General features: G+C 52.3%; 53 protein-coding genes, 1 other RNA gene and 1 other annotated feature (2 of these 55 running past the window's edge). Of the genes, 28 read left to right on the top strand and 26 right to left on the bottom strand.

Annotated features, from left to right (window positions below; genetic code table 11):
- On the bottom strand, positions 1-21 hold the beginning of the coding sequence (gene yajL, locus ACLD4K_RS04295) for a protein deglycase YajL (protein ID WP_001275803.1). Its footprint begins 570 nt before the window's first position; 21 of the gene's 591 nt are visible here — the first part of the coding sequence; it begins with the start codon at positions 19-21; its stop codon lies beyond the left edge, outside the window.
- Positions 1-895, bottom strand: the 5' portion of a protein-coding gene (gene panE / locus ACLD4K_RS04290; RefSeq protein WP_000705816.1) for a 2-dehydropantoate 2-reductase. It extends 17 nt beyond the left edge of the window; the window shows 895 of its 912 coding nt (coding positions 1-895); it begins with the start codon at positions 893-895; its stop codon lies beyond the left edge, outside the window. The genes yajL and panE overlap by 38 nt, the downstream gene beginning before the upstream one ends.
- A 125-nt stretch (positions 896-1,020) precedes the next feature.
- On the opposite strand from panE, the gene ACLD4K_RS04285 reads away from it, so the two are divergent.
- Positions 1,021-1,512, top strand: coding sequence for a YajQ family cyclic di-GMP-binding protein (locus tag ACLD4K_RS04285; RefSeq protein ID WP_164726669.1), 492 nt, complete (start codon positions 1,021-1,023; stop codon positions 1,510-1,512).
- A gap of 46 nt (positions 1,513-1,558) precedes the next feature.
- Here the strand turns inward: ACLD4K_RS04285 and ACLD4K_RS04280 are convergent, their stop codons facing one another.
- From ACLD4K_RS04280 to ACLD4K_RS04240, 9 genes are all read right to left on the bottom strand, one after another.
- The gene (locus tag ACLD4K_RS04280; RefSeq protein ID WP_079981471.1) at positions 1,559-2,923 is read right to left on the bottom strand and encodes an MFS transporter; all 1,365 of its coding nucleotides are present in this window, start codon (positions 2,921-2,923) and stop codon (positions 1,559-1,561) included.
- Between the two features lie 447 nt (positions 2,924-3,370).
- Positions 3,371-4,429, bottom strand: a complete 1,059-nt coding sequence (locus tag ACLD4K_RS04275; protein ID WP_183059582.1) for a peptidase inhibitor family I36 protein — start codon at positions 4,427-4,429, stop codon at positions 3,371-3,373.
- A gap of 333 nt (positions 4,430-4,762) precedes the next feature.
- The gene (cyoE, locus tag ACLD4K_RS04270; protein ID WP_172496742.1) at positions 4,763-5,653 is read right to left on the bottom strand and encodes a heme o synthase; all 891 of its coding nucleotides are present in this window, start codon (positions 5,651-5,653) and stop codon (positions 4,763-4,765) included.
- Positions 5,654-5,664: 11 nt separating this feature from the next.
- The gene (locus ACLD4K_RS04265) at positions 5,665-5,994 is read right to left on the bottom strand and encodes a cytochrome o ubiquinol oxidase subunit IV (RefSeq protein WP_000019878.1); all 330 of its coding nucleotides are present in this window, start codon (positions 5,992-5,994) and stop codon (positions 5,665-5,667) included.
- Positions 5,994-6,608 carry a cytochrome o ubiquinol oxidase subunit III gene (locus ACLD4K_RS04260; protein ID WP_000179833.1) on the bottom strand — a complete coding sequence of 205 codons (615 nt, stop codon included), beginning with the start codon at positions 6,606-6,608 and terminating at the stop codon, positions 5,994-5,996. The genes ACLD4K_RS04265 and ACLD4K_RS04260 overlap by 1 nt, the downstream gene beginning before the upstream one ends.
- Positions 6,598-8,589, bottom strand: coding sequence for a cytochrome o ubiquinol oxidase subunit I (gene cyoB, locus ACLD4K_RS04255; protein ID WP_000467158.1), 1,992 nt, complete (start codon positions 8,587-8,589; stop codon positions 6,598-6,600). The genes ACLD4K_RS04260 and cyoB overlap by 11 nt, the downstream gene beginning before the upstream one ends.
- 10 nt (positions 8,590-8,599) lie before the next feature.
- Positions 8,600-9,556 carry a cytochrome o ubiquinol oxidase subunit II gene (cyoA, locus tag ACLD4K_RS04250; protein WP_411011433.1) on the bottom strand — a complete coding sequence of 319 codons (957 nt, stop codon included), beginning with the start codon at positions 9,554-9,556 and terminating at the stop codon, positions 8,600-8,602.
- Positions 9,557-10,008: 452 nt separating this feature from the next.
- A complete protein-coding gene (gene ampG, locus ACLD4K_RS04245) occupies positions 10,009-11,484 on the bottom strand; it encodes a muropeptide MFS transporter AmpG (protein WP_411011432.1) in 1,476 nt (491 codons plus the stop codon).
- Positions 11,485-11,527: 43 nt separating this feature from the next.
- Positions 11,528-12,106: a lipoprotein gene (locus tag ACLD4K_RS04240; RefSeq protein WP_001539323.1), complete on the bottom strand. Its 579-nt coding sequence runs from the start codon at positions 12,104-12,106 to the stop codon at positions 11,528-11,530.
- A 303-nt stretch (positions 12,107-12,409) separates the two neighbouring features.
- Between ACLD4K_RS04240 and bolA the strand changes: the two genes are divergently transcribed.
- From bolA to fadM, 9 genes are all read left to right on the top strand, one after another.
- Positions 12,410-12,727, top strand: coding sequence for a transcriptional regulator BolA (gene bolA / locus ACLD4K_RS04235; protein ID WP_000973433.1), 318 nt, complete (start codon positions 12,410-12,412; stop codon positions 12,725-12,727).
- A 346-nt stretch (positions 12,728-13,073) separates the two neighbouring features.
- On the top strand, positions 13,074-14,372 hold the full coding sequence (gene tig / locus ACLD4K_RS04230) for a trigger factor (RefSeq protein WP_001198403.1): 1,299 nt from the start codon (positions 13,074-13,076) through the stop codon (positions 14,370-14,372).
- A 246-nt stretch (positions 14,373-14,618) separates the two neighbouring features.
- On the top strand, positions 14,619-15,242 hold the full coding sequence (clpP, locus tag ACLD4K_RS04225) for an ATP-dependent Clp endopeptidase proteolytic subunit ClpP (protein WP_000122257.1): 624 nt from the start codon (positions 14,619-14,621) through the stop codon (positions 15,240-15,242).
- Between the two features lie 250 nt (positions 15,243-15,492).
- Entirely contained in the window at positions 15,493-16,764 is a 1,272-nt protein-coding gene (gene clpX, locus ACLD4K_RS04220; protein WP_023178539.1) for an ATP-dependent protease ATP-binding subunit ClpX, read from the top strand.
- Between the two features lie 185 nt (positions 16,765-16,949).
- Positions 16,950-19,304, top strand: coding sequence for an endopeptidase La (gene lon, locus ACLD4K_RS04215; protein ID WP_001067723.1), 2,355 nt, complete (start codon positions 16,950-16,952; stop codon positions 19,302-19,304).
- Between the two features lie 190 nt (positions 19,305-19,494).
- Positions 19,495-19,785, top strand: a complete 291-nt coding sequence (gene hupB, locus ACLD4K_RS04210; RefSeq protein ID WP_254888479.1) for a nucleoid-associated protein HU-beta — start codon at positions 19,495-19,497, stop codon at positions 19,783-19,785.
- A 290-nt stretch (positions 19,786-20,075) separates the two neighbouring features.
- On the top strand, positions 20,076-21,947 hold the full coding sequence (gene ppiD / locus ACLD4K_RS04205) for a peptidylprolyl isomerase (protein ID WP_108638321.1): 1,872 nt from the start codon (positions 20,076-20,078) through the stop codon (positions 21,945-21,947).
- 149 nt (positions 21,948-22,096) lie between these two features.
- Positions 22,097-22,471, top strand: coding sequence for a helix-hairpin-helix domain-containing protein (locus ACLD4K_RS04200; protein WP_108638320.1), 375 nt, complete (start codon positions 22,097-22,099; stop codon positions 22,469-22,471).
- Between the two features lie 103 nt (positions 22,472-22,574).
- The gene (gene fadM / locus ACLD4K_RS04195) at positions 22,575-22,973 is read left to right on the top strand and encodes a long-chain acyl-CoA thioesterase FadM (protein WP_001194543.1); all 399 of its coding nucleotides are present in this window, start codon (positions 22,575-22,577) and stop codon (positions 22,971-22,973) included.
- Between the two features lie 79 nt (positions 22,974-23,052).
- Here the strand turns inward: fadM and queC are convergent, their stop codons facing one another.
- On the bottom strand, positions 23,053-23,748 hold the full coding sequence (queC, locus tag ACLD4K_RS04190; protein ID WP_080208067.1) for a 7-cyano-7-deazaguanine synthase QueC: 696 nt from the start codon (positions 23,746-23,748) through the stop codon (positions 23,053-23,055).
- 64 nt (positions 23,749-23,812) lie between these two features.
- Positions 23,813-25,513 carry an SgrR family transcriptional regulator gene (locus ACLD4K_RS04185; RefSeq protein ID WP_411011431.1) on the bottom strand — a complete coding sequence of 567 codons (1,701 nt, stop codon included), beginning with the start codon at positions 25,511-25,513 and terminating at the stop codon, positions 23,813-23,815.
- 100 nt (positions 25,514-25,613) lie between these two features.
- On the opposite strand from ACLD4K_RS04185, the gene cof reads away from it, so the two are divergent.
- Positions 25,614-26,432: an HMP-PP phosphatase gene (gene cof, locus ACLD4K_RS04180; RefSeq protein ID WP_000113040.1), complete on the top strand. Its 819-nt coding sequence runs from the start codon at positions 25,614-25,616 to the stop codon at positions 26,430-26,432.
- Positions 26,433-26,481: 49 nt separating this feature from the next.
- On the opposite strand, the gene cdsH is transcribed toward cof, so the two are convergent.
- Entirely contained in the window at positions 26,482-27,537 is a 1,056-nt protein-coding gene (gene cdsH, locus ACLD4K_RS04175) for a cysteine desulfhydrase (protein WP_000987849.1), read from the bottom strand.
- A 112-nt stretch (positions 27,538-27,649) separates the two neighbouring features.
- Here cdsH and decR point away from each other — a divergent pair, with 112 nt between their 5' ends.
- The 5 genes from decR (at position 27,650) to amtB (ending at position 33,564) form a co-directional block, all read left to right on the top strand.
- Complete coding sequence (gene decR / locus ACLD4K_RS04170; RefSeq protein ID WP_411011430.1) at positions 27,650-28,108, top strand: DNA-binding transcriptional regulator DecR; 459 nt, start codon at positions 27,650-27,652, stop codon at positions 28,106-28,108.
- 40 nt (positions 28,109-28,148) lie between these two features.
- Positions 28,149-29,921: a SmdA family multidrug ABC transporter permease/ATP-binding protein gene (locus ACLD4K_RS04165; RefSeq protein WP_001235560.1), complete on the top strand. Its 1,773-nt coding sequence runs from the start codon at positions 28,149-28,151 to the stop codon at positions 29,919-29,921.
- On the top strand, positions 29,914-31,695 hold the full coding sequence (locus ACLD4K_RS04160; protein ID WP_001256074.1) for a SmdB family multidrug efflux ABC transporter permease/ATP-binding protein: 1,782 nt from the start codon (positions 29,914-29,916) through the stop codon (positions 31,693-31,695). The genes ACLD4K_RS04165 and ACLD4K_RS04160 overlap by 8 nt, the downstream gene beginning before the upstream one ends.
- Before the next feature lie 212 nt (positions 31,696-31,907).
- Entirely contained in the window at positions 31,908-32,246 is a 339-nt protein-coding gene (gene glnK, locus ACLD4K_RS04155; protein WP_000780341.1) for a P-II family nitrogen regulator, read from the top strand.
- A gap of 31 nt (positions 32,247-32,277) precedes the next feature.
- On the top strand, positions 32,278-33,564 hold the full coding sequence (gene amtB / locus ACLD4K_RS04150; RefSeq protein WP_000684912.1) for an ammonium transporter AmtB: 1,287 nt from the start codon (positions 32,278-32,280) through the stop codon (positions 33,562-33,564).
- A gap of 97 nt (positions 33,565-33,661) precedes the next feature.
- On the opposite strand, the gene tesB is transcribed toward amtB, so the two are convergent.
- A complete protein-coding gene (gene tesB / locus ACLD4K_RS04145) occupies positions 33,662-34,522 on the bottom strand; it encodes an acyl-CoA thioesterase II (RefSeq protein ID WP_000084176.1) in 861 nt (286 codons plus the stop codon).
- A 214-nt stretch (positions 34,523-34,736) separates the two neighbouring features.
- Between tesB and ACLD4K_RS04140 the strand changes: the two genes are divergently transcribed.
- The gene (locus tag ACLD4K_RS04140) at positions 34,737-35,306 is read left to right on the top strand and encodes a YbaY family lipoprotein (RefSeq protein ID WP_000779801.1); all 570 of its coding nucleotides are present in this window, start codon (positions 34,737-34,739) and stop codon (positions 35,304-35,306) included.
- 32 nt (positions 35,307-35,338) lie between these two features.
- Here ACLD4K_RS04140 and ACLD4K_RS04135 read toward each other — a convergent pair whose 3' ends face one another.
- The gene (locus tag ACLD4K_RS04135; protein ID WP_000961285.1) at positions 35,339-35,728 is read right to left on the bottom strand and encodes an MGMT family protein; all 390 of its coding nucleotides are present in this window, start codon (positions 35,726-35,728) and stop codon (positions 35,339-35,341) included.
- 84 nt (positions 35,729-35,812) lie between these two features.
- Between ACLD4K_RS04135 and ffs the strand changes: the two genes are divergently transcribed.
- Positions 35,813-35,909: signal recognition particle sRNA small type (gene ffs, locus ACLD4K_RS04130), an RNA gene on the top strand.
- A gap of 49 nt (positions 35,910-35,958) precedes the next feature.
- On the opposite strand, the gene ACLD4K_RS04125 is transcribed toward ffs, so the two are convergent.
- Positions 35,959-37,509 carry an EAL domain-containing protein gene (locus ACLD4K_RS04125; protein WP_411011429.1) on the bottom strand — a complete coding sequence of 517 codons (1,551 nt, stop codon included), beginning with the start codon at positions 37,507-37,509 and terminating at the stop codon, positions 35,959-35,961.
- 224 nt (positions 37,510-37,733) lie between these two features.
- On the opposite strand from ACLD4K_RS04125, the gene ACLD4K_RS04120 reads away from it, so the two are divergent.
- Complete coding sequence (locus tag ACLD4K_RS04120; RefSeq protein ID WP_411011428.1) at positions 37,734-37,997, top strand: type B 50S ribosomal protein L31; 264 nt, start codon at positions 37,734-37,736, stop codon at positions 37,995-37,997.
- A 1-nt stretch (position 37,998) separates the two neighbouring features.
- A complete protein-coding gene (gene ykgO / locus ACLD4K_RS04115) occupies positions 37,999-38,139 on the top strand; it encodes a type B 50S ribosomal protein L36 (protein ID WP_001197749.1) in 141 nt (46 codons plus the stop codon).
- A gap of 55 nt (positions 38,140-38,194) precedes the next feature.
- Here ykgO and ACLD4K_RS04110 read toward each other — a convergent pair whose 3' ends face one another.
- The 6 genes from ACLD4K_RS04110 to acrA form a co-directional block, all read right to left on the bottom strand.
- Positions 38,195-38,665: a YlaC family protein gene (locus tag ACLD4K_RS04110; RefSeq protein ID WP_000136183.1), complete on the bottom strand. Its 471-nt coding sequence runs from the start codon at positions 38,663-38,665 to the stop codon at positions 38,195-38,197.
- 117 nt (positions 38,666-38,782) lie between these two features.
- Positions 38,783-39,334: a maltose O-acetyltransferase gene (gene maa / locus ACLD4K_RS04105; protein WP_411011427.1), complete on the bottom strand. Its 552-nt coding sequence runs from the start codon at positions 39,332-39,334 to the stop codon at positions 38,783-38,785.
- Positions 39,335-39,512: 178 nt separating this feature from the next.
- Positions 39,513-39,731, bottom strand: a complete 219-nt coding sequence (locus ACLD4K_RS04100) for an HHA domain-containing protein (protein WP_183059593.1) — start codon at positions 39,729-39,731, stop codon at positions 39,513-39,515.
- A gap of 27 nt (positions 39,732-39,758) precedes the next feature.
- Positions 39,759-40,133: an Hha toxicity modulator TomB gene (tomB, locus tag ACLD4K_RS04095; RefSeq protein ID WP_000344807.1), complete on the bottom strand. Its 375-nt coding sequence runs from the start codon at positions 40,131-40,133 to the stop codon at positions 39,759-39,761.
- A gap of 495 nt (positions 40,134-40,628) precedes the next feature.
- Positions 40,629-43,778 (bottom strand): efflux RND transporter permease AcrB, encoded by a 3,150-nt coding sequence (gene acrB, locus ACLD4K_RS04090; RefSeq protein WP_411011426.1) that lies wholly within the window; start codon positions 43,776-43,778, stop codon positions 40,629-40,631.
- Positions 43,779-43,800: 22 nt separating this feature from the next.
- Positions 43,801-44,994 carry a multidrug efflux RND transporter periplasmic adaptor subunit AcrA gene (gene acrA / locus ACLD4K_RS04085; RefSeq protein ID WP_183059594.1) on the bottom strand — a complete coding sequence of 398 codons (1,194 nt, stop codon included), beginning with the start codon at positions 44,992-44,994 and terminating at the stop codon, positions 43,801-43,803.
- A gap of 141 nt (positions 44,995-45,135) precedes the next feature.
- On the opposite strand from acrA, the gene acrR reads away from it, so the two are divergent.
- Positions 45,136-45,789, top strand: coding sequence for a multidrug efflux transporter transcriptional repressor AcrR (gene acrR / locus ACLD4K_RS04080; protein WP_023201991.1), 654 nt, complete (start codon positions 45,136-45,138; stop codon positions 45,787-45,789).
- Between the two features lie 118 nt (positions 45,790-45,907).
- Entirely contained in the window at positions 45,908-49,270 is a 3,363-nt protein-coding gene (gene mscK, locus ACLD4K_RS04075) for a mechanosensitive channel MscK (protein ID WP_411011425.1), read from the top strand.
- Between the two features lie 41 nt (positions 49,271-49,311).
- Here mscK and ACLD4K_RS04070 read toward each other — a convergent pair whose 3' ends face one another.
- From ACLD4K_RS04070 to priC, 3 genes are all read right to left on the bottom strand, one after another.
- Positions 49,312-50,247, bottom strand: a complete 936-nt coding sequence (locus ACLD4K_RS04070) for an Rpn family recombination-promoting nuclease/putative transposase (RefSeq protein ID WP_411011424.1) — start codon at positions 50,245-50,247, stop codon at positions 49,312-49,314.
- A gap of 69 nt (positions 50,248-50,316) precedes the next feature.
- The gene (gene rsmS, locus ACLD4K_RS04065) at positions 50,317-50,484 is read right to left on the bottom strand and encodes a pleiotropic regulatory protein RsmS (RefSeq protein ID WP_000051161.1); all 168 of its coding nucleotides are present in this window, start codon (positions 50,482-50,484) and stop codon (positions 50,317-50,319) included.
- 13 nt (positions 50,485-50,497) lie between these two features.
- Positions 50,498-51,025: a primosomal replication protein N'' gene (priC, locus tag ACLD4K_RS04060; protein ID WP_411011423.1), complete on the bottom strand. Its 528-nt coding sequence runs from the start codon at positions 51,023-51,025 to the stop codon at positions 50,498-50,500.
- A gap of 68 nt (positions 51,026-51,093) precedes the next feature.
- Between priC and ACLD4K_RS04055 the strand changes: the two genes are divergently transcribed.
- From ACLD4K_RS04055 to htpG, 6 genes are all read left to right on the top strand, one after another.
- On the top strand, positions 51,094-51,471 hold the full coding sequence (locus ACLD4K_RS04055; RefSeq protein WP_001189860.1) for a DUF454 family protein: 378 nt from the start codon (positions 51,094-51,096) through the stop codon (positions 51,469-51,471).
- Positions 51,472-51,623: 152 nt separating this feature from the next.
- Positions 51,624-52,175, top strand: a complete 552-nt coding sequence (gene apt / locus ACLD4K_RS04050; RefSeq protein WP_000127350.1) for an adenine phosphoribosyltransferase — start codon at positions 51,624-51,626, stop codon at positions 52,173-52,175.
- A gap of 113 nt (positions 52,176-52,288) precedes the next feature.
- Positions 52,289-54,217: a DNA polymerase III subunit gamma/tau gene (gene dnaX / locus ACLD4K_RS04045; RefSeq protein WP_411011422.1), complete on the top strand. Its 1,929-nt coding sequence runs from the start codon at positions 52,289-52,291 to the stop codon at positions 54,215-54,217.
- Positions 53,550-53,614: a sequence feature (DnaX frameshifting element), on the top strand. It overlaps the preceding gene by 65 nt.
- Before the next feature lie 45 nt (positions 54,218-54,262).
- A complete protein-coding gene (locus tag ACLD4K_RS04040) occupies positions 54,263-54,592 on the top strand; it encodes a YbaB/EbfC family nucleoid-associated protein (protein WP_000467098.1) in 330 nt (109 codons plus the stop codon).
- Complete coding sequence (gene recR, locus ACLD4K_RS04035) at positions 54,592-55,197, top strand: recombination mediator RecR (protein WP_001195023.1); 606 nt, start codon at positions 54,592-54,594, stop codon at positions 55,195-55,197. Before ACLD4K_RS04040 ends, recR begins: the two co-directional genes overlap by 1 nt.
- A 110-nt stretch (positions 55,198-55,307) precedes the next feature.
- Positions 55,308-57,182, top strand: coding sequence for a molecular chaperone HtpG (gene htpG, locus ACLD4K_RS04030; protein ID WP_183052673.1), 1,875 nt, complete (start codon positions 55,308-55,310; stop codon positions 57,180-57,182).
- Positions 57,183-57,391: the final 209 nt, after the last annotated feature.

The following is a 57,391-nucleotide window of genomic DNA, read 5'->3' as shown; positions in this document are numbered from 1 at the left end:
TACCAGTGCCTGAGCGCTCATACTCACTCTCCTTTCGCTTTACCATTTCAAACAGGCGGCTATTTTCCGGAACGGCGAGACCGTGCACGCGGGCGCGCTTGAGTAAATAACCGGTGATGTAGTCAATTTCGGTATGGCGCATGGCGCGCACGTCCTGCAACATGGATGAGATGTTTTCTGCCGTACTGTCAATCACTTGCTCAACATAATAGCGTAAATCGTCTGCCGATGTGTGGTAGCCTTCACGTTCAATCACGGCGGCGACCTCTTCGCAAATCGCGTTGATTTCATCAGTATGATGGCGCAGCTCGCCGTTCGGGCAGTTCCAAAGCGCGGTGAGCGGGTTGATAACACAGTTGACCGCCAGTTTGCGCCACATCTCTGCGCGGATATTGTTATGCCAGGCGACATCGGGCAGTACCCCCTGCAGGATATCGGCGAGATAACTGTAATCGCCGTCTTGCTCGCGCGCCGGGCCAATATGCGTAGTACCGTTGGCGACATGAATAATGATATTACCGTCGCGGCGCGCAGCATGGGTGATAGTCCCCATCAACATCGGCTGTTGGATATTTTGCAGTTCTTCTATGGTTCCCATTCCATTATGAATGAGCAGGATAGGCGATGTCACCGGTAGAGTTGACGCCAGGGTTCGTACTGCGTCGGAAACCTGCCACGCTTTCAGCGTGACTAATAACAGTTCGCTCTTCGCCAAAAAATCTGGATCGTTTGCCGTCAGTGATTCGTTGAAAAAGGAACCATCGGTGTCGATCAGATTTACGCTGCAATAAGGTTGTGGCACCCGTAGCCAGCCCTGTACGTCATGTCCGTGTTTGCACAGTGCCGAAAGCCAAAGTTGTCCTAAGGCTCCGCATCCCAGTACAGTAATTTTCATTGTTCCTCCTCACCTGCAACAGCGCCAGGTGTTATGGCGCTAATTATAGCGTCATCAGCTAAGCTTCTCGTTAAGCCTCGTTGCAGGTATTATGCAACGCAACGAAAATGAAGGGAGAAGAAAAGATGCCATCTTTCGATATTGTTTCTGAAGTTGATCTGCAGGAAGCGCGTAACGGCGTGGATAACGCGGTTCGCGAGGTTGAGTCTCGTTTTGACTTTCGTGGCGTAGAGGCGACTATTGAACTGAACGATGCCAATAAAACCATCAAGGTGCTGAGCGAGTCCGATTTCCAGGTCAATCAGTTGCTCGATATTCTGCGCGCCAAGCTGCTTAAACGCGGTATTGAAGGCGCTTCGCTGGATGTACCGGACGAGTTCGTGCATAGCGGTAAAACCTGGTATGTGGAAGCGAAGCTGAAGCAGGGCATTGAAAGCACCGTGCAGAAGAAAATCGTCAAGCTGATTAAAGACAGCAAACTGAAGGTGCAGGCGCAAATTCAGGGGGAAGAGATTCGCGTGACGGGCAAATCACGTGACGATCTGCAATCGGTAATGGCGCTGGTTCGCGGCGGCGATTTGGGCCAGCCGTTCCAGTTCAAAAACTTCCGCGATTAAGTTGTTATGCCGGATAGAGCCTCGCCGCCATCCGGCAATGCAGTATTCATCCTTTGCTGATAAGCTGTTCAACTTCAAAGCGATTGGTCACTTTGCTGTCGATTTTGACGTAAGCGGAATGCTCTTCCGCCACGATCAGCGCTTCGCTTACGCCTTTCATTGCTAACAGCCGCTGTTTTAGCCTGTCGTCAGCAACAATATCCGCTGGAATTTCCACGCGCAGGCTGCTGACATAGGGCGGCTCTTTCATGGTACTTGCCACCGCCAGCCATACCATCGCCAGTACGGCCCCGGCAAGGAAAACGGTTTGCCCATCAAACGTGCCGTCTATCCAGCCGCCCAGCGAACCGCCAAGCGCCACGCCAAGAAACTGACTGGTAGAATAGACGCCCATCGCCGTTCCTTTATACCCCGCGGGCGACTCTTTGCTAATAAGCGAAGGCAGCAGCGCCTCCATCAGATTAAAGGCGAGGAAAAAGAGTTGTACGCCAATCACCAGCTCCCAGAAATGCTGGCCCGCTCCCCACAACACGATTTCCGCGACGACAATGAGCCCCACGCAGAACAGGAATACCTGCTTCATCCGCCGTTTGACTTCAGCATAGATGATAAAAGGCACGACGGCGGCAAAGGCGATCACCATGGTTGCCAGATACACCTTCCAGTGTTCGGCGGCAGGAAAACCGGCATCGGCAAGCTGGCCGGGCAGGGCGACAAAGGTGGACATTAATAAAATATGCAGACACATAATGCCGAAATTGAGCTTGAGCAGCCTCGGCTCCGCCAGCACTTTACTGAAGCTGCCTTTGACCATCCCGGATTCGCGATTCAGCACATGGTTGGTACTGTTGGGAACCACCCAGATCGTCAGAAGAATGCCCAGGGTGGCGAGGGCGGCGATCATCCAGAACAACGCGTTCAATCCCAGACTATGGGTAACAATTGGCCCTAATACCATCGCAATCGCGAAGGTGATACCAAAGCTGACGCCGATAAACGCCATCGCTTTGGTGCGGTTTTGCTCTCGGGTCAGGTCAGACAGGAGCGCCATGACGGCAGCGGCAATGGCGCCGGACCCCTGTAGCGCTCGCCCCAGAATAATGCCCCAGATTGAGTGGGAGAGTGCGGCAGTGACGCTACCCGCGACAAATACCGCCAGTCCGCCGACAATCAGCGGTTTACGGCCAATGCGGTCGGACAGCAGCCCAAAGGGAATTTGAAAGATAGCCTGCGCCAGCCCGTAAATGCCGATCGCAATGCCGATTAATGCTTCGCTGGCGCCCTGTAGCGCCATACCGTATGTGGTCAGTACCGGTAGAACCATAAACATGCCCAGCATACGCAACGAAAAGACGGTCCCTAAACCCCATGTGGCGCGCAACTCCCCTGGCGTCATTTTATAATCGTTCATTGCCACCTCTGTATGAAATTCGCACCTAGTGTAAAGCGCTACGTTGGTTGGGTAAATATGCGCTTTATTAACAAATGTTGTGGTGATGAGGGGAGGCCACGAGAGACGAAAAATGCCGGATGGCGATACTCACGTCGCTTATCCGGCCTACAGGTAACGTGCTTTTGTAGGCCGGATAAGGCATAAGCCGCCATCCGGCATAGAAGGTGTGACGATTTACTAAGGATATATACCCTTCATACTTCAAGTCGCTTATGTGTTGGCTACGCTCACTCACCCCAGTCACATAGTTATCTATGCTCCTGGGGACTCACTCCCTTGCCGCCTTTAAGCAACTCGAATTATTTTGGGTATAAGCAAATATTCACTTCAACAGATACCTTAACTTTGTTTAGGCATATTCACCCGAAAAGATGAAAGTACCTGTATTGACGAGTAAGCAGATGATTAACCTTTCTGCATGAGTCGTAGGTTTTTCAGCGTCTGATAATCAGTAGATTGATTTGGATAGATAATTTGAATATCCAGTTCAATATCTTTCTCTGGAGCGATAACATGGCCTGGTTGACTATCCAGATAGACGTTGCCATTAACTGATTTTTCGGTATTTAACTGAACCCAGCTGCTTTCAGTTTCCAACCATTCAGGGGATACTTCAGCCCCTTCAGGCAATAAGAAAGACAGCTCCCATTTATCAACTTCAGTATCAGCAGAGCTGAGAATAAGTTTATAACTATAAATATAATTTGTGCTGGGCCAGATATCGGCCCAGTCCCCGGCGAAAGTTTGGGTCACTTGTAATGCGCGAGACTCGCTTACGGTAACAGTGGTTTGTGTCATATTGTTGCCATTGTTAATAATACCTACTGGCATAGTGAGTTGACACGTTAGCGTTGCTTGCCCCTGACTTTTTCCCTCAACAGGAATACGTACATTAACCGTTTCATTGCCAGGAATACTTAGGGTTTGTGGATCAAGTTTGACTGAAAAAATGGCGGAGTTACTGGAGGTGGCTGACATTGTTACATTCTCGACCGCCTCACCGGTATTGTTTTGAATTTGCAGCAGTGCAGAGTATTCTTCTTCCTCTTCGAGATAAATCTCACTTTCCACATTCATCGTCAGGTCAACGGATTGAGTGTCAGCCGAAACGACCGAGTTAACCGCATCGTTCCAGTTACCTTTTCCCAGCGGATAATCTAAAAGACTGGATATCTGCGATCCTGGTTTCACGACAAGAGTTTCTCCATCCAGGTAAAGTCCAGAAACTAGAGTTGCATTCTGATTCATATTATTGACTACGGATGACACTCCATCATGTTCACCAACAATAAAACCATAACTTGCTAACTGAGATTTATTTAGCGAAATATTGGGTGAGATAATTAAGATGTCACCCATTTCACTTTTATTAAAGTCGATATTGGTATAAAGCGCCAGTTTGCCTGATGGGCACTTATCGGCACCGGATTCATTATTAAGCAAATAGACATCTTGATCGTTCATAATAAACTCCTGTTTATCAATTTAAAATTGTATCGATTAGTCATTAACGGAGATAGTAACTCTGCCGTGGAATAACTTTACGTTCATTTCGTCGATAAACAGGAGTCATTTGAGATAAAGATAACTTATAATGTATATAAGCTAATCAATTTTATGTTTATCACATATAAAATTAACAGTGATAAGTAAATAAAATTCATAAATAGTTTTAATTTTAAACGAAAAATGCCGGATGGCGATACTTACGTCTCTTATCCGGCCTACAGGTAACGTGCTTTTGTAGGCCGGATAAGGCATAAGCCGCCATCCGGCATAGAAGATGTGACGATGAACTTACCAGACGTAAGTCAGCAGATTCTGCGAATTCGGCACCATAAAATCAACGGACATCATGATACTCAGCGCGGTAATCGCAATGATAGAGAAGCCGAACAGCTTACGCGCCCAGACCTTATCATCTTCCACTTTGTAACCGCGTAGCGCCATGCCGAGCCACCAAACGCTGACCGCCGCGGCGACCACCAGGTATTTGTAACCGGCATAACCGCCCAACGTTAGCATTAGCGTTGCAACGGCAAACGCAATGATGTACAGCGTGATGTGGTTTTTAGCGACTGAGATTCCTTTTACCACCGGCAGAACCGGGATATTGGCCGCCTGATAGTCCTTAAAGCGGAAAATGGCGATGGCGTAAGAGTGCGGCATCTGCCAGAGGCTGAAAATAGCCAACAGGATCGCCGCGCCGCTATCAAAGTTGCCCGTTACGGCGCAGTAGCCAATCACCGGCGGCGCTGCGCCGGAGAGAGAACCAATCAGCGTTCCGTAGACGGAGTGACGCTTCATGTACAAGCTGTACACGCCAACGTAGACCACGAAGCCCATCACCCCCAGCCAGCAGGCCAGAGGATTGGCGCCAAACCACAGCAGCATAAAGCCAGCAATACCCAGCAGGGTGGCGTATACCAGCGAGACGCCAGGAGAAATCAGGCCTTTGACCAGCACCCGATTCTTGGTCCTTTCCATCTTCCTGTCGATATCCCTGTCGATGTAGTTGTTAAATACACAACCCGACGCCACAACCAGTGACACCCCGACCAGCGTATAAATGAACAGGGGATAGTCAATGCTGCCCTTTGAGGCCAGCAGAAATCCCCCGATCACCGAGATCAGGTTGCCAAAGATGATGCCTGGTTTCGTTACTTGCAGGTATTGCTTAAACATCATACTCGCCGCTCTTAGTGCATCATCATGTTGTAGTTGAGGTTCCACATAATCCAGATGGAGCCCACAACCAGGATGGCGATGATCAGCACGGTAAAGATGAAGGCCGTCATGTTCCAGCCTTCATCAGATTTGGTGTTCATGTGCAGGAAACACACCAGATGCACCAGAATCTGCACCACTGCCATTGCCAGGATAGATCCCAGAATAACGGCCGGAGAGGCAGCGCCGGTCATCACCATCCAGAATGGAATAACCGTCAGGATGACCGACAGGATAAAGCCGGTCATGTACGTTTTTACGCTGCCGTGGGATGCGCCGCCGCTCTCGGTAGAATGACTCATTACATCGCCCCCATCAGATAAACAACAGTGAATACGCAAATCCAAATCACATCCAGGAAGTGCCAGAACAGGCTCAGGCACATGATGCGGGTACGGTTAGTGCTGGTCAGACCGCGACGGGCAACTTGCACCATCAGCACCGCCATCCAGATCAAACCGGAAGTGACGTGCAGACCGTGAGTGCCGACCAGCGCGAAGAACGCAGACAGGAAGCCGCTGCGATCCGGACCCATACCGTTAACAATCAGGTGATGGAATTCATAGAGTTCCATCCCGATAAATCCGGCACCGAACAAGAAGGTCAACGCCAGCCAGGAGATAACCTGGCTCTTGTTGTTCTTGTGCATGGCGATCGCCGCCATGCCGTAGGTAATGGAGCTAAATAACAGCAGGAAGGTTTCAACCAGAACGAACGGCAGTTCAAAAATATCCTTACCTGTCGGGCCGCCAGCGGTGCCGTTCACCAGAACGGCATAGGTAGCAAACAGAATAGAGAACAGAATGCAGTCGCTCATCAGGTAGACCCAAAATCCGAAGATTTTGTTCTGGCCTGCGTCATGGTGCCCGTGTTCGTGCGCGTGGGCAGTCGCGTGCGTTAAAGTATCAGTTGCCATTTTTCAGCCCTGCCTTAGTAATCTCATCGAAATGCTGGTTTTCCAGTTTTTCGACTTCCGGGACCGGCACGTAGTAATCCACATCTTCATCAAAGCTTTTTACAATCCAGCTGATGATCATGCCTGCGAAACCCACTATCGCCAGCCACCAGATATGCCAGATCATGGCGAAGCCAAATACCGTCGCGAAGGCGGCGATAACAATACCGGCACCGCTATTTTTCGGCATATGAATCTCTTCATACTGTCCAGGCTGTTGGTACGCTTCGCCTTTTTCTTTCATTTCCCAGAAGGCGTCACGTTCGTGAACGTGCGGCACAACGGCAAAGTTATAGAACGGCGGCGGAGACGAGGTTGACCACTCCAGCGTACGGCCACCCCATGGGTCGCCGGTCAGATCGCGGTTCTGATCGCGGTCGCGAATAGAAACGAAGATCTGAATCAGTTGGCACAGGATACCCAGCGCAATCAGCGCGGCGCCGGCGGCGGCAACCATCAGCATCGTATGGAACTGCGGATCAATTTGCTGGCTGAGGCGACGGGTCATGCCCATGAAGCCCAGTACGTACAGCGGCATAAAGGCTACAAAGAAACCGATAATCCAGAACCAGAAGGCGCGTTTACCCCAGGTTTCGTTCAGCTTGAAGCCAAACGCCTTCGGCCACCAGTAGGTCATACCCGCGAAGCAGCCAAACACCACGCCGCCGATGATCACGTTATGGAAGTGCGCAATCAGGAACAGACTGTTGTGCAGGACGAAGTCCGCGCCCGGTACCGCCAGCAGAACGCCGGTCATACCGCCGACCGAGAAGGTCACGATAAAGCCGATGGTCCACATCATTGCGGAATGGAAGACGATACGGCCCTGATACATGGTGAACAACCAGTTGAAGATCTTCACCCCGGTCGGGATGGCGATAATCATGGTGGTGATACCGAAGAAGGCGTTAACGTTCGCGCCCGCGCCCATCGTGAAGAAGTGGTGCAGCCAAACGATAAACGACAGTACGGTAATACAGACGGTCGCCCAAACCAGCGAGGTATAGCCGAACAGACGTTTACGCGAGAAGGTCGCTGCGATTTCGGAGAATACCCCGAAGACCGGCAGAATCAGAATGTACACTTCCGGATGGCCCCAGGCCCAAATCAGGTTGATGTACATCATCATGTTGCCGCCCATATCGTTGGTAAAGAAATGGGTGCCCAGATAGCGATCCAGGGTCAGCAACGCGACGGTAACCGTCAGAATCGGGAAAGAGGCGATGATCAGTACGTTGGCGCACAAAGAGGCCCAGGTAAAGACCGGCATCTTGAACATCGTCATACCCGGCGCACGCATCTTCAGGATCGTCACGAAGAAGTTGATACCGGTTAACGTCGTACCAATTCCCGAGAGTTGCAACGCCCATATCCAGTAATCGACCCCGACGCTGGGACTGTACTCTATTCCCGATAGCGGCGGATAAGCCAGCCACCCTGTCTGCGCGAATTCACCCACGCCCAGCGAGAGGTTAACCAGGATAACGCCGACAACGGTGAACCAGAAGCTCAGGTTGTTCAGGAAAGGGAACGCAACGTCGCGCGCGCCGATCTGCAGCGGAACCACCAGGTTCATGAGACCGATAACGAAGGGCATCGCCACGAAGAAGATCATGATTACGCCGTGAGCGGTAAAGATCTGATCGTAGTGGTGCGGCGGTAGAAAACCCGCTTCGCCTGCGGAGGCAAGCGCCTGCTGGCTACGCATCATGATGGCATCGGCGAAACCACGTAACAGCATCACAATCGCGACGATGATATACATGATGCCGAGGCGTTTATGGTCAACCGACGTTAACCACTCTTTCCATAGGTAGGTCCACTTACCGAAGTAAGTAATCGCTGCCAGTATCGCCAGTCCCCCGACGATAATTGCAGCGATCGTTACCATGACGATAGGTTCATGGAACGGTACTGCATCCAGTGATAATTTTCCGAACATCTTATCTTCCTCAACCCTTGGAGTTGGCGGATTCCGCGTGGCTCATGTCCATACCTTCCATTCCTTCATGCGAGCTGTGCTCACCTTCAGGTTGGGTCATGTCCATGCTCTTACCGTGGTCCATGAATTTGTTAATAACGTCCTTGAACAAATCTGGTTTCACGCTGGAGAAATATTCCACCTTGTTGTACTCGCTTGGCATAGCCACTTTCTCGAACGCCGCCATATCATTCATGGTGTTCGGAGACTGCTTCGCTTTTGCGACCCATTGGTCGAATTCTGCGCGGTCTTTGGTGGCGATAGCTTTAAACTTCATACCAGAGAAGCCCGGTCCGCTATAGCTGGCGGAGATGCCATCGTAGGTTCCGGGTTCGTTGGCGATCAGATGCAAACGTGTTTGCATACCGGCCATGGCATAAATCTGGCTACCCAGACGCGGAATAAAGAAGGAGTTCATCACGGAGTTGGAGGTCACTTTGAAATAAACCGGCGTGTTCGCCGGGAAGGCGATCTCGTTGACGGTGGCGATACCCTGCTCCGGATAGATGAAGAACCATTTCCAGTCCATGGAAACCACTTCGATGGTGATCGGTTTTTCGTCATGCGCCAGCGGCTTGCTTGGTTCAAGCGCGTGCGTGGTTTTCCAGGTCAGTACGGCAAGGAAAATGATGATCAAGATAGGCACCGTCCAGACCACAGCTTCCACTTTATTGGAGTGTGACCAGTTCGGGCTATACTTCGCATCCTTATTACTCGCGCGATACTTCCAGGCGAAACCAACAGCCATCAAGATGGCAGGAATAACGACGATCAACATCAGGCCAAATGCCGTCAGTATCAGCGAACGTTGCTCCAGTCCAATCTGTCCTTTGGGATCCAGCAGCGCAGAATTACAGCCACTGAGTAATGCAGTGCCTGTAATTAATGACAACCATCCCAAACTTTTATTGTATTTCCTGAGTCTCATTTAACGACCTCAATTCCACGGGACCTGGTGGCGTTTAAAGTGTAGGGGCATTTTACGGTAAGGTTACATTACTGTAAACATGATTGGTTCTGTGTTACCAAGTTCTGCCGCGCATGTCACATATGTTGCCAGGTATGTCGAAATAACTTTAAGACACTGTTGAAACTTTGCGTTATAACGGATGAGGTCTGTAAGTGGGATGTTGAGGGATAATTGGTATAACCAATGTAAAAATAAAACAATTACTTAACAATTTATTATCAATAAAAGGACAATCAACGGCAGAAATTTAAATTTAATCGGCTGAATCGTGTAAAGAAAATAGGTAGCGTAGAAATTACCAATAATTTCCAAAATTCTGTTGCGCACAAAAAGACAAATATATTTTTTATCAATTGATGGTTATTTAGCCGTTATAATTCCGGGTCGTTATTACAACGGCAAATAATGTTTTAGAGCAGGCGTGTTTTTCGTAGCGCCAGGTAGTCCAGCAACCCGCCAAAGACAATGCCGCACACGGCAACCGCTACCGCAGTCTCAAGCAATTCGGGCAGGAATAAGAAGTTAGTGTAATCCACCGCGTTCATGGTCAGCAGGAGTACCCAGACCGCCAGCAAAGCGGCGCCCGCGAGCAGGATTGAAAGCGCGAAATTGTAGGCGCCACGGTATTGCGTGCGGGGAATGAAACGTTCGCTCTGCCAGCTATATTCCAGCGTTTGCCGACAGACCAGCAACAGTAACAGCCCGGGAACGGCGGCGACAACTGAGAAGAGGTAGAATGTCGGCCAGCCGTGCGCTTCAACGAACCAGCCCGCTACAGGACCAACATAAACGCGGCCTACTGCGGAGAGGGCCGACAGTAGGGCAAACTGTGTTGCGGAAAACGACTTATTACATAGCGTCATTAATAAGGCGACAAAGGCGGCAGTACCCATCCCGCCGCACAGATTTTCGAAAAAGACCGCCGCGCCCATGCTGAACATGTTTTTATCGGTAATGGAGAGCAACCAGTAACCGGCGTTGGACGCGCCTTGCAAAATGCCGAAAATCAGCAGCGCGCGAAACAGAGAAAGACGCTGCATTAATATACCGCCGTATAACGCGCCGACGATCGTTGCCAGCAGGCCCAGCGTTTTATTGACCACGCCGACTTCGCCGGCGTCAAAGCCGACGCCGCGAATCAAAAAGGTGGTGGTCAGGCTCATGGCGAAGGCGTCACCTAATTTATAAAGCACAATGAGCAGTAAAATCAGCCAGGCGTTATTACGGCCAAAGAAATCGCGTAGCGGCGCGACGACGGCCTGTTCCAGCGATTTCGGGGACGGGATGGTCTCGGTCGGCTCCGGCGCCAGTAAGGTGGCGATAATGCAGGGGAGCAGCAATGCCGCCATTAGCCAGTACATGCCCTGCCAGCCGAGCCAGCGATCGGCCAGCCATAACGCCAGTCCGCCGGAAACCAGCATCCCCAACCGGTAGCCAAGCACGCTGATTGCCGCGCCAGCGCCGCGTTCTTCTGCGGGTAAAACATCGGTTTTCCAGGCGTCGAACACGATATCCTGCGAGGCGGAGCAAAAAGCAATCACCACCGCCAGCGCCGCCATCCAGCGTAGCTGCGTACCGGGTTCAAGAAAGCCCATCGCCGCAATCGCCGCCAGTAATAACAGTTGCGTGGCGAGTAACCAACCGCGGCGACGACCTAAAAAAGGCGGCGTGTAGCGGTCCATCAGCGGGGACCAGAGAAACTTAAACACATAGGCCTGACCAACCAGCGAGAAGAAGCCAATCGTTTTAAGATCGATATTCTCGACGGTCATCCACGCCTGTAGCGTACCGGAGGTGAGCGCCAGCGGGAGGCCGGAGGCAAAACCCAATATCAGCAGAATGGCTGAGCGCGGTTGCTGGAAAATACGTAAATATTGACTTGACATAGGCATCTACAGACCCGGCTTCTGCCGGGTCTTGTTGTTGCTATTAACGGGCATTTTGCTTGATAAAATCGTGAATACTGGTGTCCTGAGACATATCAGCGATGGTATCGGTCAGAACGCTGTTCACCGCGTCGGCAATATTCTGGTTAGAGGCCTGGAACGCCCCTTCAATAGAGTAGTTGGCGCGATAGTTTTTGGTCATCTTGTTGCCATTTGCCGCGGTCGCAATAATCGCGATATCCGCTTTGGTCGCGATGTTGTAGCGCACGCTGCCCTGGGAAACATCAGCATACAGTTGGTTAACAATAATCTGCAGATTAACCGCGCCGTTAGGCCCGATCATATAGCCCCGCGCCGTCATCTGTTTTTCCAGAACTTCTTGTAACAGGAAGCGTAAATCGCGGGAGGCGGTTAACGTTACCAACTGGTTGTTACGCGTGACTTTCGCTAACGCCTGATCCTGGCGTTGGTCCGCGCCGGTAATGCTAACGGTGACGCCCATCAGGCTTGGGTCCTGCTGTGGCAAGGTGATCTTCGGCGCGACGTCAATGGTCGTCGGCGGTGTGGCGCATCCTGCCAGCATAAACAGAGCGACTAACGGAAAGAGAAGTTTTTTTAACATATTCAGGCTCTCAATGGCGCTTAAAACGTGATAGGTAAAAATTCCCGCCATCATAACACCGCTAACGGCGAGGGGAAGTGGTCAACGCAGGTAAATTCGTCGCAATGTCCGATTTGTTATTGATAACGGCGCAAGCGGGGATTTTGAGCGCTAAAAGAATGATTAAGGCAGTAAACTTCATACGTTTGGCTGAAATAATCAGACGAAAGCTAAATTTTTGTTGTCATGCTGTAATGGAAACGGTAAAAGCGGCTAGTATTTAAAGGGATGGGTGACATCACAGCGTTGTCGGAGGAGATTTTCATGATGATACGTGAGCAAATAGAAGAAAAATTAAGGACAGCGTTCGACCCCGTGTTTCTCGAAGTTGTGGATGAAAGCTATCGTCACAATGTTCCTGCAGGATCGGAAAGCCATTTTAAGGTCGTGTTGGTGAGCGATCGCTTTACAGGCGAACGTTTTCTTAATCGTCATCGGATGATTTACGGTACGTTAACGGCGGAACTTTCCACAACCGTACATGCGCTGGCACTGCATACTTATACCCTCAAAGAGTGGGAAGGGTTGCAGGATACTATCTTCGCGTCGCCTCCTTGTCGCGGCGCGGGAAGCATCGCGTAGCAAAACGGATTTGCAACTACCTCCGCTTTTCCAGTATGTTGCTACAGAATTATGTTAAAACGGCCTGCGGGCCGTTTTGTTTTGTCTGAATTTTGAGCGTGTCGTACAGTATTCAGACAAAAATTAGCCGAGAATTGTGAAAACCGCCGCAGCATCGCACAATCACCGTTCTCGACTCACAAAAGTGATGCCGCTATAATGCGCCGTCTTATATACGAACGTCTTCGGGATGATTCTGACGACAGGGAATGTGATTGATTATGAGAACATCCCGGTTCCGCGAAGCAAATAGCACGTGCTTGCGGAGTAGAGTTGACCGAGCACTGTGATTTTTTGAGGTAACAAGATGCAAGTTTCAGTTGAAACCACTCAGGGCCTTGGCCGCCGTGTAACGATTACAATCGCTGCTGACAGCATCGAGACCGCTGTAAAAAGCGAGCTGGTCAACGTAGCGAAAAAAGTACGTATTGACGGCTTCCGTAAAGGCAAAGTACCGATGAATATCGTCGCTCAGCGTTATGGCGCTTCTGTTCGCCAGGACGTGCTGGGCGATCTGATGAGCCGCAACTTCGTTGACGCGATCATCAAAGAAAAAATTAACCCGGCAGGCGCGCCGAACTATGTTCCGGGCGAATACAAAGTGGGTGAAGACTTCACTTACTCCGTCGAGTTTGAAGTCTATCCGGAAGTTGAGCTGACCGGCCTCGAGTCCATCGAAGTTGAAAAACCGGTTGTTGAAGTCACCGACGCTGACGTTGATGTGATGCTGGACACCCTGCGTAAGCAGCAGGCGACCTGGAAAGAAAAAGACGGCGCTGCTGATGCGGAAGACCGCGTGACCATCGACTTCACCGGCTCTGTAGACGGCGAAGAGTTCGAAGGCGGCAAAGCGACCGATTTCGTTCTGGCGATGGGCCAGGGTCGTATGATTCCGGGCTTTGAAGACGGCGTTAAAGGCCACAAAGCTGGCGAAGAGTTCACTATCGATGTGACTTTCCCGGAAGAGTACCACGCTGAAAACCTGAAAGGTAAAGCGGCTAAGTTCGTTATCAACCTGAAGAAAGTTGAAGAACGCGAACTGCCGGAACTGACCGAAGAATTCATCAAACGTTTCGGCGTTGAAGATGGTTCCGTAGCCGGTCTGCGCGCTGAAGTACGTAAAAACATGGAACGCGAGCTGAAAGGCGCGGTGCGTAACCGCGTTAAGTCTCAGGCGATCGAAGGTCTGGTAAAAGCTAACGACATCGACGTACCGGCTGCGCTGATCGACAGCGAAATCGACGTTCTGCGTCGTCAGGCTGCGCAGCGTTTTGGTGGTAACGAGAAACAGGCTCTGGAGCTGCCGCGCGAACTGTTCGAAGAACAGGCTAAGCGTCGTGTAGTTGTCGGTCTGCTGCTCGGCGAAGTCATTCGTACCAACGAGCTGAAAGCGGACGAAGAACGCGTTAAAGGCCTGATCGAAGAGATGGCGTCTGCTTACGAAGATCCGAAAGAAGTGATTGAGTTCTACAGCAAAAATAAAGAGCTGATGGACAATATGCGTAACGTCGCTCTGGAAGAACAGGCTGTTGAAGCGGTTCTGGCAAAAGCGAAAGTGTCTGAAAAAGCCACTTCCTTCAATGAGCTGATGAACCAGCAGGCGTAATTTTTCGCGTTAAAAGCACGAAATTTGCACAAAAACCCGTCACCTTTCAGTGACGGGTTTTTTTTGTCACGCATTTTGCATGGTAAGGGTGCGAAAACCGCGTTTCAGTGTTAGCGTTAGAGCAAAAGATTGTTATGCTTGAATTATGGCGATGCCGTACCCATTACAGAGGGACTGGCTGATAATCCGTCCATCAGGTTACAATCAGTACAGCAGATTTTTTCAATTTTTATCCAGGAGACGGAAATGTCATACAGCGGAGAACGAGATAATTTGGCCCCTCATATGGCGCTGGTGCCGATGGTCATTGAACAGACCTCACGCGGTGAGCGCTCTTTTGATATCTATTCTCGTCTACTTAAGGAACGCGTCATATTTCTGACCGGCCAGGTCGAAGACCATATGGCTAACTTGATCGTGGCGCAGATGCTGTTCCTGGAAGCGGAAAACCCGGAAAAAGATATCTATCTGTACATTAATTCTCCTGGCGGCGTAATTACTGCGGGGATGTCCATCTATGACACCATGCAGTTTATTAAGCCAGACGTCAGCACCATTTGTATGGGACAGGCGGCCTCTATGGGGGCGTTTCTGCTGACTGCCGGGGCGAAAGGCAAACGTTTCTGCTTGCCGAACTCTCGCGTCATGATCCACCAGCCGCTGGGCGGTTACCAGGGCCAGGCGACGGATATTGAAATTCACGCCCGCGAAATTCTGAAAGTAAAAGGGCGCATGAATGAACTTATGGCGCACCATACGGGTCAATCTCTTGAGCAGATTGAACGTGATACTGAGCGCGATCGCTTCCTCTCCGCGCCTGAAGCGGTAGAGTACGGTTTGGTTGACTCAATTTTGACCCATCGTAATTGATGCCCTGGACGCAAGTGTGCCGCTATACACTTCATCCTTCACGCTACCTCGGTGTTGGCTGCCAGCGTGCCTCCCGGTGACTTACTTATGTAAGCGCTGCGGAGTCGCTGAGTTGCCGCCTTGATGTAGCTCGAATGATTTTGTGTATATACTAATGAAGGGCGGCACAACGCTGATTAGCGGCTTGCGCCTGAGAATGGCATTTGCGTCGTCGTGTGCGGCACAAAGAACAAAGAAGAGGTTTTGACTCATGACAGATAAACGCAAAGATGGCTCGGGCAAATTGTTGTACTGCTCTTTTTGCGGCAAAAGCCAGCATGAAGTGCGCAAGCTGATTGCCGGTCCATCCGTGTATATCTGCGACGAATGCGTCGATTTATGTAACGACATTATTCGCGAAGAAATTAAAGAAGTTGCTCCGCACCGTGAACGTAGTGCGCTGCCGACGCCGCATGAAATTCGTACTCACCTGGACGATTACGTTATCGGCCAGGAGCAGGCGAAAAAAGTGCTGGCGGTGGCGGTCTATAACCACTACAAGCGTCTGCGTAACGGCGATACCAGCAATGGCGTCGAGTTAGGCAAAAGCAACATTCTGCTGATTGGACCGACCGGTTCCGGTAAAACGCTGCTGGCGGAAACGCTGGCGCGCTTGCTGGATGTGCCGTTCACTATGGCGGATGCGACCACGCTGACCGAAGCGGGTTACGTGGGTGAAGACGTCGAGAATATCATTCAGAAACTGTTGCAGAAATGCGACTACGACGTGCAAAAAGCGCAGCGTGGGATTGTCTACATTGATGAAATCGATAAGATTTCGCGTAAATCAGACAATCCGTCCATTACCCGCGACGTTTCCGGCGAAGGCGTACAGCAGGCGTTGCTGAAACTGATCGAAGGCACCGTCGCCGCGGTTCCACCGCAGGGCGGTCGCAAACATCCGCAGCAGGAGTTCTTACAGGTAGATACCTCTAAGATTCTGTTTATCTGCGGCGGCGCGTTTGCCGGTCTGGATAAAGTGATCGCTAACCGTGTTGAAACCGGCTCCGGCATTGGTTTTGGCGCGACGGTGAAAGCGAAATCCGACAAAGCCAGCGAAGGCGAGTTGTTGTCGCAGGTTGAACCGGAAGATTTGATCAAATTTGGTCTGATTCCTGAGTTTATCGGTCGTCTGCCAGTGGTGGCGACGCTGAACGAACTCAGCGAAGAAGCGCTTATTCAAATCCTGAAAGAGCCGAAAAATGCGCTGACCAAGCAGTATCAGGCGCTGTTTAACCTGGAAGGCGTCGATCTGGAATTCCGTGACGAAGCGCTGGACGCTATCGCCAGGAAAGCAATGGCGCGTAAAACCGGCGCCCGTGGTCTGCGTTCTATCGTCGAAGCGGCGCTGCTGGATACCATGTACGATTTGCCATCTATGGAAGACGTCGAAAAAGTGGTGATCGACGAGTCCGTTATTGACGGTCAGAGTAAGCCGTTGCTGATTTACGGCAAACCGGAAGCGCAGGCTTCTGGCGAATAATTAAACATTCATACAATCAGTTAGCCAAAAAAGGGGGGATTTTATCTCCCCTTTCGTTTTTCCTGTAAACACGCCGTTGAATGTGTGGGAAACATCCCCATATACTGACGTACATGTTATAGGTGGTATGGAGCACAGCTATACTATCTGATTACCTGGCGGACACTAAACTAAGAGAGAGCTCTATGAATCCTGAGCGTTCTGAACGCATTGAAATCCCCGTATTGCCGTTGCGCGATGTGGTGGTTTATCCGCACATGGTCATACCCTTATTTGTAGGGCGGGAAAAATCTATCCGTTGTCTGGAAGCGGCTATGGACCATGATAAAAAAATCATGCTAGTCGCCCAGAAGGAAGCATCAACGGATGAGCCGGGTGTAAACGATCTTTTCACCGTCGGGACCGTGGCCTCTATTTTGCAGATGTTGAAACTGCCTGACGGCACCGTAAAAGTGCTGGTCGAGGGGTTACAGCGTGCGCGTATTTCTGCGCTGTCTGACAACGGCGAACATTTCTCCGCAAAGGCGGAGTACCTTGATTCGCCAGCCATTGATGAGCGAGAACAAGAAGTGCTGGTGCGTACCGCTATCAGCCAGTTCGAAGGCTACATCAAGCTGAACAAAAAAATTCCGCCGGAAGTGCTGACGTCTCTCAATAGCATTGACGACCCCGCACGTCTGGCTGACACCATCGCCGCGCATATGCCGCTGAAACTGGCGGATAAACAGTCCGTACTGGAGATGTCCGACGTTAACGAACGTCTGGAATATCTGATGGCGATGATGGAATCTGAAATCGATCTGCTGCAGGTTGAGAAACGCATTCGCAACCGCGTGAAAAAGCAGATGGAGAAATCCCAGCGCGAGTACTATCTGAACGAGCAAATGAAAGCGATTCAGAAAGAACTTGGCGAGATGGACGACGCGCCGGACGAAAACGAAGCGCTGAAGCGTAAAATCGACGCGGCGAAAATGCCGAAAGAGGCGAAAGAGAAAGCGGAAGCGGAACTGCAGAAGCTGAAAATGATGTCTCCGATGTCGGCGGAAGCGACCGTGGTGCGCGGCTACATCGACTGGATGGTGCAGGTGCCGTGGAATGCGCGTAGCAAGGTCAAAAAAGACCTGCGTCAGGCGCAGGAAATCCTCGATACTGACCATTATGGTCTGGAGCGCGTGAAAGACCGCATCCTTGAGTATCTCGCGGTACAAAGCCGTGTAAATAAAATCAAGGGGCCGATCCTGTGTCTGGTGGGACCGCCGGGGGTAGGTAAAACCTCGTTGGGCCAGTCCATCGCTAAAGCAACAGGGCGTAAATACATCCGTATGGCGCTGGGCGGCGTGCGTGATGAAGCGGAAATCCGCGGTCATCGCCGGACTTACATTGGCTCTATGCCGGGTAAACTGATCCAAAAAATGGCCAAAGTGGGGGTTAAAAACCCACTGTTCCTGCTCGATGAGATCGACAAAATGTCCTCGGACATGCGCGGCGATCCGGCTTCCGCACTGCTGGAAGTGCTGGATCCAGAGCAGAACGTGGCGTTCAGCGATCATTACCTGGAAGTGGATTACGATCTCAGCGATGTGATGTTCGTCGCCACCTCCAACTCCATGAACATTCCGGCGCCGCTGCTGGATCGTATGGAAGTAATCCGTCTGTCCGGTTATACCGAAGACGAGAAGCTGAATATTGCTAAACGTCACCTGCTGCCGAAGCAGATCGAGCGTAACGCGCTGAAGAAAGGCGAACTGACGGTCGACGATAGCGCGATTATCGGTATTATCCGCTATTACACGCGTGAAGCGGGTGTACGTAGCCTGGAGCGTGAAATCTCCAAACTGTGCCGCAAAGCGGTTAAACAACTGTTGCTCGATAAGTCGTTAAAACATATCGAAATTAACGGCGATAATCTGCACGACTACCTCGGTGTGCAGCGCTTTGATTATGGCCGCGCGGATAGCGAAAACCGCGTAGGTCAGGTGACGGGGCTGGCGTGGACGGAAGTGGGCGGCGATCTGTTGACCATCGAAACCGCCTGCGTACCGGGCAAAGGCAAGTTGACCTACACCGGCTCGCTCGGTGAAGTGATGCAGGAGTCTATTCAGGCGGCGCTGACTGTGGTGCGCGCGCGCGCGGAAAAACTGGGTATTAATCCGGACTTTTACGAAAAACGCGATATCCACGTTCACGTGCCGGAAGGCGCAACGCCGAAAGATGGTCCAAGCGCCGGTATCGCGATGTGTACCGCGCTGGTTTCCTGCCTGACCGGTAATCCGGTGCGCGCAGATGTGGCAATGACCGGTGAGATCACCCTGCGTGGTCAGGTGTTGCCGATCGGCGGCCTGAAAGAAAAACTGTTGGCGGCGCATCGCGGCGGGATTAAAACGGTCTTAATTCCATTCGAGAATAAACGTGACCTGGAGGAAATTCCGGACAACGTGATTGCCGATCTGGATATTCATCCTGTGAAGCGCATTGAGGAAGTTCTGACGCTTGCTCTGCAAAACGAACCGTCTGGAATGCAGGTTGTAACCGCAAAATAGTGACCCCGCGCAAATAGCGCTAATAAAAACAGGGCTGGCAGGCTATTTCGGACTTGCCAGCCTTTTTTTGTATAGCTAATTTAGATGGTTGATTGGGTCTGCCACCATTAACGGGTGTTGTAAGGGCGTGGCAGGCCTGATATAACTGCTGCGCGGTCGTACTTCGAAGGATTCAGGTGCGATATAAATTATAAAGAGGAAGAGAAGAGTGAATAAATCTCAACTGATCGAAAAAATTGCTGCAGGGGCTGATATCTCTAAGGCTGCGGCTGGACGTGCGTTAGATGCGATTATTGCTTCTGTTACCGAATCTCTGAAAGAAGGGGATGACGTTGCACTGGTAGGCTTTGGTACTTTCGCTGTTAAAGAGCGTGCTGCCCGTACTGGTCGCAACCCGCAAACAGGTAAAGAGATCACCATCGCCGCTGCCAAAGTGCCGAGTTTCCGTGCAGGTAAAGCGCTGAAAGACGCGGTAAACTAAGCGTGATCCCCTTGGGGGATGTGAAAAAGTACAAGGGCGCATCAACTGATGTGCCTTTTTTATTGACGATTCGGGACTTTCTGTGCGTTGCGGGCTGACAATTGCCCTCGTTTCTTGTCACAATAGGCTTTTGCGCGCCGCGTTCAGAAAATGCGATGCGCGTGAAGTCTCTATACGCAAATCATTCAGGTTGCGTCGACGCGGCAACTGAGCGAATCACTCGGTTGCCAGCAGAGAAGCTGCCTGAAAGATAAAGTGTAAAGTCACCTACAGCGGAGTGTGGTTACACCATGATGGACAGCTTACGCACGGCTGCAAACAGTCTCGTGCTCAAGATTATTTTCGTTATCATTATCGTGTCGTTCATTTTGACCGGCGTTAGTGGTTACCTGATTGGCGGAAGCAATAACTACGCCGCAAAAGTGAATGGCCAGGAAATCAGCCGGGCACAGTTTGAGAATGCGTTTAATAACGAACGTAACCGTATGCAGCAGCAGTTGGGCGACAGGTATTCTGAACTGGCGGCCAACGAAGGTTATATGAAAAGCCTGCGCCAGCAGGTGCTGAATCGTCTGATAGATGAAGCGCTGTTGGATCAATATTCCCGCGAACTGAAACTGGGCATCAGCGATGAGCAGGTAAAGCAGGCGATTTTCGCCACTCCCGCTTTTCAGGTGGACGGTAAGTTTGACAACAACCGCTATAACGCGATTGTGAATCAGATGGGAATGACGGCCGATCAGTACGCTCAGGCGCTGCGTAACCAGCTTACCACTCAGCAACTGATCAACGGCGTGGCCGGCACTGATTTTATGCTGAAAGGGGAAACCGACGAACTGGCGGCATTAGTCTCTCAACAGCGCGTGGTGCGTGAAGCCGTTATTGATGTCAACGCGCTGGCGGCGAAGCAGCAGGTGACCGATCAGGAAGTGTCCAGCTACTACGATCAGAATAAAGCCCGCTTTATGACGCCGGAACAGTTCCGCGTAAGCTATATCAAGCTGGATGCTGCGACGATGCAGGCACCGGTCAGCGATGCGGATATTCAGGCCTATTATGACCAGCATGTAGATCAGTTTACTCAGCCGGAGCGCATTCGTTACAGCATTATTCAGACCAAAACGGAAGATGATGCGAAAGCGGTACTGGATGCGCTGAACAAGGGCGAAGATTTCGCCACGCTGGCGAAAGAGAAATCTACCGATATCATCTCTGCGCGTAATGGCGGCGATATGGGCTGGCTGGAAGAGTCTGCCACGGTGCCGGAACTGAAAAACGCCGGGTTAAAAGAAAAAGGCCAGATATCTGGCGTGATTAAGTCGTCTGTCGGTTTTCTGGTGGCGCGTCTGGATGATGTTCAGCCTGCCAAAGTGAAACCGTTAAGCGAGGTTCGCGACGACATTGCCGCGAAAGTGAAACAAGAAAAAGCGCTGGATGCTTACTATGCGTTGCAGCAGAAAGTGAGCGATGCGGCAAGCAACGACAATGAGTCGTTAACAGGCGCTGAACAGGTCGCTGGCGTAAAAACGGTTGAAACCGGCTGGTTTAGTCATGACACCTTACCGGAAGAGCTGAACTTCAAACCGGTAGCCGATGCTATCTTTAATGGCGGTCTGGTGGGCGAAAATGGTACGCCGGGGCCGAATTCAGACATTATCACCGTAGATGGCGACCGGGCTTTTGTTGTGCGCGTGAGCGAACATAAACCTGAAGCCGTGAAGCCGTTGGCAGAAGTGAAAGAACAGGTCACTGCCCTGGTGAAGCATAACAAAGCGGAACAACAGGCGAAGCTGGATGCGGAAAAACTGCTGGTCGAGCTGAAAGCGGGCAAAGGCGCGGAAGCGATGAAAGCGGCGGGTCTGAGTTTTGGCGAGCCTAAAACGTTAAGTCGTACCAGTCAGGATCCGGTGAGTCAGGCGGCCTTTGCGTTAAGCCTTCCGACGAAAGATAAGCCAGTTTATGGCGTGGCGAACGATATGCAGGGTAACGTTGTTCTGCTGGCGTTTGACGAGGTGAAAGCGGGCGCCATGCCGGACGCGCAGAAAAAAGCGATGGTGCAGGGCATCACGCAGAACAATGCGCAAATTGTCTTTGAGGCGCTGATGAGCAATCTGCGTAAAGAAGCGAAAATCAAAATCGGCGACGCTCTGGAACAGCAGTAATCGTCGAGGCGCTTCGCAAAAAATTGCAAAATGTTGTATCCCACAAAGGCCGCTTTCGCGGCCTTTTCCATTTCTGAGAATTGCCGTTTGTTCGTTTTTCTCCACCCCGCTATCGTGGCTGCACTGTTAACAAACAAGGAGAAAACAGTATGAAACACGGAATTAAAGCACTGCTTATTACACTTTCTTTAACCTGCACGGGCATGGCCCATAGCGCGCTGGCGGCGACGCCTGTCGCAAAAAATGCAGCGGTGGAAACAAAAGCGGATACGCCTTCTTCATCCTCCGCCAAAGCGGCATTACCTGCTAAAGCCAGCGATGATGAAGGTACCAGGGTGAGCATTAATACCGCGTCTGCGGAGGATCTGGCGCGGGTGATGAACGGCGTTGGGCTGAAAAAAGCGCAGGCTATTGTGAGCTATCGGGAGGAGTATGGTCCTTTTAAGACGGTGGATGATTTAAAGCAGGTGCCGGGAATGGGAAGCGCGCTGGTGGAGCGTAATCTGGCAGTTTTAACATTGTAATCACTTGCACAGTGGCCAAAATTTGCCAGACTGTAGAGGTCATACCAGTTATGACCTCTGTACTTGTCGTTTACTTATAACAACAACGTAAGGTTATTGCGCTATGCAAACACAAATCAAAGTTCGTGGATATCATCTTGATGTTTATCAACATGTTAATAATGCCCGCTATCTGGAGTTTCTGGAAGAGGCCCGTTGGGATGGGCTGGAAAACAGCGACAGCTTTCAGTGGATGACGGCCCGCAATATTGCCTTTGTGGTGGTAAACATCAATATAAATTACCGTCGCCCGGCGGTATTGAGCGATCTACTGACCGTGACCAGCCAGGTACAACAGCTTAACGGTAAAAGCGGCGTATTAAGCCAGACGATTACGCTGGAGCCAGAAGGGCAGGTGGTGGCCGATGCGCTCATCACGTTTGTTTGTATTGATTTAAAAACGCAAAAAGCGCTGCCGCTGGAAGGCGAATTGCGTGAAAAGCTGGAACAGATGGTGCAATAACGCCTCGCTGTCTGATGGCGTTGAACTTGTCCGGCCTGGCGATATTGACCATGGTGAATATCGCCATCCGGCAAAACAATCACATTAACCCGGTTTTTTGCTTCATTGCCGCCATCACCGCCGCTTTATTCGACAGATAATGATTCAGGCCGTTAGCGCGCAGATTACAGGCCGCGCAATGACCACAGCCATCGCCTTTAATGCCGTTATAGCAGGTCAGCGTCTCCTCGCGAACCAAATCCAGTTGACCCCAATAATCGGCCAGCGCCCAGGTTTCAGCTTTATCAATCCACATTAAGGGCGTTTCGAAACGGATATCTTTCGCCATGCCCAGATTCACCGCGTGATTCAGCGCTTTGACGAACTCATCGCGACAGTCTGGGTAGCCGGAAAAATCGGTCTCGCAAACGCCGGTGATCACCGCTTCGGCTTTGACCTGATAAGCGTAAATCGCCGCCAGCGTCAGAAAGAGAATATTGCGTCCCGGTACGAAAGTATTGGGGATACCGTCCGCGTTCGGTTCATAGTCCGGCACCGGAATGCTATCCCGCGTCAGGCTACTGACCGCCAGTTCGTTCAGCAAAGTGACATCCAGCACTTTATGCGCGCGTGCGCCAAGTTTTAACGCCAGTGCGCGCGCGACATCAATCTCTGCGCGGTGGCGCTGACCATAATCAAACGTGACACAATGCACTTCATCATACTGATGCCGCGCTTGCGCCAGACAAGTGGTGGAGTCCTGACCTCCACTAAATACAACAACGGCGCGTTTCATAGTTATCCTGATCAATGACGTAAACCAATATGGTAACGCGTACGGATAATCCCGACCAGCTCCTTCACGGCGAAGGCGGCGGAAGCCAGGCTTCGCTAAATTCAAACCAGCCGCGAGGGGTGAGTCGAACGCCGTTAACGCCCGGTGGGGCGCTGATGCGATAGTGATAATTAAACAGCGGCGTAAGTGTGGCGTCATCCATCAGGTTGGCAAAAACTTGTTGTAGCGCGGCGCGGCGATCCTTTTCATTGGACTGAATTTGCAGAGCGTCAAGCGTAGCCTGCAGATGGGAAAACGCAGGCGCGTCCAGGACATGCGGCCAGATCTGATCGCAACGTAGCCACTGCTCCAGCGTATATTCCGGCGCTTCGCCGATCAGCCTGTCGCCCATCATCAGATCCGCTTGCGCCAACGCAGGGCAGTTATCCCAGTTTTTGGCATTATGAAAAATCAACGTTAACTCACAACCGAGCGTCGCCAGGTAATGTCGAAGCTGTTCCGCCATCGTATGCAGCTCTACGGGAAGGTGGTACGCCAGGGTAAGTTTTTTCGGTAATGGCGTTTCATCAACATCCTGCCATTGTGGGATTGTCCAGCCGGGTAGCAGCCCCTGACTTGGCGTAATCAAGTTCTCATCTACCGGCAAGGTTTTCAGCAGCGAAGTATGATGGATAATATGCATCAGACGCCGCGCCTGCTGTACGTTGAGCCGTGAGCCCTTTTTGAGGGTTAAATAACAAAAGCCAAGACTGATACCACTACTTACCTGACTCAGCGTCGCCAGCTCTTCCGGTTTGCCGATGGCAATCTGCACCGGATGGCGGCAACTGGTGCCCAGATCCTGGGCAAACAGTTGCGGGGTGATCCAGAATTCAATCGCTTTCAGCAGCGGATGGCTGAGGTGGTAATGATCATGACTTTCCAGACGCACCAGTTCCGGCGTGAACAACGCCAGGCGAAAAGGACCGGTGCCGATAAGCGGCAGGTCAGGATGCGCCAGACCGCTACAATAGCTCGCCAGACGATGCGCCAGCCAGTAATCAGGTCGGTGAAGGAGAAAGGTCAGGCACTGAGGATGCGTTACTTCGATCCGTGCGACGCTAATAAACAATTTGCTTAGCGTGGGTAGGGTAAGCAGCCTTTCCAGGCGTTCGTGTAGCTGCGCGGTATCCACCGCATCGCCATTATGCCAGTGCAGCGTGGAGCGAATATAAAAATCCCAGCGTAAACCGTCGGCGGAAACCTCCCAGTGATGCGCCAAATCCCCGCAAGGATATTGACTGTCGCGGTCGAAGCGCGTTAACCCGGAAAAAACTTGCCCTGCGAGATGCTGTTCCGCGCGTCCTGGCAGGAAACCCGGTTGCAGCGGATCAAGCGGACGATAGTAGGGAATACGCAATGTCGGCGTATCGTTTTGCCATTGGCCGCCCATAAAAGGCTGGAGCATCGCCCGTAACTCGCCAGGCGCCAGTTGCGCCAGTTCCAGTACGTTGAGCTGCTGCCCTTTTTCCAGCGCCTGTTCCATCATGGCGGTGCGGAGCGATTCCGGCGTGACCAGAAACTGGAGTCGTCCACGTTTCCCGCGCCCGGACTGCGCCTCCCATCTTAGCCAACCCGCCTGCTGGGCCTGACGCAGCAGCGTTCGCAGATGGCGCTCGCTACAAAAACAGCGTTCGGCCAGTTCGCTAACGGTGACATGCTGCGTTTCCCCGGCGGAAGGCTGCCAGAGACGTTGATATTGATTAAGCCGATTCAGTAGCCTCATAGAAACCCGGAACACTTCCTTTTATCTGTTCACTATTACTTCCGTATATCTCAGGTAATACTGAACAACAAGTTAACCGCGTCACAGTGTGGAGAAAGAGATGGCCCGTCTGGCAGCATTTGATATGGATGGCACGTTATTAATGCCCGATCACCATTTGGGTAGAGAAACGATCGCCACGCTGTCGCGTCTGCGCGAACGCGATATCACCCTGACATTCGCTACGGGTCGTCATGTGCTGGAGATGCGGCATATTCTGGGGACGCTTTCACTGGATGCTTATCTTATTACCGGTAACGGGACGCGAATTCACTCGCTGGAAGGCGACGTGCTGCATCGTCAGGATCTCGATCCTCAGGTTGCCGATACGGTGATGCATCATGCCTGGGATACCCGAGCCAGTATGCATGTGTTTAATGACAACGGCTGGTTTACAGGCCAGGAGATCCCCGCGCTACTCCAGGCGCACGTCTACAGCGGCTTTCGTTATCAGGTTATCGATATAAAAAGCATTCCGGCCCATCAGGTGACGAAGATCTGTTTTTGCGGCGATCATGACGATCTGATCCGTTTGCGCATTCAGCTCAATGAGGCGCTGGAAGAACGCGCTCATCTCTGTTTCTCTGCCGTCGACTGCCTGGAAGTGCTACCGCTGGGGTGCAATAAAGGATCGGCGCTGGCGGTATTGAGCAACCATTTAGGGCTTTCACTGGCAGATTGCATGGCGTTTGGCGACGCGATGAACGATCGGGAAATGCTGGGCAGCGTCGGGCGGGGGCTCATTATGGGCAATGCCATGCCGCAGCTTATCGCCGCGCTGCCACACCTTTCGGTTATCGGACATTGTGGTAATCAAGCGGTATCACACTTTTTGACGCATTGGCTGGACAATCCGCATCTACCTTATTCCCCCGAATGAGAGATCTCTTCCAGCAAGCCAGACATTCAGTCTGGCTTTTTTTTGGTTTCTAGTCGCCGGTAAGTAATTTTGCGATGGCCGCTGACCACGGCGTCAAATCGCCGATATGGTCGCTAACCCAGGCCGGATGGTAATAGGTATCCAGATAGCGATCGCCGCTATCGCACAATAACGTCACGATAGCGCCGGTTTCTCCAGCCTCGCGCATCCGGGCCGCAAGCTGCAGCGCTCCCCACATATTCGTGCCGGTAGAGGCGCCGACTTTACGGCCTAGCTGCGTTTCCAGCCAGTGTGCGGTGGCAACGCTGGCGGCGTCCGGCACGCGCAGCATCTCATCCACGACATCCGGAATAAAAGAAGGCTCTACTCGCGGACGACCAATTCCTTCAATTTTACTGCCCACCGGGCTGCGTAATGAAGCGTCGCGATCCTGCCAGTAAGGTAAAAAGACGGAATTTTCCGGATCCACCACCATGAGCTGAGTATCATAGCCCTGGCAGCGAATATAGCGCCCAATCGTCGCAGAGGTTCCGCCCGTTCCGGCGCTCATGACGATAAATCGCGGTACCGGATGGGGTTCGTTGCGCATCTGGCGGAAAATACTGTCGGCAATATTATTGTTGCCCCGCCAGTCGGTAGCTCGTTCTGCGTAGGTAAACTGGTCCATATAGTGACCGTTCAGTTCATGCGCCAGCCGCTCGGAGGCGGCATAAATTTCGCAGGCGCTCTCCACAAAATGACAGTGGCCGCCGTAAAATTGAATCTGTTCGATTTTACGTTTTGCGGTACAGGCGGGCATGACGGCGATGAACGGCAGTCCCAGTAAACGCGCGAACCAGGCTTCGGAAATCGCCGTTGAGCCTGATGACGCTTCAATAATCGGAGTGCCTTCTTTAATCCAGCCATTGCACAGCCCATAAAGGAACAGCGAGCGCGCCAGACGATGCTTGAGGCTACCGGTGGGATGCGTGCTTTCGTCTTTCAGGTAAAGCTGGATACCTGGAAAAGCCGACAGGGGCAAACGAATAAGATGCGTATCCGCCGAGCGCTGGTGGTCAGCGTTAATTTCATTAATGGCATTTTTAACCCAATTGCTACTCATCATTAATATCCATTTATCATTTTGTGCCAAGAGTAGCGAAAAGTACGGAAAAAATTGTTGCTATTTGACCTTTAAATTACAATGTAAGGAGAAAAATATTCTCTGTGGAGTGGGTATGTTAGATAAAATTGACCGTAAACTGCTTTGCTTATTGCAGCAGGACTGTACCCTCTCTTTGCAGGCGCTGGCGGATGCCGTTAATCTGACGACAACGCCTTGCTGGAAGCGGCTTAAACGCCTCGAAGATGACGGTGTCCTGCTTGGCAGGGTCGCGCTGCTGGACCCGGAAAAACTGGGTCTGGGATTAACCGCTTTTGTGTTGATAAAAACGCAGCACCACAGCAGTGAATGGTACTGTCGGTTCGTGACCGTCGTCTCTGAGATGCCGGAAGTGCTTGGCTTCTGGCGAATGGCGGGGGAATACGACTATCTGATGCGAGTTCAGGTGGCCGACATGAAGCGGTATGACGACTTCTATAAACGTCTGGTCAATAGCGTCCCAGGACTGTCAGACGTCACCTCCAGTTTTGCGATGGAACAGATTAAGTACACCACCTCTCTGCCCATTGAATAATTCTCCCGGTATTGCCGGAAATCATATCAGGAAATAACGCGTGCGATTATTTGCTCAATTAAGCTGGTACTTTCGCCGGGAATGGCGTCGCTATCTTGGCGCGGTGGCCCTGCTTATGCTTATTGCGATGCTTCAGCTGATCCCGCCCAAAGTGGTGGGGATTGTCGTGGATGGCGTAACCGCACAGCATTTTACTCCAGGCCGAATAGCGATGTGGATTGGCACCATTGCCCTGATCGCCGTAGTGGTCTATTTGTTGCGCTATGTCTGGCGCGTGCTGCTATTTGGCGCTTCTTATCAATTAGCCGTCGAACTGCGTGAAGATTATTATCGCCAGCTGAGTCGTCAGCATCCTGAATTTTATCAGCGCCATCGGACGGGCGATCTTATCGCGCGCGCGACGAATGATGTGGATCGCGTCGTATTTGCAGCGGGCGAGGGCGTTCTGACGCTGGTTGACTCGCTGGTAATGGGCTGCGCGGTACTGATTGTCATGTCGACGCAAATTAGCTGGCAGCTAACGCTATTAGCGCTGTTGCCGATGCCGATTATGGCGCTGATGATCAAACGTTACGGCGATCGGCTGCATGATTATTTCAAACTGGCGCAGGCCGCCTTCTCCAGCCTGAACGACCGCACGCAGGAGAGTCTGACCAGCATCCGCATGATCAAAGCGTTTGGTCTGGAGGACCGCCAGTCTTCGCTGTTTGCGGCGGATGCCGAAGATACCGGCAAGAAAAATATGCGCGTGGCGCGTATTGACGCGCGTTTTGATCCAACCATTTACATCGCCATTGGCATGGCGAACCTGCTCGCGATTAGCGGCGGAAGCTGGATGGTGGTTAACGGCAGCCTGACGCTGGGCGAACTCACCAGCTTTATGATGTATCTGGGGTTGATGATTTGGCCGATGCTGGCGCTGGCCTGGATGTTTAATATCGTAGAGCGGGGTAGCGCCGCATACAGCCGCATCCGCGCCATGCTGGCGGAAGCGCCGGTAGTTAAGGATGGCGAAGAGCCGGTCCCGGCGGGGCGCGGCGAACTGACGGCGGCCATTCGTGAGTTTTGCTATCCGCAAACGACGCATCCGGCGCTGGAGAATGTGAACTTTCGTCTTAAACCGGGTCAGATGCTGGGGATATGCGGTCCGACCGGCGCGGGGAAAAGCACAATCTTGTCGCTTATCCAGCGCCATTTTGATGTGACGCAGGGAGAGATCCGATTCCATGACATGCCGTTGACGCATCTGCAACTGGATAGCTGGCGTAGCCGACTGGCGGTCGTCAGCCAGACGCCGTTTTTGTTCTCGGACTCTATTGCCAATAATATTGCACTCGGACGCCCGGAGGCGACTCAGGAGGAGATTGAACAGGTGGCGCGTTTGGCCAGCGTACATGAGGATATTCTCCGTTTGCCTCAGGGCTACGACACGCAGGTAGGTGAACGTGGCGTCATGTTATCGGGAGGGCAAAAACAGCGTATCTCGATTGCCAGAGCGCTACTGTTAAATGCGGAAATTCTGCTTCTCGATGATGCGCTCTCAGCAGTAGATGGCCGCACGGAGCATCAGATTTTGCATAATTTGCGCCAGTGGGGCGAAGGGCGTACGGTCATCATCAGCGCGCATCGTTTATCCGCGCTGACCGACGCCAATGAAATTATCGTTATGCAACATGGTCATGTTGTTCAGCGTGGCGATCACGATCAACTGGCGCAGCAGATTGGCTGGTATCGCGATATGTATCGCTATCAGCAACTGGAGGCCGCTCTGGATGACGCCCCGGAACGCGGCGAGGAGGCGGTGAATGCGTAGTTTTGGACAGCTATGGCCGACGCTGAAACGGTTGCTGGCGTATGGCTCGCCATGGCGAAAACCGCTCTCTGTCGCGGTGATGATGCTGTGGATTGCGGCGGCGGCGGAGGTTAGCGGTCCGCTGTTGATCAGCTATTTCATTGATAACATGGTGGCCCGCCACCATTTACCGTTGGGCAAGGTCGCGGGGCTGGCGGCCGCCTATGTGGGGCTACAGTTTCTGGCGGCGGGTCTGCATTACGCCCAGTCTTTATTATTTAACCGGGCGGCCGTTGGCGTAGTTCAGTCCTTGCGCACGGACGTCATGGATGCCGCCTTGCGCCAGCCGCTAAGCGCCTTCGACACGCAGCCTGTCGGACAATTAATTTCACGCGTGACCAACGATACGGAAGTCATCCGCGATCTGTACGTCACGGTCGTCGCAACGGTATTACGTAGCGCGGCGTTGATCGGCGCCATGCTGGTCGCTATGTTCAGCCTTGACTGGCGGATGGCGCTGGTGGCGATTTTGATTTTTCCGGCGGTATTGACCGTGATGATCATTTATCAGCGCTACAGCACGCCGATTGTACGCCGCGTGCGGGCATACCTGGCGGATATTAACGACGGCTTTAACGAAATCATCAACGGGATGAGCGTAATCCAGCAGTTTCGCCAGCAGGCGCGCTTCGGCGAACGCATGGGCGAGGCCAGCCGCTCGCACTACATGGCGCGGATGCAGACGCTGCGCTTGGATGGCTTTTTATTGCGTCCGCTGCTTAGCCTCTTTTCCGCGCTCATTTTATGCGGTCTGTTGATGCTTTTCAGCTTTACGTCTGCCGGCACGATTGAGGTCGGGGTGCTGTATGCGTTCATTAGCTATTTGTCACGTCTGAACGAGCCGCTCATTGAACTGACCACCCAGCAATCCATGCTACAGCAGGCGGTGGTGGCGGGAGAGCGTGTTTTTGAACTGATGGATCGCCCGCGCCAGCGCTATGGCAGCGACGACAGACCGTTGCAAAGCGGGGCGATTGATATTGATCATCTGTCGTTTGCTTACCGCGACGATAATCTTGTTTTACAGGACATTACGCTATCAGTACCGTCCCGTAGCTTTGTGGCGCTGGTGGGGCACACCGGCAGCGGGAAGAGCACGCTCGCCAGCTTATTAATGGGGTATTACCCCCTGACACAAGGCGAAATTCGGCTGGATGGGCGAGAGATCTCTTCTCTTAATCATCGCGTTTTACGCCAGGGCGTGGCGATGGTTCAACAGGACCCGGTAGTGATGGCGGATACTTTTCTGGCTAATGTGACGCTGGGGCGCGATGTCTCCGAGGCGCAGGTGTGGCAAGCGCTGGAAACGGTACAACTGGCAGACCTGGCGCGCGGCCTGAGCGACGGACTGCATACGCATCTCGGCGAGCAGGGAAATACGCTGTCCGTCGGGCAAAAACAGCTATTGGCGCTGGCGCGCGTGCTGGTTGACGCCCCGCAAATATTAATTCTTGATGAAGCGACGGCCAGCATCGATTCCGGCACTGAACAGGCGATACAGCAGGCGCTGGCGGCGATTCGCGAGCGCACCACGCTGGTGGTTATTGCCCATCGGCTATCGACAATCGTGGAGGCGGATACCATTCTGGTTCTCCATCGCGGCCAGGCGGTGGAGCGCGGGACGCATCAACAATTGCTGGCGGCGCAAGGGCGCTACTGGCAAATGTATCAATTACAGTTAGTTGGCGAGGAGTTAGCCGCCAGCGTACACGAAGAACCCGGCCCTGCGGCGTAAGGTTTGGCGCCACAGGGCAAATCCTTGCCCATCATGCACCGTCGTGGTGCGTTTTTCTTTCCCTGCTTCGATTTTGGGGCGCGTCAATATAAAGACGCGCCGCTAACCGCGCTTTTCATCGCTAGCCAGCTTCTGGCACATCCTTTGCAATATCCATTCTGAAAAGTCCATGCGCGGCGGCAGCCGTTACCTAATTCTGACTGGAGGGTTCTATGAAGCTGGTTACCGTGATTATCAAACCGTTCAAGCTGGAGGATGTGCGGGAGGCGCTTTCTTCCATTGGCATTCAGGGACTGACCGTCACCGAAGTGAAAGGGTTTGGCCGTCAGAAAGGACACGCCGAACTGTATCGCGGCGCGGAGTACAGCGTGAATTTCCTGCCGAAGGTCAAAATTGATGTGGCTATCGCCGACGACCAACTGGAAGAGGTGATCGATATCATCAGTAAAGCGGCTTACACCGGAAAAATTGGCGACGGCAAAATTTTCGTCGCGGAGCTCATGCGCGTTATTCGGATTCGTACCGGCGAAGCTGACGAAGCAGCGCTGTAAGACCCGCCACACAGCAACAGGAAATGAAAAAATGAAGATAGCGATGATAAAAACCACACTGGCTTCACTGGCGCTGCTGCCTGGGCTAACGATAGCCGCGCCGGCGGTTGCCGATAAAGCGGATAGTGCTTTTATGATGATTTGCACCGCGCTGGTGCTGTTCATGACGATACCAGGTATCGCGCTGTTTTACGGCGGATTAATTCGCGCCAAGAACGTGCTGTCAATGTTAACGCAAGTGACCGTCACCTTTGCGCTGGTCTGTATTTTATGGGTGGTGTACGGCTATTCGCTGGCTTTTGGCGAAGGGAATCATTTCTTCGGTAATGCCGATGGGGCGATGTTGAAGAATATCGCGTTGACGGCGGTAACGGGGACGATTTATCAGTATATTCATGTCGCGTTTCAGGGATCTTTCGCCTGTATTACCGTCGGGCTGATTGTCGGCGCGCTGGCGGAGCGTATTCGTTTTTCGGCGGTACTGATTTTTGTCGTGGTGTGGTTCACGCTCTCTTATATCCCGATTGCGCACATGGTGTGGGGCGGCGGCCTGCTGGCTGCTCACGGCGCGCTGGATTTTGCCGGTGGTACGGTGGTGCATATTAACGCCGCTATCGCCGGGCTGGTGGGGGCTTATTTAATTGGCAAACGCGTCGGCTTTGGGAAAGAAGCATTTAAACCCCATAACCTGCCGATGGTATTTACCGGTACTGCGATTCTGTATATCGGCTGGTTTGGATTTAACGCGGGTTCTGCTGGTAGCGCAAACGAGATAGCAGCGCTGGCCTTTGTGAACACCGTGGTGGCGACCGCCGCCGCGATTCTGGGGTGGATTATCGGCGAGTGGACGCTACGCGGTAAGCCTTCCCTGCTGGGAGCGTGCTCCGGCGCGATTGCCGGTCTGGTCGGCGTGACGCCAGCCTGTGGCTATGTTGGCGTTGGCGGCGCGCTGGTTATCGGCGTTATTGCGGGTCTGGCGGGATTGTGGGGAGTCACCATGCTTAAACGTCTGTTACGGGTAGATGATCCGTGCGACGTATTTGGCGTTCACGGCGTTTGCGGAATAGTCGGCTGTATCCTGACCGGCGTTTTTGCCGCCAGTTCGCTGGGCGGCGTTGGCTTTGTCGACGGCGTTACGATGGGACATCAGGTGATGGTACAGCTGGAAAGTATTGCTATTACGGTCGTCTGGTCCGGCGTTGTCGCGTTTGTTGGTTACAAACTGGCGGATATCCTTGTTGGACTGCGTGTACCGGAAGAGCAGGAGCGCGAGGGGCTGGATGTGAACAGTCACGGCGAGAATGCGTATAACGCGTGATTGCGTAACATGCCTGATGGCGCTGCGCTTACCCAGTCTACCGTAGGCCGGATAAGCGCAGCGTCATCAGGCCATTAACGCCGCATAGCGGCATGTTTTAATTGTGATTACGCATTACCCCTTCCTGCACGGTTGAAGCGACCAGCGCGCCATCCTGAGTATAAAACTCGCCGCGAACAAAGCCCCGGGCGCTGGAGGCGGAAGTGCTCTCCACGCTATAAAGTAGCCATTCATTAAAATTGAACGGACGATGGAACCACATAGAGTGATCGATAGTGGCGATCTGAATGCCCTTTTCCAGAAAACCGATGCCGTGAGGCTGAAGCGCGACGGGAAGGAAATTCAGATCCGAGGCGTATCCCAGTAAATATTGATGGACGCGAATGTCATCCGGAACGGTGCCGTTGGCGCGAATCCATACCTGACGCACAGGCGCGGCGACGTGACCTTTCAACGGATTGTGAAATTCGACGGGACGAATTTCCAGAGGGCGATCGCAGAGAAACTTTTCTTTCAGAATCGGCGGCAGTAAATGCGCCAGCGATTGCGCGATTTCCGTTTCTGACGGTAGTCCTTCCGGCCCGACTGCCGTCGGCATGGTTTTTTGATGTTCAAAACCCGGTTCCGGCGCCTGGAATGAGGCGGTCATGTAAAAGATGGGTTTTCCGTTCTGAATAGCGGCAACGCGGCGGGCGCTGAAGCTATTCCCATCGCGCAGCACTTCTACGTCATAGATAATGGGTTTTTGGCTATCGCCTGGCCGCAGAAAATAACTGTGGAATGAATGCACCAGTCGTGCTTCCGGCACCGTTTCTTTGGCGGCATAGAGCGCCTGGCCCACCACCTGACCGCCAAATACCTGGCGCAGCCCTAAGTCTTCACTTTGGCCCCGAAAGAGTCCTTCTTCAATTTTTTCCAGATTCAATAATGTCAGCAAATTATTCAGTGTCTGACTCATACATACTCTCCAGGTGACAACGATGCCGAAGCGAGGTAGGGCAGAGTATAACGCAATTTTGCAAGTGGTCCGATGGGTACAAAAGTCTGAATAACAGACCAATTCCAGGCAAAAATGAGTGACATGTGCCACACTTAATCACGTTATGTTTCTGTTAACCACTCTTCCGGCGGGGGGAAAGGCCTGCTGGTGCATTGATGATAAGGAGAATTGAATGAAACTCGTGCACATCGTAAGTGGTTTAGCGGTTGCGATATCTCTGGCGGCCTGCGCTGATAAAAGCGCTGATATCCAGACGCCTGCGCCAAACCCTAACATGTCGATTACAGCTAACCAGTCTACTATTCAGCAACCCAATGTTTCCGGTACCGTCTGGATCCGCCAGAAGGTCGCTCTGCCGCCAGATGCGGTGCTGACCGTGACGCTTTCAGATGCTTCGCTGGCTGATGCGCCGTCTAAGGTGCTGTCGCAAAAAGCGGTACGTACCGAAGGTAAACAGGCGCCTTTCAGTTTTGTGTTGCCGTTTAACCCATCAGATATTCAACCTAACGCGCGTATTCTCCTGAGCGCGGCCATCACCGTTGACAATAAGCTGGTATTTATTACCGATAGCGTGAAACCGGTGATTAACAATGGCGGCACTAAAGCGGATCTGACGCTGGTACCGGTACAGCAAACGGCGGTGCCTGTGCAGGCCGGCGGTGGTGCGACGACGACGGTTCCATCGACTTCGCCGACCCAGGTCAATCCGTCTTCTGCCGTTCCTGCGCCTACCCAGTATTAATCCTGCGCCAACCCTCTCCGTTACGGAGAGGGTTAATACACCCAGCGATAGCGTTGTAAATCGATTTGTCCGCTTCCCGACACCACCACGCCTTCCGCCAGTAATGCCTGACGTTGCCGCTGTAGATCCGGCCCGGTAAGTGATATTGCGCCGTGGCGGTTCACCACCCGATGCCATGGTAAAGTGCTGCCTTCCGGCAGACGTTTTAAAACTCCGCCGACCTGACGCGCCGCCCGAGGCGAACCGGCAAGCCGGGCGACATCACCGTAGGTCGTGACAAATCCTTCCGGGATCGAGGCGACGATTTGCCAGACGCGTTGAGGAAAAGTGTCCTGAATATCCATAATAGAATCCTGCGTTAATGCTTCAGGATAATCTGGAATAAGGGGGGAGGAAAGCCCGGATGCGCAAGAAACCAGCATCCGATGCCTGATGGGTTGCAATTGCACGATATAGCAGTGATAATGCGCCTGCGCGTTGGTTCACAACGCTCTCAATGGGGGCTCTGTTGGTTCTCCCGCAACGCTACTCTGTTTACCAGGTCAGGTCCGGAAGGAAGCAGCCAAGGCAGATGACGCGTGTGCCGGGATGTAGCTGGCAGGGCCCCCACCCATTTGAGCCTCTCCACACTGTTCTTTTCTGCTGTGCGACGTTATAGCCGCTGTTCCGCCCAAAGAATAAATGCCGTAGCGGGTAGGGGCTTACTGTATAACCAGCCCTGACCATAATGTACGCCATGCTGGCGTAGCCACTGCTCTTGCCTGGTCGTTTCGATGCCTTCTGCGACCATCTTGAGTTTGAGCGTTTTCGCCATTTCAATAATATGCGGCGTGACGTTTTTATATTCCAGCGCATCGACAAAAGATTTATCAATTTTAAGGACATCCACATCCAGATTTTGTAAGTAGTTGAGGCTGGAATAGCCGGTGCCAAAGTCATCAATATAAACTGAATGTCCCGCGTTACGGTATCTGGCGACAATGGGCGCGCTGGTTTTCGGATCGGCGAACTCGCGTTCCGTTAACTCAAGCGCGATTTGCGACGGAGAAATTTGGCTACGGTTCAGCAGCGTGCTTAACAGCGCCGGCAGCGTTTCCGACGCCAGATCGGATGCCTCAAGATTGATTGAAATATGTTGTTCGGGATGGGACTTTAACCAACTCCCCATGTCTTCAAAAACGGTTTCGATGATTAGCCGGGTTAGCGGCTCCGTGAGCCCGGTTTGTTCTGCCAGCGCGATAAAAATTTCCGGCGAAAGGAAGGTGCCGTCCGCCTGTTGCCAGCGAGCTAAGGCTTCGGCACCGACAATTTTTCCGCTGATCAGGGAGATAATAGGCTGATAGTGTACGTTAATTTCGCGATTGTCTATCGCATCCTGGAGACGGTGGCGGGGCGACTGTAGCCGACGCAAAATACGCAGAATAAAGGCCGCAGCCAGCAGACCCGTTACGATGCCCGCCGGTAGCCAGATAAACGCTTGTCGATACCAGCTCCTTTCCAGCGGAGCGGTCGGTGCCCAGCTTACGATAGTAATGCCCATTTCCGGAAAAGGGTGAATAGCATACTGAATGCCTCGGTTTTCCAGCCGCAGGGGCGTCTCATGTTGAATGAGCGGAAGAATAGCGGGGTCAAGGTTACCGCTGCTGGCAACCACAGTATTGCGTTCCCGGCCAATAATAGCGACGTCAATCGGCCATGCGCCAAACGGAATTACATCGATAAAGGACGCCGGGTCGATCATCACGATATAGCTGTCGCTCCCGAGTGCCGCCATATAGCGTTTTATACCCAGATCGTTTTGCGCCGTAAACCAGGCGCGATAACCGTCGCGAGTGATTTTCATGGGCGGAGGGAACGCGGGAATATGGCTCTCTTTTTCAAGTGAGGAGCAAACGGGAATCGAATTTTTAAGGTACAGAACTTCCTGGACATACCGAAAGCTATAAGACACGCGGCGCATGGCGAGTAAATGGGCGCTGCTGCAGGGCTCGCCTTTAAAGGAGGCAATATGCGTTAACGCGGCTTTTGCCTGGTCACTGACCCTTTCTGTACGTAGCGCCACCCGGGACGAGAAGATATCCAGCTCTTCGTTAAACCTTTTTTCAACTTGACGGTGCGCCAGCCACAGGCTCAATCCTATCGGGAAAAGGACAGACAGGATAAGCACTCCCGTTACCAGGCTGACCAGATGTCGTGTTGTCACAGTGATGTCCTTATAAACACAGCGTAGAGAAAGTATATCCGATCGTAAATCGCGCCCTCGAATGATAAAGCTATTTTATCGATTTTACAGATACAGGGGCCAGACTAACGCGTTACGCCACGTTGCTTTTGCCGCCAGGAAGAGATCGTGAATGTTTACCGGTTGAAAAAGGAGCGTTGATAGCGTATTTTATTGTTATGTTATAACATAATCGAGAGGGCGCAATGAAACCTGATATTCATCCTGTATACCGCACCGTCGTATTTCACGACACCAGCGCAAATGAATATGTGAAAGTGGGATCAACTATCAAAACTGAACGTGAAATCGAACTGGACGGCGTGACATATCCGTATGTCACTATTGATGTGTCATCAAAATCGCATCCTTTTTATACCGGTAAACAGAAAACGTTTGATAGCGAAAGTAGCGCCGCACGCTTCCAGAAACGTTTCGGTCATTTTATCGGCGCTAAAAGGGGTAAATGAAATGCAGGTGTTAAACTCACTTCGCAATGCAAAACAACGGCATCCGGATTGCCAGATAGTCAAACGCAAAGGACGCTTATACGTGATTTGTAAAACAAATCCGCGTTTTAAGGCGGTTCAGGGGCGTAAAAAAAGACGTTAAAAAAACAACAGTTCAGGGAAAGCAGTGCGTACCAGGGAGGGTGCGCACTTTTTTATTACCGGCTGGCTTCTGCGCGGGCCAGCGTAAAAATATCGTAGAAGGAAAGTTCGCCCTTACGGGCAACCATTTTTTGCAGCTGGACTTTATGTTCATTATCCACCTGTGGAGACTGAAGAATCGTCTCAATGAGCGTGGGGGGAACAAAGCGGGTGTTGTACCATTCGCCGTTGTAACAGACCCGGAGGTCCAGCACATCGATGTCGTTATAGTGATAACGCGGGGCGATGTCGAAAAAGAAGAAACCATTAAATGCGATAAATAACACCACTAACAGCCACACTGACCCCACCAGCGTTTCTGATTGCAGCATGACCGCCAGCGTCGCAAACCAGGCTGCATACATCGCGATAAATAACCCAGGATGCTTGCGGATAAAACTGATACTAAAACGCGGCCTGTTATCGCGTTTTTCACGGACGTTTAAGTCATCAATAGTTTCGCTAAGCAGGCGCTGTATCTCTGTCATCTTTTGCCTTCATGATTTCTGCGACATAGGGGGTAATAACAGCCCATTTTAAAGGGAGGTGTAATGTGAAAAAAGTAACAGATTAACCACGAATTAGCATAACAGTTATCATTTTGACTACATTTTTTTAATGATTCGCGCCGGATTTCCGCCTACCACGACGTCTGGCGGTACGTTTTTTGTCACCACAGCGCCTGAAGCGACGACGACGTTATCGCCGATGGTTACGCCAGGATTAACGACGGCTCGTCCACCTATCCAGACGTTATTTCCGATAGTGACAGGTTTACCTAATTCTCTGCCGCTGTTGCGTTCGACGGCGTCCAGCGGGTGCGTGGCGGTATAGATATGTACCCCTGGCGCGAACATACAATTATCGCCAATATGAATTGGGCAAACATCAAGCATGACGCAGTCGAAGTTAGCGTAAAAGGAGTGGCCAAGAAAAATATTATAGCCGTAGTCGCAACGAAAAGAAGGTTCAATATAGGCGTCTTCGCATCGACCCAACAGGTCGCGTAAAATCGCCTGACGCTTATTTATTTCATCAGGCGTAGTATAATTGTATTGATGGATGAGTTGGCGTGCCCGTAGTCGATCCCGGCATAAAGTTTCATCGGTCGGGCAATACAGCGCCCCAGCGATCATTTTTTGTTTTTCGTCACTCACCGCGCGCTCCCCTTGGTGGATATTATCGCAATAGAAGCAATAATAGAGTATTAGAGGGAACGTTCCCTGTTATTGGTATGTGATCTATATCACTGTTCTATAATAGCCCGTTGTGTTATTAGCCAGAACGAGGATGCAGATAACACCTGCGTGTTCTCTAAAAAATAATGTAGCGTGATTAACGAATGAATTTCCATACTGAAGAAGGGATCTTGTCGTAGAGTTTGTTCATCGTCAATTCTGCAAGACGGTGATCCGCAGCTGAGTAAAATACAGCCAGCTCATTGTCGGGCAATTCATATTTATTTTTCTCAATGACGCGCTCCAGAGTGTCAATTGTCTGACAGCGCCGTAAACGCATCAAATAATCAGTTTTAGTTAATGGTTTATCAGACATAAATTCTACCTATGATTGTAATAATTTTTAACAAGACAAACTAACAGGATTAGCCCTGGTGGCGTTGACGAAACAACGGAACAGGCGGTTGCCCGATTTACGCCATTTTTGCAAATCCTGCGTATTAATACCATAGCTGCTGAACAACATAAAGGTGTCGTCCAGATATTCATCTATCTGCGCAATCAATTTATTGTCTTCATTGTACTTAATTTTATAATTAAGCGCGAAAGTTGCAATATGCTCTATCAGCTCATTGAGCTGCAGGTTGACTGCTGAGGTCGGGTCATTAACCCAGCCATGGTTACTTTCTTCAAGGTTTGCAAGACAGTCATGATACAGGGTTTCGCAAAGAAATTTAAGCTGTGCTATATCATGTCTTTTGGGTGAGTATTCGTCCATAATGCATCCCCTTTTTAGTGGCTTAAACTAACCGAACACCTTCGGGATGGATACAACTAACTAACCTGGTACTTCCCACGTCACCTTATGATTTAACTATAATCTACTCTAAAAAACTTTTCATCGTCATATTACGAAAAATTACAATTGCGTGAAAGCCGCGTGTTGCCATACTTTTTCGAATTTTAACAGTGATCGTCGGTCGCCTAAAAAGGAACCAGTTTTATTGTTTGTGTAATCATTGGGTTAACGTTTTTTAGCTTTTCAGGCTAAAACAATCTCCTCTGACAGGAGAAAGTAGCCAGGAATATTCTTAATATTTCTCAATTAATGGCTGAATTAAGAAATGGCCAACTTTCCTAAGAAAAGCCTTTAACGCAGTAAGGATTATACCTTTTATTAATATGGCAAAAAATAATCAATCTAACAATAAGCGTATTTTATGATTTTTGCGTAAAAAAGGCCGCTTGCGCGGCCTTATCAACAGTGAGCAAATCAGCGATGTTCTGTCGAATGACTATGCTCAATATCTTCGCTTTTACGGCTAAAGCGGCGGCGTACCACCACGAAGAAGACCGGTACGAAGAAAATAGCCAGTACGGTTGCCGTTACCATCCCGCCCAGTACGCCAGTACCTACCGCATTCTGTGCGCCGGAACCTGCGCCGGAACTGATAACCAGCGGCATAACCCCTAGCATGAACGCTAACGAGGTCATCAGAATCGGGCGCAAACGCATCCGGACGGCCTCCAGCGTCGCTTCTACCAGACCTTTCCCTTCTTTATCCATTAAGTCTTTGGCGAATTCGACGATAAGTATCGCGTTCTTCGCCGACAACCCAATGGTTGTGAGCAGGCCCACCTGGAAGTAAACGTCGTTAGTCAGTCCGCGGAAGGTCGCGGCCAGCAGCGCGCCGATAACCCCAAGCGGAACAACCAGCATTACGGAGAACGGGATAGACCAGCTCTCATACAATGCCGCCAGACACAGGAAGACGACGATCAGCGAGATAGCATACAGGGCAGGGGCCTGGTTGCCGGACAACCGTTCCTGGTAGGACATCCCGGTCCAGTCATACCCAATGCCTGACGGCAGCTTGCTGGCCAGTTCTTCCATCATCGCCATCGCTTCACCGGTACTCTTGCCTGGCGCCGCCTGACCCAGAATTTCCATCGAAGGCAGACCGTTATAGCGTTCCAGACGCGGCGAACCATATTCCCAGCGGGAAGAGGAGAATGCGGAGAATGGCACCATCTGACCATCGCTACCACGAACGTACCAGTCGTTAATATCATCCGGCAACATGCGGTATTTCGCTTCGGACATCACGTAAACTTTCTTCACACGACCGCGATCGATAAAGTCGTTTACATAGCTGCCGCCCCATGCTGCGCCCAGCGTGGTATTAATGTCGCTAATAGACACGCCCAGCGCCTGAGCTTTTTCCTGGTCGATATCGATTTTAAACTGCGGCGTATCTTCCAGGCCGTTAGGTCGAACGCCTACCAGCAGATCAGGATATTTCGCCACCTCGCCGAACAACTGATTACGCGCCTGGGTGAGTTTTTCATGACCAAGTCCCGCCTGGTCAATCAACTCGAAGTCAAACCCGGTTGCGGTGCCCAGTTCAACAATCGCTGGCAGGTTAAAGGCGAAGACCATCGCATCTTTAATTTGTGAAAATGCTGTGGTTGCCCGTTGGGTGATCGCTTCAACCTTATTTTTTTCGCCTGGACGATCGGCCCAGTCTTTCAACGACACGAATGCAATACCGGTATTCTGACCGCGCCCTGCAAAACCGAAGCCGTTGACGGCGAATACCGATTCAACGTTGGCTTTCTCTTTGTTCAGATAGTAATCCGTGACCTCATCCAGCACTTTTTGCGTGCGCTCTTGCGTTGCGCCGGCGGGGAGCTGGACCATTGTCAGGAATACGCCCTGGTCTTCATCCGGCAAGAAAGAACTTGGCAGACGAACGAACAGATAAGCCATACCGACGACGATAATGAGATAGAGCAGCAGGTAACGCCCGGTGCTGCGCAGAATATTGCCTACGCTATCGGTGTAGTGATGCGTGCTCTTATCGAACAGGCGGTTAAACCAGCCGAAAAAGCCTTTTTTCTCTTCGCCGTGATCGCCTTTGGCGACGGGTTTGAGCATCGTCGCGCACAGCGCGGGCGTCAGGATCAGCGCGACTAGCACCGACAGCGCCATCGCCGATACGATGGTGATAGAGAACTGACGATAAATTGCCCCGGTTGAGCCGCCAAAGAAGGCCATCGGAATAAATACCGCCGACAGTACCATCGCGATACCCACCAATGCGCCCTGAATCTGGCCCATGGATTTGCGCGTCGCTTCCTTCGGCGGAAGGCCTTCTTCCGTCATAACACGTTCGACGTTCTCGACCACCACGATGGCGTCATCCACCAGCAAGCCGATGGCGAGCACCATCCCGAACATCGTCAGCGTGTTTATCGAGAAACCGAATGCCGCAAGCACGGCAAAGGTTCCCAACAACACCACCGGAACCGCAATAGTCGGAATCAACGTCGCGCGGAAGTTCTGCAGGAACAGGTACATCACCAGGAACACGAGGATAATCGCTTCGACCAGCGTTTTTACCACTTCATGAATAGAGATCTTCACGAACGGCGTGGTGTCATACGGGTAGACGATTTTCATCCCTGGCGGGAAGAATGGTTCCATTTTTTTCAGTTCGGCGCGAATAGCGGTAGCGGTATCCAGCGCGTTGGCGCCGGTAGCCAGTTTGATGCCAAGACCTGACGCTGGCTGACCGTTAAATTTCGCGATGACGTCGTAGTTTTCGCCGCCAAGCTCAATTTTCGCTACATCCCGCAGACGAACCTGGGAGCCATCCTGATTTACTTTCAGCAGGATTTTGCCAAACTCATCCGTTGAGGTCAGACGCGTTTGGGCAATAATCGATGCGTTAAGCTGCTGGCCTTTTACCGGCGGCGTACCACCGAGCTGACCTGCCGCGACCTGGGCGTTCTGCGCTTTGATCGCGTTAATCACGTCGACCGGCGTCAGTTGGTATTTGGTCAGCTCTGTCGGATTCATCCAGATACGCATCGCATACTGCGAACCAAACAGCTGAACGTCGCCCACCCCAGAGGTACGGCTGATCGGATCTTTCATATTGGCGGCAACGTAATCCGAAATATCCTCCTGGGTCATGGTGCCGTCGGTGTTAATGACGCCCACTACCATCAGGAAGCTACTTGAGGACTTCTCAACGCTCACGCCCTGTTGCTGTACTTCCTGGGGAAGTAACGGCATTGCCAGTTGCAACTTGTTCTGAACCTGAACCTGCGCGATATCCGCATCGGTGCCGGATTCAAAGGTCAGCGTGATCTGCACGGTCCCCGTGGAGTCACTGTTGGAGGACATATACATCAGGTTATCGATACCGTTCATATTCTGTTCGATAACCTGCGTGACGGTATCCTGTACCGTTTTCGCATCAGCGCCAGGGTAGGTTGCGGAGATCGTCACTGCTGGTGGCGCAATCGTCGGATATTGCGCTACCGGCAATTTGAGGATCGCGAGCCCCCCTGCCAACATGATGATGATGGCGATCACCCACGCAAATATAGGGCGATCGATAAAGAAATTAGGCATGTCTTAACGGCTCCTGTTTAAGTTAAGACCTGGGCTGAGCAGGTTGATCACCGTTTGCGGCTTGCTGTTTGTTATTCGCGGTAATTTCCTGCACTTTAACCTGTGCGCCAGGACGTACTTTTTGCAGCCCGCTGACGACTACGCGGTCGCCCGCTTTCAACCCGTCAGTCACCAGCCACTTATCGCCGATCGCCTGGCTTGCGACGATTTGGCGGGTTTCCACTTTGTTATCAGCGCCAACCACCAGCACCGTGGCATCGCCGCGTGGAGTACGGGTAACGCCCTGTTGTGGAACCAGTAATGCCGTCGGTTTTGTCCCTTCCTGCAGACGTGCGCGAACGAACATTCCTGGCAATAAGGTGTGATCCGGGTTAGGGAAGATGGCGCGCAAAGTAATAGACCCGGTGCTTTGGTCAACGGTCACATCGGAGAATTCAAGCGTACCGGACTGCGGGAATTTGATACCGTCGCTGGTCACCAGGTCGACCTTCGCTTTGCCGTTTTCCTGTTTCAGCGAACCATTTGCCAGCTCCTGCTTCAGGCGCAGGAAGTCATTGCTGGACTGGGTCACATCGACATAAATAGGGTCCAGCTGCTGCACTGTCGCCAGCGCCGACGCCTGACCGTTCTGTACCAGCGCGCCTTCCGTTACGGACGACTTACCAATACGACCGCTAATCGGCGAGGTGACTTTGGTATACGCCAGGTTGATACGTGCGGTTTCAACGGCGGCTTTTGCTGCGACAACGGCGGCAGTCGCTTGTTGCGCGTCAGCCAGCGCCTGATCGTATTCTTGCTTACTGATGTACTGCGTACCCAGCAGCTTTTGATAACGCTTCACCGTCAGTTCAGCGATATTCGCGGCGGCCTGCGCTTTTGCCAGATCGCCCTTAGCGCTGTCGTAAGTCGCCTGGTAGGTCGCAGGATCAATCTGATAGAGAGAGGCTCCCGCTTCGATATCACTTCCCTCAACGAAATTACGCTTCAGGATAATGCCGCTTACCTGCGGGCGAACTTCGGCGATACGGTAAGCAACGGTACGACCCGGAAGTTCAGTTGTGATTTGCAGTGGTTCCGTTTTTAGTGTGACAACCCCAACTTCTGGCATCTGCTGGCCGCCTTGCTGGTCCTGTTTGTCGTCACATCCTGTTAGCGCTAAGCTGCCTGAGAGCATCAGAACGACCGCCAGAGGCGTTAACCCTCTGTTTTTGTTCATATGTAAACCTCGAGTGTCCGATTTCAAATTGGTCAATGGTCAAAGGTCCTTAAACCCATTGCTGCGTTTATATTATCGTCGTGCTATGGTACATACATTCATAAATGTATGTAAATCTAACGCCTGTAAATTCACCGACATATGGCACGAAAAACCAAACAACAAGCGCTGGAGACACGACAACACATCCTGGATGTGGCCCTGCGTTTGTTCTCGCAGCAAGGCGTATCAGCAACCTCGCTGGCGGAGATTGCGAACGCTGCTGGCGTGACGCGCGGCGCAATCTATTGGCATTTCAAAAATAAGTCGGATTTATTCAGTGAGATCTGGGAGCTATCAGAATCCAATATTGGTGAGCTTGAGATTGAGTATCAGGCAAAATTCCCCGACGATCCACTATCTGTATTAAGAGAAATTTTAGTTCATATTCTTGAAGCTACTGTAACAGAAGAACGACGCCGCTTATTGATGGAGATTATATTCCATAAATGTGAGTTTGTCGGAGAAATGGTTGTGGTTCAACAGGCGCAACGTGGCCTTTGTCTGGAAAGTTACGATCGGATTGAGCAAACGTTAAAACATTGTATTAATGCTAAAATGCTGCCTGAAAATCTGCTGACCCGTCGTGCGGCGATACTGATGCGCAGCTTTATTTCAGGGCTCATGGAAAACTGGTTATTTGCTCCGCAATCGTTTGATTTAAAAAAAGAAGCTCGCGCCTACGTCACTATCCTGCTGGAGATGTATCAATTGTGTCCGACGCTGCGCGCGTCGACGGTCAACGGCTCCCCCTGATAATATTCCAGGAAAACTCCTGGACATTTTCTGTGTCGCTATTCTGTTTGTTACAGGCGTGATATTCTTGCGACTCAATTATTTCCGGTCTGCTTGCCGGTTCAGACACTTCATTCTCATGACTATGTTGCAGCTTTATAAACGTTCACAGCATTTTGTTTTTATTACAATTAGCTTCCTTATTATCCTGCTGTCCTGTCAGTCTCTGGCATTTGCCCGGGGGCAAACGAATGGCGACCTGCCGTCAAAAGCAGATGTGCAAAACCAGCTGGATACGCTGAATAAGCAAAAAGATCTCTCCGCCCAGGATAAGCTCGTCCAGCAGGACCTTATTGATACGTTAGCTACGCTGGAGAAAATCGAGCGGGTAAAAGAGGAGACCATACAGCTACGGCAGAAGGTGGCGCAGGCGCCTGAAAAAATGCGTCAGGCGACGGCTGCGTTGAATGCGCTGAGCGATGTCGATAATGATGATGAAATGCGAAAAACGCTGAGTGCGCTTTCGTTACGTCAGCTTGAGCTACGTGTGGCGCAGGTACTGGATGATTTGCAAAATTCGCAAAACGATCTTGCCGCTTATAACAGCCAGCTTGTTTCGCTACAGACCCAGCCTGAGCGCGTGCAAAACGCCATGTATACCGCCTCGCAGCAAATACAGCAAATCCGTAACCGTCTGGACGGCAATAACGTCGGGGAAGCCGCGCTTCGCCCCAGCCAACAGGTGTTATTACAGGCAAAACAGGCGCTGCTTAATGCGCAGATCGACCAGCAACGTAAGAGTCTTGAAGGGAATACCGTTTTGCAGGACACCCTGCAAAAACAGCGGGATTACGTGACGGCCAACAGTAATCGCCTTGAACATCAGCTTCAACTTTTACAGGAGGCGGTCAACAGTAAACGACTTACGCTAACGGAAAAAACGGCCCAGGAGGCCATTTCGCCGGACGAAACGGCGCGTATCCAGGCGAACCCGCTGGTAAAACAGGAACTGGATATTAACCATCAACTCAGCCAGCGTCTGATTGTCGCGACCGAAAACGGCAATATGTTGATGCAGCAAAACATTAAAGTAAAAAACTGGCTCGATCGCGCGCTGCAGTCGGAAAGAAATATCAAAGAACAGATTGCCGTCTTAAAAGGCAGCCTGTTGCTGTCGCGTATTCTTTATCAACAGCAGCAAACCCTGCCCTCCGCCGACGAACTCGAAGATATGACCAACCGTATTGCGGATTTACGTCTGGAGCAGTTTGAAATCAACCAGCAGCGTGATGCCTTATTCCAAAGCGATGCCTTTGTCGACAAGCTGGAGGAGGGGCATACCAGCGAGGTGAATGATGAAGTTCATGATGCGTTGCTTCAGGTGGTGGAGATGCGCCGTGAGCTATTGGATCAGCTAAATAAACAGTTGGGTAACCAGCTGATGATGGCGATTAACCTGCAAGTTAACCAGCAGCAGTTGATGAGCGTCTCGAAAAATCTGAAAGCCATTCTGACGCAGCAGATTTTTTGGGTGAACAGTAACCGGCCTATGGACTGGGACTGGCTTAAAGCGTTCCCCCAAACGTTAAAAGAGCAATTCAGCGCCATGAAAATCACGGTGAACTGGCAAAAAGCCTGGCCCGCGGTATTTATTGCTTTTTTGGCCGGGTTGCCGCTCTTACTCATCGCCGGTTTAATCCGCTGGCGTCTGAAATGGTTAAAAGCGTATCAACAGAAGCTGGCCGCCGCCGTGGGATCGCTGCGTAACGATAGTCAACTCAATACGCCAAAAGCTATTCTGATCGATCTGATCCGCGCGCTGCCGGTGTGTCTGATTATCCTCGCGCTTGGACTGATCCTGCTGACCATGCAGCTAAATATCAGCGATCTGCTCTGGGCCTTTAGTAAAAAGCTCGCGATGTTCTGGCTGGTCTTTGGGCTGTGCTGGAAGGTGCTGGAAAAAGAGGGCGTGGCGATACGCCATTTTGGTATGCCAGCGCAGTTGACCAGCCACTGGCGTCGTCAGATTGTACGCATTAGCCTCGCATTGCTGCCGCTGCACTTTTGGTCTGTGGTGGCGGAGTTGTCGCCGCTGAATCTGATGGATGACGTGCTGGGACAGGCGGTTATTTTCCTCAATCTGCTGGTCATAACATTACTGGTATGGCCACTGTGCCGGGAAAGCTGGCGCGATAAAGAATCTCACGGCATTCGACTGGTGACCGTGACGATTCTTTCCATCATTCCGGTGGCGTTAATGGTATTAACGGCGACCGGCTATTTCTATACCACGCTGCGCCTGGCGGGGCGCTGGATTGAAACCGTCTATCTGGTCATTATCTGGAACCTGCTTTATCAAACGGTGCTGCGCGGGTTAAGCGTAGCGGCGCGCCGGATTGCCTGGCGACGCGCGCTGGCTCGTCGTCAGAACCTGGTAAAAGAGGGAGCGGAAGGCGCGGAGCCACAGGAAGAACCCACCATCGCGTTGGAGCAGATTAACCAGCAAACATTACGTATCACGATGCTGCTAATGCTTGCCCTGTTCGGCGTTATGTTCTGGGCGATTTGGTCCGATTTGATCACCGTATTCAGCTATCTTGATAGCATCACGCTGTGGCACTACAACGGCTCCGAAGCTGGCGCTGCGGTGGTGAAAAGCGTGACGATGGGCAGCTTGCTATTCGCCATTATTGCCGCGATGGTGGCCTGGGCGCTCATCCGCAACTTACCCGGCCTGCTGGAAGTGCTGGTGCTTTCACGCCTGAATATGCGCCAGGGGGCTTCGTATGCGATCACCACGATCCTTAACTACGTCATTATCGCTGTTGGCGCGATGACAGTATTCGGATCGCTCGGCGTCTCGTGGGATAAACTCCAGTGGCTGGCGGCGGCGTTGTCGGTGGGTCTCGGTTTTGGGCTACAGGAGATCTTCGGTAACTTTGTCTCGGGTTTAATCATCCTCTTCGAACGTCCGGTACGCATTGGCGATACGGTAACGATCGGCACCTATTCCGGTACGGTCAGTAAGATTCGTATTCGCGCCACCACTATTACCGATTTTGATCGTAAAGAAGTGATCATTCCGAACAAAGCGTTCGTGACGGAGCGGCTGATTAACTGGTCCCTCTCCGATACCACGACACGTCTGGTGATCCGGCTTGGCGTGGCTTATGGCTCGGATCTGGAGAAAGTGAAAAGAGTCCTGCTACAGGCGGCGATGGAGCATCCGAAGGTGATGCACGATCCGGAACCTGCCGTATTCTTCACCACCTTTGGCGCCAGCACTCTGGATCATGAACTGCGTCTGTATGTGCGTGAATTGCGCGATCGTAGCCATACGGTGGATGAACTGAACCGCGCGATCGATCGACTGTGCCGTGAAAATGATATCAATATCGCCTTTAACCAGCTTGAGGTGCATCTGCATAACGCGAAGGGCGACGAAGTCACTGAAGTGAAGCGCGATCTCAACGGCGGCGATCTGGCGCCTACGGCAAGCTAAAAGGCGGTGGGCTGCGCGCTTTATGAGTGCGCGCGGCGCCGCTAATGTGAAAGCGTAGAAAGCTCTTCCGGCGTAATGCCGGTGACGCTGGCGATGAGCCCGGGTTCCAGCCCGTTGGCAAGCATTTTGCGGGCAATAGCGCGCGCTTCGGCCTCACGGCCTTGTGCTAACCCTTGCTCAAGGCCTTTTTGCAGGCCCTTTTGCAACCCTTCCGTTCGGCCTTTTTCTTCCAGCCATTCCGCTATTGTCATCAGTTGTTCCTTATACTGCGGCGCGCCCTGCGCCAGTTGACGAATCAGCGCCCCGGGTTCTGCGGCGTTTCCTGCTTTCAACATATAGTTGATCAGCACACTGAGCTGCGCGTCCGTCAAATAATCCTGCGTTAAAAGCGTGATAAGGGGGTCGAGCAGTTCGCTTAAATCGCGTTGACGAATATGTTTTTGCAGGAGCTCTAACATCGCTATCCGCCGATGCTGCAAAAGCTGATTATCCGGCATTGTCGTCAGGTCGACCAGCGCAAATTCATGACTGTATAAGGCCTTCGCCATATCCGGTTTCACAAACATATTATGCCAGTTAAGGCTATAGGGCCACGGGCTTTCCGGACCGTGATAAAAGAGGATTGGTACCACCAGCGGCAAGGTATCATGACCGGCATCCAGATGACGCTGCATGGCGGCAATGGCGTACCGCATCAGGCGAAAAGCCATCAGCCGGTCTGATTTGCTCTGATGTTCAATGAGCGCGTAAACATACCCGGGGCCGTGTTGGGTATGCAGAGAGTAGAGAATATCTGAATAGCGGCTGCGTAAATTGTCTTCAACAAAACTCCCCGACTCCAGCTTCAGTGAATCCAGATCGCAGATTGCAAGAAAGGCTTCTGGCAAGTGAATAGCCAGAAAGTCGCGGGCGACCTCTTTTTGCATCAGCATCTGTCGAAATACCGCATCGTGCGGCGTGGTGGGTAGACGTTCCATGACCCGTTCCTTGTTGCTTGACTGTAGCGACCACTTTGTCAGCGACAACGAGGACAAACCAGGGGGCAATTACTCTGTTTGCGAGTCGTCTTCCGTACTTTTTAACTTGTTTTCATAATCACGCATAACTATTTCCAGCGCGCGTAGCACCGTTCGTGCCGGTAAGCGATTCTCTTCAAGCAGCACAATTAAATCCACGGCCAGTTTGACTTCATCAGGGGCATTTTCAAGCGACATACTTTCTCCTGGGTTAACGGGTTAAACGCGCCAGTACGTTTTCTATTTTCTCCAGCGCATGTCGGCAGCGCGCCAGCCGTCCTTCATAGATCTCGACTTCCTTTTGCAGCGTTTGTTGTTCGACAAGGCTGGTCGCCTGCGCCAGACGAATTTTGCGCTCCTGTGTCATCGCCAGTAGTCGACGTTCAAACTCCTGATGCTGTATTCGTCTGCGCTGCCAACGGCCAAGCCCTGGCGCGGCGGTGTCCCACTGGCGCAGCGACCAGGCGGCGGTTTCACGCGATATCGCCTCCAGTTGCGAAGCCAGATGTTCCGCCAGCCAGGCGACTTGCGGCAGTTGCTCATGTTTTACCGCCTGACGCAACGCGACGAGATTGGCGTCAGCCTCTTCCAGATATCCCTGCAACAGAGTACTGCGGGTACGGAAAAGGTGTCGGTCAAAGCGCGCGCTTAACGTCGCATGTTGCGCCAGCGGCGCGCAGCGTTGGCGTAGCGTCGCCAGCCTCTCTCCCAGCGTCTGTAACAGCATAGCGGTTTTCAATTCAACACCCCGATGAAAATAAGACAGGCTGTGCTACAGTAGCCTTCTGTTTGATAACGATTCGCATTATGCAACGTACTATTTTAATCATCATTGGCTGGCTGGCGGTAGTATTAGGGACATTGGGCGTGGTTTTGCCCCTGTTGCCGACTACGCCGTTCATTTTACTGGCGGCCTGGTGTTTCGCCCGCTCGTCGCCGCGTTTCCATGCCTGGTTGTTATACCGCTCATGGTTTGGCGGTTATCTGCGCCACTGGCAGCGCTATCGGGCCATGCCGCCGGGCGCGAAACCGCGAGCGATCGCGTTGATATTGCTGACCTTTGGTATATCGCTGTGGCTGGTGAATATGATGTGGGTGCGGGTGCTGCTGTTGGTTATTTTGGCCTGCCTGCTGATTTTTATGTGGCGGATACCGGTGATTGATGAAAAGCAACAAAAGCGCTGAAGCACACGAATCGCTGTTGCAATTGTCGTTCACAGCCAGTAAATTCGACCGTTTTCGAGCACAGGCGCAGGCGGTCAAAGAGTAACCGAGCGTTACCCCTGACCGAAAAGTATTGCGCCGTGAGTAACACCGTACTTAGCAGGCATATATCCATGACCGCGACTGCACAGCAGCTTGAGTTTCTCAAAAACAGCATCAAAAGCATTCAGGATTACCCGAAACCGGGCATTCTTTTCCGTGATGTCACCAGCTTACTGGAAGACCCGAAAGCCTACGCGCTCAGTATTGAACTGTTGGTTGAGCGTTATAAAAATGCGGGTATTACCAAAGTGGTCGGCACCGAAGCGCGTGGCTTCCTGTTTGGCGCGCCAGTTGCGCTTGGGCTGGGCGTTGGTTTTGTTCCGGTACGTAAACCGCGCAAATTACCGCGTGAAACTATTGCCGAGACCTATGAATTAGAGTACGGCACCGATCAGCTGGAAATCCATGTCGACGCGATTAAACCTGGCGACAACGTGCTGGTCGTGGACGATCTGCTGGCGACTGGCGGCACCATTGAGGCGACCGTGAAGTTGATCCGTCGTCTGGGCGGGAAAGTCACCGATGCGGCGTTCATCATCAATTTGTTCGATCTGGGCGGTGAGCAGCGTCTGGAAAAGCAGGGGATTACCTGTTATAGCCTGGTGCCGTTTCCGGGGCATTGATTCAGGCTATCCGCACTGCTATTTTAGCCAGAGAGACAACCTCGCTGTATCGGCGAGGTTGTGTTAGCATTACCCTTCTATGAATCCACCTTCCAGCGTTTCAGAGCCTGCCAATGAGTTATCAGGTCTTAGCCAGAAAATGGCGCCCACAAACCTTTGCTGACGTCGTCGGCCAGGAACATGTGCTGACCGCACTGGCGAACGGCTTGTCGTTAGGGCGCATTCATCACGCATATCTTTTTTCCGGCACGCGCGGCGTCGGTAAAACCTCTATCGCCCGACTGCTGGCGAAGGGGCTGAACTGCGAAACCGGTATTACCGCGACGCCGTGTGGCGTTTGCGATAACTGTCGGGAAATTGAGCAGGGGCGTTTTGTCGATCTCATTGAGATTGACGCCGCATCGCGTACCAAAGTCGAAGACACCCGCGACCTGCTGGATAACGTCCAGTACGCGCCTGCGCGCGGTCGCTTTAAAGTCTATCTGATCGATGAAGTCCACATGCTGTCGCGCCACAGCTTTAATGCGCTACTTAAAACGCTTGAAGAGCCGCCAGCGCATGTGAAATTTTTACTGGCGACCACCGATCCGCAGAAGCTGCCGGTGACCATTTTGTCGCGCTGCCTACAGTTTCATCTCAAAGCGCTGGATGTTGAACAGATTCGCCATCAGCTTGAGCATATTCTCAATGAGGAACATATCGCTCACGAACCCCGCGCGTTGCAGTTGTTATCACGTGCGGCTGACGGCAGCCTGCGCGATGCATTAAGTCTGACTGACCAGGCGATCGCCAGCGGCGACGGGCAGGTTTCGACGCAGGCGGTAAGCGCCATGCTCGGTACGCTGGACGATGACCAGGCTTTGTCATTAGTCGAGGCGGTGGTTGACGCTAACGGCGAACGCGTCATGTCGCTTATCAACGAGGCGGCGGCGCGCGGTATTGAATGGGAAGCGCTGCTGGTCGAAATGCTTAGCCTGCTGCACCGTATTGCGATGGTGCAACTTTCGCCTGCCGCGTTAGGCAGCGATATGGCGGCTATCGAGCAACGGATGCGCGAACTTGCCCGGACGGTGCCTCCCGGCGATCTTCAGCTCTACTATCAGACGTTGTTGATTGGCCGCAAAGAATTGCCCTGGGCGCCGGACCGGCGGATGGGCGTTGAAATGACGTTACTGCGTGCGCTGGCGTTTCACCCGCGTATGCCCTTGCCGGAGCCTGAAACGCCGCGGCAGTCTTTTGCGCCCGTGGCCCCAACGGCGGTAATGACGCCGCCGCAGGTGCAGCAGCAGTCGGCGCCCGCGCCGCAGACATCGCCAGCGCCGCTGCCGGCGTCTACCAGTCAGGTGCTGGCGGTGCGCAATCAGCTACAGCGCGCGCAGGGAGTAACCAAAACAAAAAAGAGTGAACCGGCAGCCGCATCCCGCGCGCGGCCGGTGAATAACTCTGCGCTGGAGCGGCTGGCCTCGGTTTCGGAGCGCGTACAGGCGCGCCCGGCGCCATCTGCGCTGGAAACGGCGCCAGTAAAGAAAGAGGCTTATCGCTGGAAGGCCACCACGCCGGTAGTACAAACCAAAGAAGTGGTGGCTACGCCAAAAGCGCTTAAGAAAGCTCTGGAGCATGAAAAAACGCCGGAGCTGGCGGCTAAACTGGCGGCAGAAGCGATTGAGCGCGATCCGTGGGCGGCGCAGGTAAGCCAGCTTTCTTTGCCTAAGCTGGTGGAGCAGGTGGCGCTTAATGCCTGGAAGGAGCAGAACGGCAACGCGGTTTGTCTGCATCTGCGCTCGACGCAGCGGCACCTCAATTCCAGCGGCGCGCAGCAAAAGCTGGCGCAAGCGCTCAGCGATCTGACGGGAACGACGGTTGAACTGACCATCGTTGAAGATGATAATCCCGCGGTGCGTACGCCGCTGGAATGGCGTCAGGCCATTTATGAAGAGAAACTCGCGCAAGCGCGTGAGTCAATTATCGCGGATAATAACATTCAGACGCTGCGTCGATTCTTCGACGCCGAGCTGGATGAAGAGAGTATCCGCCCCATTTGATCGTAAGCCCGGCTTGCGATTGTGAACCATCAAGAGAGAGAGCTTATGTTTGGAAAAGGCGGTCTGGGCAATCTGATGAAACAGGCCCAGCAGATGCAGGAAAAAATGCAGAAAATGCAGGAAGAGATTGCGCAGCTGGAGGTGACCGGCGAATCCGGCGCGGGTCTGGTGAAGGTTACCATCAACGGCGCGCATAACTGCCGCCGCGTGGAAATTGACCCAAGCCTGCTGGAAGATGACAAAGAGATGCTGGAAGATCTGGTCGCTGCGGCCTTCAACGATGCGGCGCGCCGCATTGAAGAGACGCAAAAAGAGAAGATGGCCTCCGTCTCTTCCGGTATGCAACTGCCGCCAGGCTTTAAGATGCCATTCTGATGCAAACCAGTCCGCTGTTAACTCAGCTTATGGAAGCGTTGCGCTGCCTTCCGGGCGTCGGCCCTAAGTCGGCGCAGCGGATGGCGTTTACCCTGTTGCAGCGCGATCGCAGCGGCGGGATGCGCCTGGCGCAGGCGCTGACCCGGGCGATGTCGGAAATCGGCCACTGCGCCGACTGCCGCACCTTTACCGAGCAGGATGTTTGTAATATCTGTTCGAACCCGCGGCGTCAGGAAAACGGCCAGATTTGCGTGGTGGAGAGTCCTGCGGATATCTACGCCATTGAGCAGACCGGGCAATTTTCCGGGCGGTATTTCGTGCTGATGGGCCACCTGTCGCCGCTGGACGGCATCGGGCCGGATGATATCGGTCTCGATCGTCTGGAACAGCGGCTGGCGTCAGAAAAAATCAGTGAGCTGATCCTCGCGACCAACCCGACGGTTGAAGGGGAGGCTACCGCGAACTATATTGCCGAGCTGTGCGCGGAGGCCGGCGTCGAAGCCAGTCGTATCGCCCACGGCGTGCCGGTTGGCGGTGAACTGGAGATGGTCGACGGTACGACGCTGTCCCACTCGCTGGCGGGACGCCATAAGATTATTTTCTGAACAAACGGAGGCGGCATTCGCGGCCTCCGCTTGAAATCACCCCCGCTTGTCCCCATCTCACCCTCAACGTATTTTTACCATTAAAAATGGCATTGTTGAGGTCTATCCACATGAAAGGACAAGAAACGCGTGGTTTTCAGTCAGAAGTTAAACAGCTTCTGCACCTGATGATCCATTCTCTTTATTCCAATAAAGAAATCTTCCTGCGTGAACTCATCTCTAACGCCTCAGATGCGGCGGACAAGCTGCGTTTCCGCGCTCTGTCAAACCCAGACCTGTATGAAGGAGATGGTGAGCTGCGTGTGCGCGTCTCTTTCGATAAAGATAAGCGTACGTTGACCATTGCCGATAACGGCGTGGGGATGAATCGTGATGAGGTAATTGACCACTTAGGCACCATTGCCAAGTCCGGCACCAAATCTTTCCTCGAATCAATGGGGTCCGATCAGGCGAAAGATAGCCAGCTCATCGGTCAGTTTGGCGTAGGCTTCTACTCAGCGTTTATTGTGGCCGATAAAGTGACCGTACGTACCCGTGCGGCAGGCGACAAGCCGGAAAATGGCGTGTTCTGGGAATCGGCAGGCGAAGGCGAATACACCGTTGCCGATATCACCAAAAATGACCGTGGTACGGAAATCACCTTACACCTGCGTGAAGGCGAAGATGAATTCCTCGATGACTGGCGCGTACGCTCGATTATCAGCAAATATTCCGATCACATCGCATTGCCGGTAGAGATTGAAAAACGGGAAGAAAAAGACGGCGAAACCGTGATCTCCTGGGAGAAAATCAACAAGGCTCAGGCGTTGTGGACCCGTAACAAGTCGGAAATTAAAGACGACGAGTACAACGAGTTTTACAAGCACATCGCGCATGATTTCACCGATCCGCTGACCTGGAGCCACAACCGCGTGGAAGGTAAGCAGGAGTACACTAGCCTGCTGTATATCCCGTCGCAGGCGCCGTGGGATCTGTGGAACCGCGATCACAAACATGGTCTGAAGCTGTACGTACAGCGCGTGTTCATTATGGACGATGCCGAGCAGTTCATGCCGAACTATCTGCGTTTCGTGCGCGGCCTGATTGATTCTAACGACCTGCCGTTGAACGTCTCCCGTGAAATCCTGCAGGACAGCACGGTAACGCGTAATCTGCGCAGCGCCCTGACCAAACGCGTTCTGCAAATGTTGGAAAAACTGGCGAAAGACGACGCGGAAAAATATCAAACCTTCTGGAAACAGTTCGGTCTGGTGCTGAAAGAAGGCCCGGCGGAAGATCACGCCAACCAGGAAGCGATCGCTAAACTGTTGCGCTTTGCCTCCACCCATACAGACTCTTCCGCCCAGACCGTGTCGCTGGAAGATTACGTCTCCCGGATGAAAGAAGGGCAGGAAAAAATCTACTACATCACCGCAGACAGCTATGCGGCGGCGAAAAACAGCCCGCACCTGGAGCTGCTGCGTAAGAAAGGCATCGAAGTGCTGCTGCTCTCCGATCGCATCGACGAGTGGATGATGAACTACCTGACCGAGTTTGACGGTAAAGCATTCCAGTCGGTCGCTAAAGCCGATAAGTCCATCGAAAAACTGGCGGATGAAGTCGACGAAAATGCGAAAGAAGCGGAAAAGGCGCTTGAGCCGTTCGTGGAGCGTGTCAAAACCCTGCTGGGCGATCGCGTGAAAGAGGTGCGTCTGACGCATCGTTTAACCGACACGCCGGCGATTGTTACCACCGATGCGGATGAAATGAGCACCCAGATGGCGAAACTGTTCGCCGCGGCCGGTCAGTCCGTGCCGGAAGTGAAATACATCTTTGAGCTCAACCCGGATCATGTGCTGGTTAAACGCACTGCCGATACCGAGGATGAAGCGCAGTTTAAAGAGTGGGTTGAGCTGCTGCTGGATCAGGCGCTGTTCGCTGAACGCGGTACGCTGGAAGATCCGAACCAGTTTATCCGCCGTATGAACCAGTTGCTGGTGTCCTGATAACGCTCATCTGATTGCCGGATAGCGACGCGAAGCGTCTTATCCGGCCTACGGCGGGTACTGTTTTGTGACTGCCGGATGGCGACGTGAAACGTTTTATCCGGCCTACGGACGGGTACTGTTTTGTGACTGCCGGATGGCGACGCGAAGCGTCTTATCCGGCCTACGGACGGGTACTGTTTTGTGACTGCCGGATGGCGACGCGAAGC

It is taken from the genome of Salmonella sp. 741265055_HSA, assembly GCF_046569525.1.
GTDB classification, from domain to species: domain Bacteria; phylum Pseudomonadota; class Gammaproteobacteria; order Enterobacterales; family Enterobacteriaceae; genus Salmonella; species Salmonella enterica.
Note: the sequence above shows the minus strand (reverse complement) of the source record. Positions and strands in the feature narration are given on the sequence as shown.

What these genes read in the sequence shown, in the direction of transcription:
- clpX (WP_023178539.1), top strand. Translation starts at nt 15,493, where the DNA reads ATGACAGATAAACGCAAAGATGGCTCGGGCAAATTGTTGTACTGCTCT.
- ACLD4K_RS04280 (WP_079981471.1), bottom strand. Translation starts at nt 2,923, where the DNA reads ATGAACGATTATAAAATGACGCCAGGGGAGTTGCGCGCCACATGGGGT.
- ACLD4K_RS04200 (WP_108638320.1), top strand. Translation starts at nt 22,097, where the DNA reads ATGAAACACGGAATTAAAGCACTGCTTATTACACTTTCTTTAACCTGC.
- tig (WP_001198403.1), top strand. Translation starts at nt 13,074, where the DNA reads ATGCAAGTTTCAGTTGAAACCACTCAGGGCCTTGGCCGCCGTGTAACG.
- ykgO (WP_001197749.1), top strand. Translation starts at nt 37,999, where the DNA reads ATGCAGGTGTTAAACTCACTTCGCAATGCAAAACAACGGCATCCGGAT.
- acrR (WP_023201991.1), top strand. Translation starts at nt 45,136, where the DNA reads ATGGCACGAAAAACCAAACAACAAGCGCTGGAGACACGACAACACATC.
- fadM (WP_001194543.1), top strand. Translation starts at nt 22,575, where the DNA reads ATGCAAACACAAATCAAAGTTCGTGGATATCATCTTGATGTTTATCAA.
- ACLD4K_RS04275 (WP_183059582.1), bottom strand. Translation starts at nt 4,429, where the DNA reads ATGAACGATCAAGATGTCTATTTGCTTAATAATGAATCCGGTGCCGAT.
- tesB (WP_000084176.1), bottom strand. Translation starts at nt 34,522, where the DNA reads ATGAGTCAGACACTGAATAATTTGCTGACATTATTGAATCTGGAAAAA.
- dnaX (WP_411011422.1), top strand. Translation starts at nt 52,289, where the DNA reads ATGAGTTATCAGGTCTTAGCCAGAAAATGGCGCCCACAAACCTTTGCT.
- cyoE (WP_172496742.1), bottom strand. Translation starts at nt 5,653, where the DNA reads ATGATGTTTAAGCAATACCTGCAAGTAACGAAACCAGGCATCATCTTT.
- ACLD4K_RS04240 (WP_001539323.1), bottom strand. Translation starts at nt 12,106, where the DNA reads ATGTTAAAAAAACTTCTCTTTCCGTTAGTCGCTCTGTTTATGCTGGCA.
- ACLD4K_RS04040 (WP_000467098.1), top strand. Translation starts at nt 54,263, where the DNA reads ATGTTTGGAAAAGGCGGTCTGGGCAATCTGATGAAACAGGCCCAGCAG.
- ACLD4K_RS04185 (WP_411011431.1), bottom strand. Translation starts at nt 25,513, where the DNA reads ATGAGGCTACTGAATCGGCTTAATCAATATCAACGTCTCTGGCAGCCT.
- decR (WP_411011430.1), top strand. Translation starts at nt 27,650, where the DNA reads ATGTTAGATAAAATTGACCGTAAACTGCTTTGCTTATTGCAGCAGGAC.
- ampG (WP_411011432.1), bottom strand. Translation starts at nt 11,484, where the DNA reads ATGTCAAGTCAATATTTACGTATTTTCCAGCAACCGCGCTCAGCCATT.
- lon (WP_001067723.1), top strand. Translation starts at nt 16,950, where the DNA reads ATGAATCCTGAGCGTTCTGAACGCATTGAAATCCCCGTATTGCCGTTG.
- ACLD4K_RS04160 (WP_001256074.1), top strand. Translation starts at nt 29,914, where the DNA reads ATGCGTAGTTTTGGACAGCTATGGCCGACGCTGAAACGGTTGCTGGCG.
- ACLD4K_RS04120 (WP_411011428.1), top strand. Translation starts at nt 37,734, where the DNA reads ATGAAACCTGATATTCATCCTGTATACCGCACCGTCGTATTTCACGAC.
- clpP (WP_000122257.1), top strand. Translation starts at nt 14,619, where the DNA reads ATGTCATACAGCGGAGAACGAGATAATTTGGCCCCTCATATGGCGCTG.
- cof (WP_000113040.1), top strand. Translation starts at nt 25,614, where the DNA reads ATGGCCCGTCTGGCAGCATTTGATATGGATGGCACGTTATTAATGCCC.
- apt (WP_000127350.1), top strand. Translation starts at nt 51,624, where the DNA reads ATGACCGCGACTGCACAGCAGCTTGAGTTTCTCAAAAACAGCATCAAA.
- queC (WP_080208067.1), bottom strand. Translation starts at nt 23,748, where the DNA reads ATGAAACGCGCCGTTGTTGTATTTAGTGGAGGTCAGGACTCCACCACT.
- cyoB (WP_000467158.1), bottom strand. Translation starts at nt 8,589, where the DNA reads ATGTTCGGAAAATTATCACTGGATGCAGTACCGTTCCATGAACCTATC.
- recR (WP_001195023.1), top strand. Translation starts at nt 54,592, where the DNA reads ATGCAAACCAGTCCGCTGTTAACTCAGCTTATGGAAGCGTTGCGCTGC.
- ACLD4K_RS04260 (WP_000179833.1), bottom strand. Translation starts at nt 6,608, where the DNA reads ATGGCAACTGATACTTTAACGCACGCGACTGCCCACGCGCACGAACAC.
- mscK (WP_411011425.1), top strand. Translation starts at nt 45,908, where the DNA reads ATGACTATGTTGCAGCTTTATAAACGTTCACAGCATTTTGTTTTTATT.
- cdsH (WP_000987849.1), bottom strand. Translation starts at nt 27,537, where the DNA reads ATGATGAGTAGCAATTGGGTTAAAAATGCCATTAATGAAATTAACGCT.
- ACLD4K_RS04135 (WP_000961285.1), bottom strand. Translation starts at nt 35,728, where the DNA reads ATGCTGGTTTCTTGCGCATCCGGGCTTTCCTCCCCCCTTATTCCAGAT.
- acrB (WP_411011426.1), bottom strand. Translation starts at nt 43,778, where the DNA reads ATGCCTAATTTCTTTATCGATCGCCCTATATTTGCGTGGGTGATCGCC.
- rsmS (WP_000051161.1), bottom strand. Translation starts at nt 50,484, where the DNA reads ATGTCGCTTGAAAATGCCCCTGATGAAGTCAAACTGGCCGTGGATTTA.
- ppiD (WP_108638321.1), top strand. Translation starts at nt 20,076, where the DNA reads ATGATGGACAGCTTACGCACGGCTGCAAACAGTCTCGTGCTCAAGATT.
- htpG (WP_183052673.1), top strand. Translation starts at nt 55,308, where the DNA reads ATGAAAGGACAAGAAACGCGTGGTTTTCAGTCAGAAGTTAAACAGCTT.
- ACLD4K_RS04070 (WP_411011424.1), bottom strand. Translation starts at nt 50,247, where the DNA reads ATGGAACGTCTACCCACCACGCCGCACGATGCGGTATTTCGACAGATG.
- ACLD4K_RS04110 (WP_000136183.1), bottom strand. Translation starts at nt 38,665, where the DNA reads ATGACAGAGATACAGCGCCTGCTTAGCGAAACTATTGATGACTTAAAC.
- acrA (WP_183059594.1), bottom strand. Translation starts at nt 44,994, where the DNA reads ATGAACAAAAACAGAGGGTTAACGCCTCTGGCGGTCGTTCTGATGCTC.
- cyoA (WP_411011433.1), bottom strand. Translation starts at nt 9,556, where the DNA reads ATGAGACTCAGGAAATACAATAAAAGTTTGGGATGGTTGTCATTAATT.
- ACLD4K_RS04100 (WP_183059593.1), bottom strand. Translation starts at nt 39,731, where the DNA reads ATGTCTGATAAACCATTAACTAAAACTGATTATTTGATGCGTTTACGG.
- tomB (WP_000344807.1), bottom strand. Translation starts at nt 40,133, where the DNA reads ATGGACGAATACTCACCCAAAAGACATGATATAGCACAGCTTAAATTT.
- ACLD4K_RS04140 (WP_000779801.1), top strand. Translation starts at nt 34,737, where the DNA reads ATGAAACTCGTGCACATCGTAAGTGGTTTAGCGGTTGCGATATCTCTG.
- ACLD4K_RS04055 (WP_001189860.1), top strand. Translation starts at nt 51,094, where the DNA reads ATGCAACGTACTATTTTAATCATCATTGGCTGGCTGGCGGTAGTATTA.
- ACLD4K_RS04285 (WP_164726669.1), top strand. Translation starts at nt 1,021, where the DNA reads ATGCCATCTTTCGATATTGTTTCTGAAGTTGATCTGCAGGAAGCGCGT.
- glnK (WP_000780341.1), top strand. Translation starts at nt 31,908, where the DNA reads ATGAAGCTGGTTACCGTGATTATCAAACCGTTCAAGCTGGAGGATGTG.
- ACLD4K_RS04265 (WP_000019878.1), bottom strand. Translation starts at nt 5,994, where the DNA reads ATGAGTCATTCTACCGAGAGCGGCGGCGCATCCCACGGCAGCGTAAAA.
- amtB (WP_000684912.1), top strand. Translation starts at nt 32,278, where the DNA reads ATGAAGATAGCGATGATAAAAACCACACTGGCTTCACTGGCGCTGCTG.
- bolA (WP_000973433.1), top strand. Translation starts at nt 12,410, where the DNA reads ATGATGATACGTGAGCAAATAGAAGAAAAATTAAGGACAGCGTTCGAC.